Source organism: Novosphingobium profundi (assembly GCF_018491765.1).
GTDB classification, from domain to species: Bacteria; Pseudomonadota; Alphaproteobacteria; order Sphingomonadales; family Sphingomonadaceae; genus Novosphingobium; species Novosphingobium profundi.
Genome location: NZ_JABWCU010000011.1, coordinates 56,497 through 114,167, shown reverse-complemented (window position 1 = coordinate 114,167; position 57,671 = coordinate 56,497). Strand labels below are relative to the sequence as shown.

The 57,671-nt window shown below is 66.3% G+C and carries 51 protein-coding genes and 1 tRNA gene (2 of these 52 only partly in view); 24 read left to right on the top strand and 28 right to left on the bottom strand.

Annotated features, from left to right (window positions below):
- Positions 1-590: the 3' portion of a lysophospholipid acyltransferase family protein gene (locus tag HT136_RS13940; protein ID WP_214200404.1), read on the top strand. Its footprint begins 205 nt before the window's first position; 590 of the gene's 795 nt are visible here — the last part of the coding sequence; its start codon lies beyond the left edge, outside the window; it ends in the stop codon at positions 588-590.
- A 68-nt stretch (positions 591-658) separates the two neighbouring features.
- Here HT136_RS13940 and HT136_RS13935 read toward each other — a convergent pair whose 3' ends face one another.
- Complete coding sequence (locus HT136_RS13935; RefSeq protein WP_214200491.1) at positions 659-1,327, bottom strand: hypothetical protein; 669 nt, start codon at positions 1,325-1,327, stop codon at positions 659-661.
- 68 nt (positions 1,328-1,395) lie between these two features.
- On the opposite strand from HT136_RS13935, the gene ispH reads away from it, so the two are divergent.
- From ispH to HT136_RS13915, 4 genes are all read left to right on the top strand, one after another.
- Positions 1,396-2,358 carry a 4-hydroxy-3-methylbut-2-enyl diphosphate reductase gene (ispH, locus tag HT136_RS13930; RefSeq protein WP_214200403.1) on the top strand — a complete coding sequence of 321 codons (963 nt, stop codon included), beginning with the start codon at positions 1,396-1,398 and terminating at the stop codon, positions 2,356-2,358.
- An 11-nt stretch (positions 2,359-2,369) separates the two neighbouring features.
- A complete protein-coding gene (gene thrB, locus HT136_RS13925) occupies positions 2,370-3,356 on the top strand; it encodes a homoserine kinase (RefSeq protein ID WP_214200402.1) in 987 nt (328 codons plus the stop codon).
- Complete coding sequence (gene rnhA, locus HT136_RS13920) at positions 3,353-3,787, top strand: ribonuclease HI (protein ID WP_214200401.1); 435 nt, start codon at positions 3,353-3,355, stop codon at positions 3,785-3,787. Before thrB ends, rnhA begins: the two co-directional genes overlap by 4 nt.
- Before the next feature lie 306 nt (positions 3,788-4,093).
- Positions 4,094-5,215: an FUSC family protein gene (locus HT136_RS13915; protein WP_246543702.1), complete on the top strand. Its 1,122-nt coding sequence runs from the start codon at positions 4,094-4,096 to the stop codon at positions 5,213-5,215.
- 6 nt (positions 5,216-5,221) lie between these two features.
- Here HT136_RS13915 and HT136_RS13910 read toward each other — a convergent pair whose 3' ends face one another.
- Entirely contained in the window at positions 5,222-6,307 is a 1,086-nt protein-coding gene (locus tag HT136_RS13910) for an NAD(P)/FAD-dependent oxidoreductase (RefSeq protein WP_214200400.1), read from the bottom strand.
- Between the two features lie 6 nt (positions 6,308-6,313).
- On the bottom strand, positions 6,314-7,294 hold the full coding sequence (locus tag HT136_RS13905) for an alpha/beta fold hydrolase (protein ID WP_214200399.1): 981 nt from the start codon (positions 7,292-7,294) through the stop codon (positions 6,314-6,316).
- A gap of 83 nt (positions 7,295-7,377) precedes the next feature.
- On the opposite strand from HT136_RS13905, the gene HT136_RS13900 reads away from it, so the two are divergent.
- The 7 genes from HT136_RS13900 to HT136_RS13870 all read left to right on the top strand — a co-directional run bounded on the left by HT136_RS13900 (position 7,378) and on the right by HT136_RS13870 (position 14,835).
- A complete protein-coding gene (locus HT136_RS13900) occupies positions 7,378-8,079 on the top strand; it encodes an A24 family peptidase (RefSeq protein ID WP_214200398.1) in 702 nt (233 codons plus the stop codon).
- 79 nt (positions 8,080-8,158) lie between these two features.
- On the top strand, positions 8,159-9,184 hold the full coding sequence (gene cpaB / locus HT136_RS13895; RefSeq protein ID WP_214200397.1) for a Flp pilus assembly protein CpaB: 1,026 nt from the start codon (positions 8,159-8,161) through the stop codon (positions 9,182-9,184).
- A 65-nt stretch (positions 9,185-9,249) separates the two neighbouring features.
- Positions 9,250-10,803, top strand: a complete 1,554-nt coding sequence (locus tag HT136_RS13890; RefSeq protein WP_214200396.1) for a type II and III secretion system protein family protein — start codon at positions 9,250-9,252, stop codon at positions 10,801-10,803.
- Between the two features lie 14 nt (positions 10,804-10,817).
- Positions 10,818-11,495: a CpaD family pilus assembly protein gene (locus tag HT136_RS13885; RefSeq protein ID WP_214200395.1), complete on the top strand. Its 678-nt coding sequence runs from the start codon at positions 10,818-10,820 to the stop codon at positions 11,493-11,495.
- Positions 11,496-11,498: 3 nt separating this feature from the next.
- Positions 11,499-12,782: a P-loop NTPase family protein gene (locus tag HT136_RS13880; protein ID WP_214200394.1), complete on the top strand. Its 1,284-nt coding sequence runs from the start codon at positions 11,499-11,501 to the stop codon at positions 12,780-12,782.
- 54 nt (positions 12,783-12,836) lie between these two features.
- Complete coding sequence (locus HT136_RS13875; protein ID WP_214200393.1) at positions 12,837-13,808, top strand: type II secretion system F family protein; 972 nt, start codon at positions 12,837-12,839, stop codon at positions 13,806-13,808.
- 16 nt (positions 13,809-13,824) lie between these two features.
- A complete protein-coding gene (locus tag HT136_RS13870; protein ID WP_214200392.1) occupies positions 13,825-14,835 on the top strand; it encodes a type II secretion system F family protein in 1,011 nt (336 codons plus the stop codon).
- Positions 14,836-14,923: 88 nt separating this feature from the next.
- On the opposite strand, the gene putP is transcribed toward HT136_RS13870, so the two are convergent.
- The 3 genes from putP to HT136_RS13855 form a co-directional block, all read right to left on the bottom strand.
- Positions 14,924-16,411, bottom strand: a complete 1,488-nt coding sequence (gene putP, locus HT136_RS13865; RefSeq protein WP_214200391.1) for a sodium/proline symporter PutP — start codon at positions 16,409-16,411, stop codon at positions 14,924-14,926.
- Between the two features lie 230 nt (positions 16,412-16,641).
- Positions 16,642-17,625, bottom strand: coding sequence for a copper resistance protein B (locus HT136_RS13860; RefSeq protein ID WP_214200390.1), 984 nt, complete (start codon positions 17,623-17,625; stop codon positions 16,642-16,644).
- Positions 17,625-19,523 carry a copper resistance system multicopper oxidase gene (locus HT136_RS13855; protein WP_214200389.1) on the bottom strand — a complete coding sequence of 633 codons (1,899 nt, stop codon included), beginning with the start codon at positions 19,521-19,523 and terminating at the stop codon, positions 17,625-17,627. The genes HT136_RS13860 and HT136_RS13855 overlap by 1 nt, the downstream gene beginning before the upstream one ends.
- A 52-nt stretch (positions 19,524-19,575) precedes the next feature.
- Here HT136_RS13855 and HT136_RS13850 point away from each other — a divergent pair, with 52 nt between their 5' ends.
- The 3 genes from HT136_RS13850 to HT136_RS13840 all read left to right on the top strand — a co-directional run bounded on the left by HT136_RS13850 (position 19,576) and on the right by HT136_RS13840 (position 26,082).
- A complete protein-coding gene (locus HT136_RS13850) occupies positions 19,576-19,854 on the top strand; it encodes a metal-sensitive transcriptional regulator (protein ID WP_214200388.1) in 279 nt (92 codons plus the stop codon).
- A 203-nt stretch (positions 19,855-20,057) separates the two neighbouring features.
- A complete protein-coding gene (katG, locus tag HT136_RS13845; protein ID WP_214200387.1) occupies positions 20,058-22,307 on the top strand; it encodes a catalase/peroxidase HPI in 2,250 nt (749 codons plus the stop codon).
- Positions 22,308-22,683: 376 nt separating this feature from the next.
- Positions 22,684-26,082 (top strand): autotransporter domain-containing protein, encoded by a 3,399-nt coding sequence (locus HT136_RS13840; RefSeq protein WP_246543701.1) that lies wholly within the window; start codon positions 22,684-22,686, stop codon positions 26,080-26,082.
- Positions 26,083-26,212: 130 nt separating this feature from the next.
- Here HT136_RS13840 and HT136_RS13835 read toward each other — a convergent pair whose 3' ends face one another.
- Entirely contained in the window at positions 26,213-26,926 is a 714-nt protein-coding gene (locus HT136_RS13835) for a Crp/Fnr family transcriptional regulator (protein WP_246543700.1), read from the bottom strand.
- Between the two features lie 313 nt (positions 26,927-27,239).
- Between HT136_RS13835 and HT136_RS13830 the strand changes: the two genes are divergently transcribed.
- Positions 27,240-27,842: a biliverdin-producing heme oxygenase gene (locus HT136_RS13830; protein WP_214200385.1), complete on the top strand. Its 603-nt coding sequence runs from the start codon at positions 27,240-27,242 to the stop codon at positions 27,840-27,842.
- Positions 27,835-30,402: an HWE histidine kinase domain-containing protein gene (locus tag HT136_RS13825; RefSeq protein ID WP_214200384.1), complete on the top strand. Its 2,568-nt coding sequence runs from the start codon at positions 27,835-27,837 to the stop codon at positions 30,400-30,402. Before HT136_RS13830 ends, HT136_RS13825 begins: the two co-directional genes overlap by 8 nt.
- Before the next feature lie 54 nt (positions 30,403-30,456).
- Here the strand turns inward: HT136_RS13825 and HT136_RS13820 are convergent, their stop codons facing one another.
- The gene (locus tag HT136_RS13820) at positions 30,457-31,515 is read right to left on the bottom strand and encodes a DNA topoisomerase IB (RefSeq protein WP_214200383.1); all 1,059 of its coding nucleotides are present in this window, start codon (positions 31,513-31,515) and stop codon (positions 30,457-30,459) included.
- Between the two features lie 126 nt (positions 31,516-31,641).
- On the opposite strand from HT136_RS13820, the gene HT136_RS13815 reads away from it, so the two are divergent.
- Entirely contained in the window at positions 31,642-32,124 is a 483-nt protein-coding gene (locus HT136_RS13815) for a hemerythrin domain-containing protein (protein ID WP_214200382.1), read from the top strand.
- Positions 32,125-32,338: 214 nt separating this feature from the next.
- Here the strand turns inward: HT136_RS13815 and HT136_RS13810 are convergent, their stop codons facing one another.
- Entirely contained in the window at positions 32,339-32,761 is a 423-nt protein-coding gene (locus tag HT136_RS13810; RefSeq protein ID WP_214200381.1) for a response regulator, read from the bottom strand.
- 60 nt (positions 32,762-32,821) lie between these two features.
- Positions 32,822-33,457: a sigma-70 family RNA polymerase sigma factor gene (locus HT136_RS13805; RefSeq protein WP_214200380.1), complete on the bottom strand. Its 636-nt coding sequence runs from the start codon at positions 33,455-33,457 to the stop codon at positions 32,822-32,824.
- A gap of 562 nt (positions 33,458-34,019) precedes the next feature.
- Here HT136_RS13805 and HT136_RS13800 point away from each other — a divergent pair.
- Positions 34,020-34,817 carry a response regulator gene (locus HT136_RS13800; protein ID WP_214200379.1) on the top strand — a complete coding sequence of 266 codons (798 nt, stop codon included), beginning with the start codon at positions 34,020-34,022 and terminating at the stop codon, positions 34,815-34,817.
- Positions 34,818-34,904: 87 nt separating this feature from the next.
- Here the strand turns inward: HT136_RS13800 and HT136_RS13795 are convergent, their stop codons facing one another.
- Together HT136_RS13795 and HT136_RS13790 are read right to left on the bottom strand one after the other, a co-directional pair.
- Positions 34,905-35,315, bottom strand: a complete 411-nt coding sequence (locus HT136_RS13795; RefSeq protein WP_214200378.1) for a hypothetical protein — start codon at positions 35,313-35,315, stop codon at positions 34,905-34,907.
- 201 nt (positions 35,316-35,516) lie between these two features.
- Positions 35,517-37,076, bottom strand: a complete 1,560-nt coding sequence (locus HT136_RS13790; protein WP_343222187.1) for a CHASE domain-containing protein — start codon at positions 37,074-37,076, stop codon at positions 35,517-35,519.
- 441 nt (positions 37,077-37,517) lie between these two features.
- Between HT136_RS13790 and HT136_RS13785 the strand changes: the two genes are divergently transcribed.
- Entirely contained in the window at positions 37,518-37,703 is a 186-nt protein-coding gene (locus HT136_RS13785; protein WP_214200376.1) for a NepR family anti-sigma factor, read from the top strand.
- Positions 37,696-38,226, top strand: a complete 531-nt coding sequence (locus HT136_RS13780) for a sigma-70 family RNA polymerase sigma factor (RefSeq protein WP_214200375.1) — start codon at positions 37,696-37,698, stop codon at positions 38,224-38,226. Before HT136_RS13785 ends, HT136_RS13780 begins: the two co-directional genes overlap by 8 nt.
- A 72-nt stretch (positions 38,227-38,298) precedes the next feature.
- On the opposite strand, the gene HT136_RS13775 is transcribed toward HT136_RS13780, so the two are convergent.
- A complete protein-coding gene (locus HT136_RS13775) occupies positions 38,299-38,787 on the bottom strand; it encodes an RrF2 family transcriptional regulator (RefSeq protein WP_214200374.1) in 489 nt (162 codons plus the stop codon).
- Between the two features lie 315 nt (positions 38,788-39,102).
- On the opposite strand from HT136_RS13775, the gene HT136_RS13770 reads away from it, so the two are divergent.
- Together HT136_RS13770 and HT136_RS13765 are read left to right on the top strand one after the other, a co-directional pair.
- Positions 39,103-39,372 (top strand): GlsB/YeaQ/YmgE family stress response membrane protein, encoded by a 270-nt coding sequence (locus HT136_RS13770; RefSeq protein WP_214200373.1) that lies wholly within the window; start codon positions 39,103-39,105, stop codon positions 39,370-39,372.
- Positions 39,373-39,639: 267 nt separating this feature from the next.
- Positions 39,640-40,242 carry a superoxide dismutase gene (locus tag HT136_RS13765; protein ID WP_214200372.1) on the top strand — a complete coding sequence of 201 codons (603 nt, stop codon included), beginning with the start codon at positions 39,640-39,642 and terminating at the stop codon, positions 40,240-40,242.
- A gap of 169 nt (positions 40,243-40,411) precedes the next feature.
- On the opposite strand, the gene HT136_RS13760 is transcribed toward HT136_RS13765, so the two are convergent.
- The gene (locus HT136_RS13760; protein ID WP_214200371.1) at positions 40,412-42,046 is read right to left on the bottom strand and encodes a DUF1570 domain-containing protein; all 1,635 of its coding nucleotides are present in this window, start codon (positions 42,044-42,046) and stop codon (positions 40,412-40,414) included.
- Positions 42,047-42,223: 177 nt separating this feature from the next.
- Between HT136_RS13760 and fahA the strand changes: the two genes are divergently transcribed.
- Positions 42,224-43,537: a fumarylacetoacetase gene (gene fahA / locus HT136_RS13755; RefSeq protein WP_214200370.1), complete on the top strand. Its 1,314-nt coding sequence runs from the start codon at positions 42,224-42,226 to the stop codon at positions 43,535-43,537.
- Positions 43,538-43,563: 26 nt separating this feature from the next.
- Here fahA and HT136_RS13750 read toward each other — a convergent pair whose 3' ends face one another.
- From HT136_RS13750 to ftsZ, 14 genes are all read right to left on the bottom strand, one after another.
- Positions 43,564-43,764, bottom strand: coding sequence for a hypothetical protein (locus tag HT136_RS13750; RefSeq protein ID WP_214200369.1), 201 nt, complete (start codon positions 43,762-43,764; stop codon positions 43,564-43,566).
- A 65-nt stretch (positions 43,765-43,829) separates the two neighbouring features.
- Positions 43,830-44,858, bottom strand: coding sequence for a bile acid:sodium symporter family protein (locus HT136_RS13745; RefSeq protein WP_214200368.1), 1,029 nt, complete (start codon positions 44,856-44,858; stop codon positions 43,830-43,832).
- A 105-nt stretch (positions 44,859-44,963) separates the two neighbouring features.
- On the bottom strand, positions 44,964-45,887 hold the full coding sequence (locus tag HT136_RS13740; protein ID WP_214200367.1) for an NAD-dependent epimerase/dehydratase family protein: 924 nt from the start codon (positions 45,885-45,887) through the stop codon (positions 44,964-44,966).
- Between the two features lie 42 nt (positions 45,888-45,929).
- Positions 45,930-47,108 (bottom strand): glutamate 5-kinase, encoded by a 1,179-nt coding sequence (proB, locus tag HT136_RS13735; RefSeq protein WP_214200366.1) that lies wholly within the window; start codon positions 47,106-47,108, stop codon positions 45,930-45,932.
- 185 nt (positions 47,109-47,293) lie between these two features.
- On the bottom strand, positions 47,294-48,511 hold the full coding sequence (locus tag HT136_RS13730; protein WP_214200365.1) for a HupE/UreJ family protein: 1,218 nt from the start codon (positions 48,509-48,511) through the stop codon (positions 47,294-47,296).
- 28 nt (positions 48,512-48,539) lie between these two features.
- Positions 48,540-49,715, bottom strand: a complete 1,176-nt coding sequence (locus HT136_RS13725; protein ID WP_214200364.1) for a DUF3500 domain-containing protein — start codon at positions 49,713-49,715, stop codon at positions 48,540-48,542.
- 198 nt (positions 49,716-49,913) lie between these two features.
- Positions 49,914-50,969, bottom strand: coding sequence for a GTPase ObgE (gene obgE / locus HT136_RS13720; protein WP_214200363.1), 1,056 nt, complete (start codon positions 50,967-50,969; stop codon positions 49,914-49,916).
- 140 nt (positions 50,970-51,109) lie between these two features.
- A tRNA-Ala gene (locus HT136_RS13715) sits at positions 51,110-51,185 on the bottom strand.
- Between the two features lie 148 nt (positions 51,186-51,333).
- Positions 51,334-52,059 (bottom strand): hypothetical protein, encoded by a 726-nt coding sequence (locus HT136_RS13710; protein ID WP_343222186.1) that lies wholly within the window; start codon positions 52,057-52,059, stop codon positions 51,334-51,336.
- A 169-nt stretch (positions 52,060-52,228) separates the two neighbouring features.
- Positions 52,229-52,966, bottom strand: a complete 738-nt coding sequence (locus HT136_RS13705; protein ID WP_214200361.1) for a Bax inhibitor-1/YccA family protein — start codon at positions 52,964-52,966, stop codon at positions 52,229-52,231.
- Positions 52,967-53,151: 185 nt separating this feature from the next.
- The gene (locus HT136_RS13700; protein WP_214200360.1) at positions 53,152-53,964 is read right to left on the bottom strand and encodes a pyrroline-5-carboxylate reductase family protein; all 813 of its coding nucleotides are present in this window, start codon (positions 53,962-53,964) and stop codon (positions 53,152-53,154) included.
- Positions 53,965-54,073: 109 nt separating this feature from the next.
- On the bottom strand, positions 54,074-54,580 hold the full coding sequence (locus HT136_RS13695; protein ID WP_214200359.1) for a type III secretion system chaperone family protein: 507 nt from the start codon (positions 54,578-54,580) through the stop codon (positions 54,074-54,076).
- Positions 54,581-54,776: 196 nt separating this feature from the next.
- Entirely contained in the window at positions 54,777-56,630 is a 1,854-nt protein-coding gene (locus HT136_RS13690) for a tetratricopeptide repeat protein (RefSeq protein WP_246543699.1), read from the bottom strand.
- A 254-nt stretch (positions 56,631-56,884) separates the two neighbouring features.
- Positions 56,885-57,671, bottom strand: partial view of a cell division protein FtsZ gene (gene ftsZ / locus HT136_RS13685; protein WP_214200358.1) — the 3' portion only. The gene runs 740 nt beyond the window's last position; only the last 787 of its 1,527 coding nucleotides appear in the window; its start codon lies beyond the right edge, outside the window — the gene reads right to left on this strand; the stop codon is at positions 56,885-56,887.

Genomic DNA, 57,671 nt, shown 5'->3' with positions numbered 1-57,671 from the left:
GCCTGCGCAAGCAGGGCCGCCCGCCCACGCGTGGCGAGACCTGCATCCTTCTCTCCAACCACGTGAGTTGGCTGGATATTCCTGCTCTTGCCGGGGCCAGCCACTGCGCCTTCGTTGCCCACGACGGGCTCGCCGCGCTCGGCCCGATGCGCTGGCTGTGCGAATTGAACGACACCGTGTTCATCGCCCGCCACGACCGCACTTCGGTGGCTCGCCAGGTTGCAAAAGTGCGCGCGGCGATCACCGAGGCCGGCGCGCTCACGCTGTTCCCTGAAGGAACGACCGGCGACGGCCAGACGGTGATGCCGTTCAAGTCCTCGCTCCTGTCCGCGCTCGACGGAAACCTCGACGCCGTCCCGATTCGCCCCGTCTGGCTCGACTACGGACGCCATTCCGCCGAGATCGCCTGGCTGGGAGAAGAATCTGGACTTTCCAATGCATTGCGCATCCTCGGCCGCTGGCGCCGAATCCAGCTCACCGTGCATTTCCTCGACGCCTTGCCGCCCGAAAGCCTGGGCGATCGCAAGGTGATCGCCCGCGCGGCCCGCGAGACCATTCTGCGCGCGATGGATCGCTGCGCGAACGTGTGAGGTGCAACGAAAAAGGGCGCCGGCCCCAAGCCGACGCCCTTTTCAGGCCTACGCCTTGCAGCCGCTCCTTAACGTGTCGCGTTGTAGGCGACCTGGTCGTCGTTGAGCTGGAAACCGACCAGCACTTCGAACGTCGCGCGCGCGACCGCGGCCTTGACCGTAGGATCGGCCAGCGGATCGAGCGCGGCGTCCTGGTCGCCCGCGCGGCGCTTGCGGGTGATCCGCTCGCGCACTTCGGCCGGCAGCGTCGCCGCGGCGCGATCGACGTAAGCCGTGCCCGAGGCGGTTGCCTGGGCGCGATCCTGGCCATCGGCGAACTGCAGCGTGACCTGTCCGATTCGCTTGCTCACGACCGAGTTGCCGCCCTGCAGGACGCTCACAAAGTAGGGCAGCGTCACCGTGCGCGCGCCCTGCGTGTTGGAACGCTGGGCTTCGACGACGAAGTTCACCGCACTGGTCACCTTGTCGGTCCCCTGGGCCCGGTCATCGCACTGGGCACGCACGTTGGTCATCGAAGCGACGACGTCGATGTTGTCGGCCGTCTTGGCACCGCCAGGCCCGAACAGCGTGATGTCGCCGGTGTAATCGGGAATACCGACCGCCGGGCAGGTGCTGCGCACCGCGGTGATCCCGACACCGGAATTGACCACGATTTCCCCTTCCGACTTGCACCCGCCAAGAGCCGACACGGCGGCGGCGGAAAACAGGAAAGTTGCGGTCAGGCGGCGTGCATTCATCATGACATCCCTTGAGTGGCGTGCGCTTGCCCTAGCGATGCAAGCGGCAAAGCGCTAGAGGGCGCATTATGAACGCGCCCTTTCCATCCCCGGCGAAACCGCCGCTCCGTCTCATCATCGCCGCCCCGCGTGGGTTTTGCGCCGGCGTCGACCGCGCCATCGAGATCGTGGAGCGCGCGATCGAGAAGTACGGCCCGCCCGTCTACGTGCGCCACGAGATCGTTCACAACCGCTTCGTGGTCGATGGGTTGAAGGCCAAGGGGGCGATCTTCGTCGAGGAGCTCGACGAGGTGCCCGACGGTGTACCGGTGATCTTCTCGGCCCACGGCGTGCCCAAGTCGGTTCCTGCCGCGGCCACCGCACGCGGCCTCGAATGGCTCGACGCGACCTGCCCGCTGGTCTCCAAGGTGCACCGCCAGGCCGAACGCCAGATCGGCGAAGGGCGCCATATCCTGTTCATCGGCCACGCTGGCCATCCCGAAGTCATCGGCACTTTCGGCCAGGTGCCCGAAGGCGCGATGAGCCTCGTCGAGACGGTCGAGGACGTCGCCGCGCTCGACCTGCCCGCCGACGCCGACCTTGCCTACATGTCGCAGACCACGCTTTCGGTCGACGACACCGCCGCGATCATTGCCGCGATCCAGGCGCGTTACCCGCACGTCTCGGCTCCCAAGGCCGAGGACATCTGCTACGCGACCTCCAACCGTCAGGCGGCGGTCAAGAAGGTCGCACCCGAATGCCAGCTGATGTTCGTGATCGGCGCTCCCAACAGCTCGAACTCGCTGCGCCTCGCCGAAGTGGCGCAGCGCGCCGGCGTCTGTTCGCAGCTCATCCAGCGCGCCAGCGACATCGATCCCGCCTGGCTTGAGGGTGTCGACACGGTGGGACTGACGGCGGGCGCCTCGGCACCGGAATCGCTCGTCAACGAGGTCGTCGATCGCCTGAAGGACCTGCGCGAAGTCACTTCGGAGCAGATCGTGACCGCCACCGAGACGATCAGCTTCAAGCTGCCCAAGCAACTGATCGCGTAAGGGCACTAAAGATGGCGGTTTACACCCGGATCGGCGCGGAAGACATGGCCGCGATCGTCGACGCCTTTGACGTGGGCACCCTGATTTCGGCGAAAGGCATCGCCGAGGGCGTCTCGAACAGCAATTGGCTGGTCGAAGCGCAACGCGCAGGCGAGGAGCCGCGTCGCTTCATCCTGACGATGTACGAGGAACGTACCGAGGTGGAGGACCTGCCCTTCTTCCTCGATCTGCTCGACCATCTCTCGCTGGCCGGTTGCCCGGTACCGCGCACGATCCACGACCGGGCTGGCGCAAGTTACCGCACGCACCAGGGCAAGGCGCTGGCACTCATCGAGTTTCTGCCCGGCGTCTCGGTCAGCGAACCCACGCCCGAACAGGCCCGCTCGGTCGGCACGGCGCTTGCGCGCGTGCACCTCGCCGCTGCCAACTTCCCGGCAGAGCGCGCCAATTCGATGGGGCTGGAAACCTGGCAGCGCCTGCTTTCGGCCTGCGGCGAGGAAGGGCTGGCCCGCATCCACCCCGAATTGCCCGCGATCGTCGCACGCGAGCTTGGCGCGCTGCGCAGCGACTGGCCCGTCGGCTTGCCCCGCGGTGTCGTCCACGCCGATCTCTTCCCCGACAACGTGCTGATGCTGGGCAGCGAGGTGACCGGCCTGATCGACTTCTACTTCGCCTGCACCGACCTGCTCGCCTACGACGTGGCGGTGACTCACGCCGCCTGGTGCTTCAGCGACGATGGCACGCGCTTCGATCCGGCGATCTCGCAGGCATTGCTTGAAGGCTACGAGAGCGTGCGCCCCCTGTCGGGCGCGGAACGCGCCGCTCTGCCGCGGCTTGCACGCGCAGCCGCGATCCGCTTCCTGTCCACCCGCGCCTACGACTGGATGAACACTCCCGAGGACGCGCTGGTCACGCCCAAGGACCCGCTCGCCTTCGCCCGACGTCTCGAGTTCTACGCCGCCCCCGCCAACGCCAGCCTGTTCGGGGTGACCGCGTGAAGCAGATCGAGATCTTCACCGACGGCGCCTGCAAGGGCAACCCCGGCCCGGGCGGTTGGGGCGTGCTGCTGCGCATGGGGGAACACGAGAAGGAAATGGCGGGCTCCGAAGCCCAGACCACCAACAACCGCATGGAGATGACCGCGGTCATCAAGGCGCTCGAGGCGCTCAACCAACCTTGCGAGATCACGCTCTACACCGACAGCAAGTATGTCATCGACGGGATCACCAAGTGGGTCTTCGGTTGGCAGAAGAAGGGGTGGGTCAATGCCTCGCGCCAGCCCGTCGCAAACGCCGACCTGTGGCGCGAGATGCTCGCCGCCGCCAAGCCCCACAAGGTGACCTGGCAGTGGGTGCGCGGCCACAACGGGCACGCGGAAAACGAACGCGTGGACCAGCTTGCCAGCGACGCGGCCAAGGCGATCGCCTGAGCGGGCGGCGTGCAGTTGCGCGCGCTGATTCTTGATTGATAAAAACGCAACTTCGACCTGAGTCGCCCTGCCTATGGGCAAGCGACCCCGAGCGATTGCGCCCGCTGAAACGTGCGGCTCGCGCTCTTCGACATCACTCCAGCCGATTTCCATGGACTTCCATAGAAAAGGGCGCCCCTCCGCATGCCCCGCAATGCGGCAGACGCGAAGGATTATGCTGCATTTGCGAAAATGCAGGACTGAGTTGCACAATACGCACCCAGACCCGGCTTCTGGCATCCCGTTTTTCGCACCATAATTGGGGTCATGGTGAAGCTGATCTCCAATCACGTGCAAAGCGAATTGCGCGAACTTGCCCGTCCGGGGCCGCGCATGGCCGACGAAGTGGCCTGCGTGCTCTCGGTCATGCTTGCAATCGTCTTCGCCCAGCTCGCCGATGCGCGCATGGTCAACTGGGCTGCGGTCTCAGCGCTGATCCTGCTCAAGAGCGACACGCTCGAGACGCTGCTGCGCGGCGTGATGCGCATGGCCGGCACGCTGGTGGGCGGCGCGCTTGCCCTTGTGGTGGCGCCGCTTGCCGTCCACTCGCTTGCGCTGGCGGTCGCGAGCGCCGGGCTTGTCGGTGCGCTCGGCCTCTATGGCATGCTGACCGGGCGGCGCGCCTATGCCTGGTTCCTGTTCGGACTGACCTTCGAGATCGTCCTGCTCGACAAGATGGCCAACCCCTCGCTCGCCATTCTCGAGCTGGCGCGCACCCGCGTGGTCGAAGTCGGCGCGGGCACGCTCGCCTGCGTCATCGTGAGCCTGGGCGCGGCTCTCATCTCGGGCAAGGACTGGCTTGCCAACCGCAAGCCGCGCCCCGATCGCATGCGCTGGAACCCCACGGCCGCACGCCACGCGGCGCAGGCCGGTCTCGCGCTCGCCGCGCTGCCGCTCATTTACCACTTCGTCAAGATCCCCGAACTGACCCAGGCCGCAATCACCATCATGGCGGTGATGATCGTGCCGGTCGCAGGACTTGGCCGCAGCGGCCTCGTCCCCGTCAGCCGACGCCTGCTTCACCGCGCGATCGGCTGTGTCGCCGGTGGCCTCCTCGCGGTGGCGGTCCTGCTGCTGGCACACGGCAATCCCGCGATCGTCATTGCGGGCACCGCCTTCGGGCTGTTCCTCGGGCGCCACCTCGAGACCGGCGGTTCGGCCACGCAATACGTCGGCCTCCAGTTCTCGATCGCGGTCATCACCGCGCTCGTGCCCGACAGCTACAGCCAGATCGAACCCGGAATTGCGCTCGAGCGCCTGCTCGGCATCGGCGTGGGCATGGTCCTGCTCGAGCCCGTGCTGCTCGCCTGGCACTTCATCGCCAAGCAATTGCATGCCCGTGAGAGCACCGCGAGCCAAGCTGCCGAAGCGACGCGCGTCGCCGCCTGAGGCGGATCAGCTGAAGCGCAGCGGACTGTAGGGCTGCGGGTCGACCGCGCCGGCCGGCTCGCCCAGCAGAAGACGCGCAGCAAGGTCCGCGCCCGCAGGCGCCGTCTGGATGCCGAATCCGCCCTGTCCGGCGCACCAGAAAAACCCCTCCACGTCCGCATCGAAGCCGTAGACCGGAAGCCGATCGGGCGCGAACGAGCGCAAGCCGGCCCAGCGGTGCTCGACCCGCTCGATACGCCAGTCGACCACCTTCTGGAACCGATCGATCGCCAGCGCGATGTCCAGCTCCTCGGGCGCGGCGTCGCAAGGCTGGCTCGGCGTTTCGTCGTGCGGGCTGAGCCAGATGCGCCCGTTTTCCGGCTTGAAGTAGAACGTGCCCTCGACATCGAGAACGAGCGGAAGCGTGTCCGGCACGGCGTCGGCCATGACGAGCTGCGCGATCGTGCGCCGCAGCGGCGTGATGCCGAGCGGGCGCGCTCCGGCAAGGGTAGCGACCGTGTCGGCCCAGGCCCCGGCCGCGTTGACCAGCGTCGTGCAGGTGACGCACCGCCCGTCGGCAAGTTCGAGATGCCACAGCCCGCCCTCGCGCCGCGCCGTGCGCAGGCCCGCCCGGCACGCGACCTGCGCGCCCGACTGGCGCGCCGCCGAGAGGTAGTGCTGGTGCAGGCGCGCAACGTCGATGTCGCACGTCGTCGGCTCGAGCGCGCCGCAGGACCACGCCTCGCGCAAGCCCGGCACGCGTGCGGCGATCGCCTCGCGTCCGAGCAATTCCACCTCGACGTCCATCGCCCGGAAAGTCTCGGCAAAGGCGGTGACCGCACCGGCCTGCTCACGCCTGCCCAGCGTCAATCCGTGGCGCACCGCCAGGACGCCCAGCGCGTGGAGCTGCGGACCGGAGGCCGCGGTCAGCGGCTGCACGCCCGGCCCACCATAACTCTCCACCCAGAACGCGGCGGATCGGCCGGTCGCGTGGTAGCCGGGGGCATCCTCCGCCTCGAGCACGAGTACGCGCGCGCGATCGCCGACCGCGGCCGCAAGCGAGCCCCCGGCCATGCCGGCGCCCACCACGACGATATCGAAATTCTCGGACATAGGGGATCAGCCCCTAGCCGGGACGACCCGCTTCAGGAAAGCCCCGATTTCGGCAAGGGCATGTGCACGGATCGGATCGGATTCGCGCAGGATCTCATGTGCGCAGTTTTCCGCGTAGCCGATCAGCTCGCCATTGGGCAGGCGCGCGGCGGCCTGGCGGATCGCCGGCCACGACACCAGCCCGTCGTCGGGCGTTCCCAGCAGGAGCACGGGAATCGCAACCTTTTCAAGCACCGGGCGATGTTCGAGACGGCGGATCGAATCGAGCGCGGCGGCGACCCAGCCCCAGCTCGCCGGCCCCATCCTGAGGCCGGGGCGCTGCGCGTACCAGTCCTGCTCGTCGGCGTAGCGGTCCGCGTCGTGCGTGAGCAGGTTCTGCCGTGCCCGGCGCACCAGCTCGGGCCGCTCGCTTACCTTCCAGGCGCGCCGGCGGCGCAGGCCCAGCGCGCAGATGGCGCGCGCCGTGGCGCGCAGCACGGGGGTCGGGATCGAGGTCGGATGCAGTCCCAGCATCGGCGCCGAGAGGATCGCCGCATCGGGCACGACATGCCCCTCGGCAATCGCACGCAGCACGAGGTGCCCGCCCATCGAATGGCCAACCGCGACGTGAGGGCCCGGCGTGGACCGTACCCAGTCGCTCCACAAGGCGGTGTAGTCCGCGATCCAGGTCGCGAAATCGTCGATGTGGCCGGTCGTCGCATCGTCGCCCAGGCGACCGCTGATGCCCTGCCCGCGCCAATCGGCCGAAGTCACCGACCAGCCCGCGTCGGCCCAGTCGGATAGGGTCTCGAGCCATTTCTCGTAACAGTCCGCACGGCCCGGCATGAACAGGATCGAGCCCCGCTGGCCCCAGACATGCCCGCGTGCCGGAATATGGAGGCGCCGGATCGGGTGGCCGTCGCGCGCGATCCAATGGTCCTCGAGGGCGTCGGCCGGGATTGCCCGGCGCGGCGGGATGCGCGGTGCTGTCTCGAGCACGTCAATCATCTGGCTAATGGGAACCTCGAAGAACTGGATACTTTTTGGTAAGCGATGGCCGCTAGACCGGGCGTTCGTAAGGGGGACGGACCATGCCTGCCGGTTATTTTTCGTACGCATTGCTGACGGGCTTGGCAACTGCCCTGGTCATTGCCGCGTACACGGACATCAAGCGTAGAGAGATAGATAACACGCTTAACGCAGCCATTGCGCTGGCGGCACCGGTCTACTGGCTGAGCATGGGCCTGGGCTGGGAAGCGATCGGTTTTCAGCTCGGCCTCGCGCTCGTCACCTTCGCCATTGCCTGCGCCCTGTTCGTCGCGGGACAGATGGGCGGCGGCGATGTCAAACTTTTAACGGCGCTCGCGCTGTGGTTCACCCCGGCGAGCTTTCTCCAGCTCGTCGTGCTCATGGCGATACTCGGCGGAGCCGGTTCGGTGGCGATGGCGGCCCTCAACATGAAACGCGAGCCCGGCGAATCGCTGCGGGACGCGGCGGCCACGTTCGCCGCAATCGGTTGGGTCGGCCTCGCCGGAGCGGTTCTTTTCGCGCTTGCCACGGGCCGCCCACTGATTGACGGCGCCACCCTGCAATCGATTCGCGCAATACTTCCTCAAGGCTGGATCATGGGTCTCGTCGCGCTGGCCGTCCTCGCGGTCTTCATCCTCGGCTTTCTCCATATCGTACGCCGCCAGAAATCGCGGATTCCGGTACCTTACGGGGTTGCCATCGCCGTGGCGGGACTGTGGGTCCTGGGGCGCCACGCAGTGCAGGTTTCTCACATCGCGGGATAATCGCGGTTGACCCGATTTTAACCAATTTCTCCGAGAAGCGTTTGCAACGAGATCGGATTTTCAGGGGGCTTGAACAGCCATGGATAGAAAGAAGCTGCTGCTGCTGGTTATGGCGCTCGTCATCGCAGCGGGCACGGCATTTGCGGCACGCTCGATTTTTGCCGGAGCCTCGGCTCCCAAGGCCGAAGCCGTGGCGGTCGCCCCCAAGGGGCCCAAGGTCCTCGTGGCGCAGCGCGCGCTGCCCGTGGGCACGATCCTGACCGCCGACTCGATGTCGTTTCAGGACTGGCCCAAGGAACTGGTGAAGGACGTATACTTCATCGACGGCGAAGCCGACATGTCCAAGCTCCTGGGCACCGTGGTGCGCTTCCCGATCACTGCCGGCCAGCCGGTGACGCAAGGCTCGCTCGTCGCGCCGGGTGACCGCGGCTTCCTCGCCGCTGCGCTCGGGCCGGGCATGCGCGCCGTGACCATCTCGGTTTCGGCCAAGACCGGCGTGGGCGGCTTCATCTTCCCGGGCGACCGGGTCGACATGATGCTCACCCAGCAGGTCAAGGGCGAAGGCGAAGCGCTCAACACCACCGAGACGATCCTGCGCAATTTGCGCGTGCTCGCCACCGACCAGACCACCGACAACGAGGTGGACGACGGCAAGACCGTGGTGCGCGCCTTCCGCACCGTGACGCTCGAGGTCACCCCGCGCATCGCCGAAAAGATCTCGGTGGCCGAGGAAATCGGCGAGCTGAGCCTCTCGCTGCGCTCGATCGCCGACAACCAGGGCGATTTCGAAAGCATCCTCGCCAGCGGCGACATCAAGGTCCCCGAAGGCGCGACCAAGGAGCAGGAAGAGAAGCTCATGCGCCAGGCGATGACCCGGCCGATCGAAGGCAACACGACCTACGTGACCGGCGGCGACGTCTCGCGCTTCCAGCGCTCGACCCGCCCGCCCAGCAACGAGGGAGCCGCGGCTGCACCGATCATGACCGCCGCTCCTCAGGTGGCCGGCGCGCCCGCCGTCGCCCGCCCCGTCCGCCTCGGCCCCGTCGTGCGCGTCACCCGTGGCAAGGTCACCACCGAGGAAGCGGCTTCGGCCGCCGGGAAGTGACCATCATGACCTCGCTGCCGCTCCGCACCCAGACCCACCGCCAGGCAACCGCAAAGGGCCAAGCCATGACGCGCCGCCTCCTCACTTCCCTGCTGCACGCCACCTGCGTCGCCATGCCTTCGGCGGGCCTGACGCTCGGCCTGATGGCAAGCCCCGCCGGCGCCCAGACCACCGCCCGGCCCGCGCAGGACATCTCGCTCTCGATCGGCAATGGCCAGCTCATCACCGTTCCCGGCATGATGGCCGACGTCTTCGTCGCCAACGACGACATCGCCGACGTGCAGGTCAAGTCGACCAACCAGCTCTACGTGTTCGGCAAGGCCGGCGGCACGACGACCGTCTATGCCAGCGACAAGGGCGGACGCGTGATCTGGTCGGCCAACATCCGCGTCGGATCGAACTTCGACAGCGTCGATGCCATGCTGCGCCTCGCCATGCCCGAAGCCCAGATCACGGTCTCCCCGCTCGGCACCAGCACCTTCCTGCTGACCGGCACGATCAAGGCCCCCGAGGACGCGGCGGAAGCCGAGCGGCTCGTGCAGGCCTACGTCGGCGACAAGGCCAACGTGATCAGCCGGTTGCGCACGGCGACGCCGCTTCAGGTCAACCTGCAGGTGCGCATCGCCGAAGTCAGCCGCTCGCTGGTCAAGACGCTGGGGGTCAACCTGGCAACTTCGGACAGCACCAGCGGCTTCAAGTTCGGCATCGGCCAGGGTTCGGCGGTCAACTCGATGTTCACTCCGGGCGGACCGCTCGGCGTCGGCGTGACCGCGACCACCGGGCAAACCGACGTGGCGGCCTCGACCTCGGGCACGACGCTGGGCATGGCCGGCAAGCTTCTCGGCGTCGACATCCTGGGTGCGCTCGACGCTGGCGAGACGGTCGGCCTCGTCACCAGCCTCGCGCAGCCCAATCTCACCGCGCTCTCGGGCGAGACGGCCGAGTTCCTCGCCGGCGGCGAATACCCGATCCCGATCAGCCAGGGCAGCTCCTCGGGCAACAACGTCACCATCCAGTACAAGCAGTACGGCGTCAGCCTCAGCTACACACCCACGGTGCTTGCCAATGGCCGCATCTCGCTGCGCGTGCGGCCGGAAGTTTCCGAGCTTTCGAGCGAGGGTTCGGTGACGCTCAACGGCTTCGAAGTGCCCGCGCTGACTACGCGGCGCACCGAGACCACCGTCGAGCTGGGCTCAGGCCAGAGCTTCATGATCGCCGGCCTGCTCCAGAACAACACCTCGAACTCGATCCAGAAGATGCCCGGTGCGGGCGACCTGCCGATCCTGGGCTCGCTGTTCCGCTCGACCAGCTACAAACGCGGCGAGACCGAACTGGTCATCGTGATCACCCCCTACCTGGTCAAGCCGGTCGACGCCTCCCAGATCGTCCTGCCGACCGATGGCTTCAATTCGCCCAACGAATTGCAGCGCATCCTCGGCAACCAGCAAAGCGACGGTGTCGACGGGCAAAGGCGCCCGGGCCCCACGCGCTCGCCCGATACGGCCACGGTGCCGAGCGTGGGCGACGCATCGGGGGCCACGCTCCCGGCCACCGGCGCCCAGACGCCCCGCACCGCTTCGTCCGACAGCGACATCAAGCCCGGCTTCAACCTCAAGTGAGCGAGATGCACCCCATGCGCTTCACCTCTCCTTCGCACGGCGCCCGCGCCGTTGGCCTCGCCCGCGCCGCAGGCCTCGTCCTAGCCCTCGCCCTCGCGCCCGGCCTCGCCGGTTGCGGCGGGATCGCGACCAACCGCTCAATGTATTCCGAGCACCAGCCGGTGGTCGAGCAGGTCAACTACACCCTCGACCTCTCGGCGAGCGCCCAAGGGCTCGCCTATGGCGAAGACCAGCGCCTCGTCGGCTGGCTCGACGCGATGAACCTCAAGTACGGCGACAAGGTCTATGTCGATGACCCGGTCAACAACGGCGCCGCCCGCGCGGCCGTTGCCGAGGCCACCGGCAAGCGCGGCATCCTGCTCGCCGACGGCGCCCCGGTGACCAGCGGCTACGTCGAGCCCGGCACCATCCGCGTGATCGTGGCGCGCATGCGCGCTTCGGTGCCCGGCTGCCCGAACTGGAAGAGCGAATCGGACTTCAACCCGAACAACGGCCTCTCGAGCAACTATGGTTGCGCGGTGAATTCCAACCTCGCCGCCATGGTCGCCAATCCCGAGGACCTCGTCTCGGGCTCGCAAGGCTCGGGCGACACCCAGATCATGACCTCGTCGAAGGCCATCGAGGCCTACCGCAAGGCCGAAACCACCGGCAAGGGCAACACCGTCGCCGACACCAGCTCCAAGGATAACTGATCGATGAACGCTCCCTGGAAGACCGGTGCCGGAAACGGCCGCGACCAGTTCGCCGCCTACTTGTGCGACGAGGCCTCGCTCGACGTGATCCGGCCGATCGTGATGGAAATGGGCTGGCAGCCCGAGAAGTGCAACAAGGGTGGCCTCAGGAACGCGATCCAGTCGCTCTCGATCACCGCCTCGCCCAACATCCTGATGGTCGACCTCTCCGAGAGCGGCGACCCGCTGAGCGATATCAACGCGCTCGCCGAAGTCTGCGAGCCGGGCACGATCGTGATCTCGGTGGGCCAGGTCAACGACGTGCGCCTCTACCGCGACCTCATCGCCAGCGGCATCCACGACTACCTTCTCAAGCCGCTCTCGCCCGCCCAGGTGCGCGATTCTCTGGCCCAGGCGCAGATGGTCTATGCCTCGCCCAAGAGCAGCGATCCCAACGCGGCGAGCCAGCACGTCTCGACCGCCGTGATCGGCACGCGCGGGGGCGTCGGCGCCTCCACCATCGCCACTTCGCTGGCCTGGCTGTTCAGCGCCGATGCCAAGCTGCCGACCGCTCTGCTCGACCTCGACATCCACTTCGGCACGGGGGCGCTCTGCCTCGATCTCGAGCCGGGCCGCGGCCTCACCGACGCGATCGAGAACCCCAGCCGCATCGACGGCCTGTTCATCGAACGCGCCATGATCCGCGCCAACGACAACCTCGCGATCCTCTCCGCCGAGGCGCCCATCAGCAGCCCGCTGATGACCGACGGCGCGGCTTTCATGCAGCTCGAGGAAGAATTCCGCGAGGCCTTCGACACGACCGTGATCGACATGCCGCGCAACATGCTGATCAATTTCCCGCAGCTCGTCGCCGACGTGAACGTGGTCGTGCTCGTCACCGAGTACACGCTCGCCTCGGCGCGCGATTCGATCCGCATCCTGTCCTGGCTCAAGGCAAACGCGCCCCACTCGCGCGTGATCGTCGTTGCCAACAAGGTCCAGTCCGCGATCAGCGAGATCAGCAAGTCCGACTTCGAGGCTTCGATCGAGGCGCGCATCGCGCTTTCGATCCCCTACGACGCCAAGGCCGCCGCGCTCGCCGCGAAGCTGGGACAGACCTTCGTCGACGCCAACCGCGCCAGCAAGGCCGGGATTGCGCTGCGCGAGCTTTCCAACCTGGTGCTCGACACGCGCGACGAGGGTGGCGAAGGTTCCGACGGGAAGAAGGCCTCGCTGCTCGACAAGCTCGACCTCAAGTCGTTCATGTCGGGCATGGGCGCCAAGAAGGCCGGGGCCGACGCGCAGTAAGCGCCGCGGGGCTCTGGCGCGTGGGATCGAATTGACACAAGGTACGCAAAGGCGATGAATTCCTTTCAGCTCATCCTGTTCGCGGGCGGCCTCATGGCCACCTTGATGCTGCTCTATCTCGCCTTTTCCGGCCCTTCGCCCACGAAGGAGAGCGCGCGCCGCCTCAAGGCCCTGCGCTTCCGCCACTCGCAGAGCACGACCGACCGGGTCGAGGCGCAGATGCGCAAGGCCGTCGCCGCGCGCAAGCCCAAGGTGCGGCGTCTCGCCGGGTCGGGCTCACGCATCGAGGCGCTTGAACTGCGGCTGATGCGCTCGGGCACCTCGTGGACGCTCGCGCAGTACTTCTATGGCTCGCTCGGCATCGCCGCCTTCCTGACGATCGTCCTGTTCCTGAAGTCCGGCGCGCCACTGCTGGCCCTCACGCTCGGCGTCTTCGCCGGTGCCGGCATCCCCCACGCCGCGCTCAACTACCTCATCAACAAGCGCACCAACAACTTCACCGCGAAATTCCCCGATGCGATCGAGCTGCTCGTGCGCGGCCTTCGCTCGGGTCTGCCGGTGACCGAGACGCTGACGGTGGTGGCCAAGGAAGTTCCGGGGCCCGTGGGCGAGGAGTTCAAGCTCATCACCGAACGCATCAAGATCGGCAAGACCATGGAGGACGCGCTCCAGGAAACCGCCGACCGCATGTCGATCTCGGAATTCAACTTCTTCTGCATCACGCTCGCGATCCAGCGCGAGACGGGCGGCAACCTTGCCGAAACGCTCGCGAACCTTGCCGACGTGCTGCGCAAGCGCGCGCAGATGAAGCTCAAGATCCGGGCGATGAGCTCGGAATCCAAGGCCTCGGCCTATATCGTGGGCGCCCTGCCCTTCATCGTCTTCGGACTGATCTGGTGGATCAACCCGAAGTACATCGGCGAATTCTTCCAGGACGAACGCCTGATGGTCGCGGGCATGGGCGGCGCGGTGTGGATGGGCATCGGTGCCTTCATCATGGCCAAGATGGTCAGTTTCGAGATCTGAGCGAGGGACAGGCATAATGCTCGAGCAACCCGCAGGCCCCACCATCCTGGGCTTCGACGTCATCCTCGTCGGCACGTTCCTGGCGATGATCGCGACGATGGCCACCCTCTACGCCATCTACACCGCGCTCACCGTGCGCGATCCCATGGTCAAGCGCGTCAAGGCGCTCAACGCGCGCCGCGAGGCGCTCAAGGCGGGCATCACCACCGGCGCGCGCAAGCGCCAGAGCCTCGTCAAGCGCAACGAGGCCACCGACAAGATGGGCCAGATCCTGGGCGCGCTCAAAGTGCTCCAGGGCAGCCAGCTAAAGGAAATCCAGCAGAAGCTCGCGCAGGCCGGCATCCGCGACAAGCAGTGGGCCGTCGCGGTCGTGTTCGGGCGCCTCGTCCTGCCGATCCTGCTGGGCGGGACCGCCGCGATCGTCATCTACTGGGTCAACTACTTCCCCGAATGGGGCAGCTTCAAGCGCTTCATGGGCTTCGCGGTACTGCTGCTCGCGGGCTACAAGGGGCCCGACCTGTTCATCCAGAACATCGCCACCAAGCGCACCGCCGCGATCCGCAAGGGTCTGCCCGACGCGCTCGACCTGCTGGTGATCTGCGCCGAGGCGGGTCTCACCGTCGATGCCGCCTTCGACCGCGTCTCGCGCGAACTGGGCCGCGCCTACCCGGAACTGGGCGACGAGTTCTCGCTCACCTCGATCGAGCTCTCATTCCTCACCGAACGTCGCCAGGCCTTCGAGAACCTCGCCTGGCGCGTCAATCTCGATGCGGTCAAGGGCGTGGTGACGACGATGATCCAGACCGAGCGCTACGGCACCCCGCTGGCCTCGGCGCTGCGCGTGCTCTCGGCCGAGTTCCGCAACGAGCGCATGATGCGCGCCGAGGAAAAGGCCGCGCGCCTCCCCGCGATCATGACCGTGCCGCTGATCCTGTTCATCCTGCCCACGCTCTTCGTGGTCATCCTGGGACCGGCCGCCTGTTCGATCGCAGACGCCTTCTCGGGCGGAGGCCCGGGCAGCCACTGAGCGTTACGAAAACCGGCACGAAAAAAGGGGCGCTCCCACCCGCGAAGGTGGGAGCGCCCCTTTTTGCATGAGCTGCGAACCTAAGGCGTCAGGCCATCGCGGCCGCGGCCTCCTTGCTCGAGGTCAGCTTGCTCACCACCACGATCGCGAGCGTCGAGGCGAGGAAACCGGGGATGATTTCATAGACGCCCGGACCGCCCAGGAAGCTGGCGTTCCATTCCAGCACGATCCACACGATCACCACCAGCGCACCGACGATGAGGCCCGAGACCGCACCGGCTCCCGACATTCCGCGCCAGGTCAGCGCAAGGAAGATCATCGGCCCGAACGCGGCGCCAAAGCCCGCCCAGGCGTTGGAAACGAGCTGGAGCACTTCGGAATTGGGGTCGCTGGCAATCGCGATCGCGGCCAGCGACACCAGCAGCACCGCCACGCGGCCCACGTTCACGATCTCGCGCTCGGAAGCGTTCTTGCGCAGGAAGAGGCGGTAGAAGTCCTCGGCCAGCGAGCTCGAAGAGACCAAGAGCTGCGAGGAAATGGTGCTCATGATCGCGGCCAGCAGCGCGGCGAGCAGGAAACCGGTGATCAGCGGGTGGAAGAGCAAGTGCGCGAGGACGACGAAGATCGTCTCGGGATCTTCCAGCGGCAATCCGTTCCTCTGCATGTAGGCGCGGCCCGCAAGTCCCACGCCCAGCGCACCGATCAGCGAGACGAACATCCAGGCCATGCCGATGTTGCGCGCGACCGCCACGTCCTTGACGCTGCGCACCGCCATGAAGCGCACGATGATGTGCGGCTGTCCGAAGTAGCCAAGGCCCCAGGCCACCGCCGAAAGCCAGCCGACGAAAGTCAGCCCATGGGTCAGGCTGAAGAAGTTGGGATCGATCGCGGTCAGCGTTTCATTCATCTGCGAGAAGCCGCCGCCCTGGTCGCCCCACAGCACCACCACCGGCATCAGCACCAGCGCGATGACCATGATGCAACCTTGCACGAAGTCCGTCAGCGAGACCGCGAGGAAGCCGCCCACCATGGTATAGGCGAGCACGACGCCCGCCGTCAGCCAGATGCCGAACATGTAGTCGCTCATGCCCACGTTGCCGAACACGCCCGCAAAGCTCGTCACGAAGAGCTTGCCCCCGCCCACGAGCCCGGCCGCGGTGTAGATCGTAAAGAACACCACGATGATCACCGCCGAGACGAGCCGCAGCAGCACGGCCTTGTCGGGGAAGCGGTTCGCCAGGAATTCGGGGATCGTCAGCGCGTTGCCGTAAGAGACGGTCTGTTCACGCAGGCGCGGGGCGACGACCATCCAGTTGACGAGCGCACCGAAGAAGAGGCCGATGCCGATCCAGGCCTCGACGAGACCCGAAGCGTAAAGCGCTCCGGGCAGGCCCATGAGCAGCCAGCCCGACATGTCCGAGGCCCCCGCCGAAAGCGCGGCGACCGCCGGGTGAAGATCACGCCCCCCGAGGAGATAGCCCTCGGAAGTCTCGGTCGACTTCTTCCAGGCGTAAAGGCCGATGCCGAGCATCAGCACGAAATAGAGCGTTAGCGATATGAATGTTCCTGTCTGCATGGGCAGGGGACGTAACAAGACAAGGAACAAAACCCAAGGTTTGCGAGGCAGAAAGCCAGAAATTGACACGATCGGGCTGCACGACTCAACGATGCTTGCCCAATCGTTTGCCAGGGCGACATATCGTTAGGCCGCAAGCCTGGCACGTTTCGTCCACGCAGCTCATTTCGCGATCAGGCCGGCCCTTTCCGCGCCTCTCGCAAGGCGCGAAATTCGCTCGCGCCCCGCTCCTAAAGCCAGGCGCGCAGGCCGATCACGAAGCTGGTCTGGGCCGCCTTTTCGCCCGCAGCGCGCGCCAGGTCCGCGCTGGTGCCCAGGCGCCATTCACGCTCGATCCCGATGTAGGGCGCAAATTCGCGCGCGACCTGGTAGCGCAGGCGCAGCCCCGCCTCGATCCGGTCAAGCCCCGCGCCGATGCCCAGTTCGGGAACGTCCTGCGCGGCAAGGCTCAACTCGCCGCGCGGCTGAAGCACGAGACGCTGCGTCACGCGCTGGTCGAGTTCGGCCTCGATCCGCGCGGTAACGTCCCCCCGGTTCGACACGAAGGCGGCCGCGTCGACTTCGAAACGGTAGGGCATGAGCCCCTGCACGCCGATCACGCCGTACGTCCGGTCGGGTCCTGTCAGGTCCTGCCGGACACCCGCCTGCAGATCGAACCAGGGCCCGATCGCGCGGCTGTAGAGAGCCTGAACCTCGGCGCTTTCGGGCGCGTTACCAAAGCTTCCTTCGCCTTCGGACTTGAGCCAGAGCTTGTCGGTATCCCCGCCATAGTAGCCCTGAAGGTCCCACAAGTAGCCATCCTTGCCCGCATGTGCGCGGTATTCGATGCGGTCGGCTTGGAAATAGGTCACCGTCATGGCGCCGTTCATCCGCACGAGCTCGGCCCGGCTGGCGGCCATCGCATCGGCGCCCCACACCGCGTCGGCCGCGCGTGCCGGTCCCGTCCCAGCCGAGGTCGGGGGCGGGCCTTCCGGTGGCACCGCATGGCCCATCGCCGCGTGATCCATCGCCGAATGGTCCATAGCGCCGTGGTCCATGGTCGCGTGATCCATCCCCGACATGGCCCCAGGGCTCGACGGATCCTCCTGGGGCTCGTCCGCCTGGACGGACATGTCCATCGTGTGCCCTTCGTGCTGGGCACGCGCGCTGGTCGCCGTCAGCGCGAGAGCGGGAAGCGCGGCGCCAAGAAAAGCCGTTTTTGCGAGCCGACGCATCAGGCCTCTCCCTCGGGCGCGGCGACGGTCACGATCTGGAACATCCCCGCGTGCATGTGGTAGAGCAGATGACAGTGGAAGGCCCAGTCCCCCGGCTCGTTCGCGGTGAGATCGAAGGTCGCGCTGCCGCCGGGCTGGACGACGAGCGTGTGCTTGCGCGGGGCATGTCCCGCGGGCGCACCGTTGACGAGATCGAAGAAGTGGCCGTGCAAGTGGATCGGGTGCGCCATCATGGTGTCGTTGACCAGCTTGACCCGCACCCGCTCGTTGTAGGCAAAGCGGATCGGATGATCGCTGACCGCGTTGAACTTGCGCCCGTCGAACGACCACATGTAGCGTTCCATGTTGCCGGTGAGGTGGATTTCCAGGCTGCGCGAGGGTTGCCGCGGATCGGGATCGGGCGTGAGCGCGGCAAGGTCGCGGTAGGTGAGGACGCGGTGATAGACATTCGCGAGCCCGATCCCCGGATCGCCCATGCGATCCACCGGGTTCATCGCCACCATGTCGATGCCCGGGCCGACCTTGACGGTATCGGGAAGGCGCGCGGTGTCGCGCATCTTCATCGGCCCCATCGCCATCTCCGGCATGTCCATAGCGCCATGGTCCATCGCACCGTGATCCATTGCGCCATGATCCATTGCGCCATGATCCATTGCGCCATGATCCATTGCGCCATGATCCATTGCGCCGTGGTCCATCCCGCCCATATCCATGGAGTCATGGCCCATCGCGCCGTGGTCCATGTTCATGCCCATGTCCTTCATTGTGAGCAGCGGCGGATCGCGCAAGGGCGGCACTTGCGCGCGCGCACCGGGGCGACTCGCAAGCATGGCGAGCGCCATGCCCGAACGGTCCATCGCCTCCGCGACGATCGCGTAGGCCTCGCCCACCGGTTCGACGAGCACGTCGTAAGTCTCGGCCACGCCGATCTGGAACTCGTCGACCGCGACCGGCGCCACGTTCTGCCCATCGGCCGCCACGACGGTCATCTTCAGCCCCGGAATGCGAAAATTGAAGAACGTCATCGCACTGCCGTTGATGACGCGCAGGCGCACCCGTTCACCGGGGCGGAAGGCGAGTTCCAGCCCCTCGCGCGGGCCGAAACCGTTGGCGAGGTAAGTATAGGTCGACCCGGTCACGTCGAGGATGTCGGTCGCCATCATGCGCATGCGTGCCCAGTGGCGCCGCTCCTCGCCGCTCAGCGGGTAGTCATCGCTCCACGTCGTCTGCTGGTAGTTGAAGTAGCCCTCGCCCTTCTTGAGCTTCTGCATGATCGTGTGCGGGTGGAGCGGGGTAAACTCGCTCAACAGGAGGACGCATTCGCGGTCCGCCCGGACCGGGTCCTCCCCGGCCGGATCGATCACGATGGGGCCATAGTGCCCGGTCTGCTCCTGCAAGCCCGAATGGCTGTGCCACCAGTAGGTCCCCGCCTGGCGCACGGTGAATTCCGAGACGAACGTCTCGCCCGGCGCGATGCCGGGAAAGCTGATGCCCGGCACCCCGTCGTACTGGAAGGGGACGAGCAGTCCGTGCCAGTGGACCGAGGTATCCTCCTGCGTATGGTTGTGCACGGCGAGGCGCACCTGCGAACCTTCCTTGAGGCGCAGCAAAGGCCCGGGCACCGAGCCGTTGACGGCGAAGGCATGGCCGCTGCGCCCTTCGACATGGCGCATCCCCTCCCCCACCACGAGATCGACCTGCGGTCCTGCCACTTCGTCGAAACCGGCACGAATCATGCCCCCGTGCCCCCCTGCACCATGGCCGATATCGGCCCCGCGCGCCCAGGCCGGCACGGCCAGCGCCCCAGCGAGGAGGCCACCGGCGCGCAGCAAGGCGCGGCGATCGGCGATGAGGCCGGAGGAAGAAGGCTGGCGAAATCCGGGAGGGTTGTGTCGCATGATCCCCCTAGATTATATACCCCCCTGGGGTATTGCAAGAAGGATGAGATGGATGCACGACCACACCGAAACCGACCGCATCGTCAAGCGCCTCAACCGCATCGAAGGCCAGGTGCGCGGCGTCTCGCAAATGGTGGCCCAGGGCCGCTACTGCATCGATATCCTGCACCAGGTCCAGGCCATCAAGTCGGCGCTGGCCCGCACCGAAAGCGCGATCCTCAAGAACCACGCGGCCTGCTGCGTGAGCGAGGCCATCGCCAGCGGCGATGCCGCCGAACAGCGCGCCAAGTTCAACGAACTCGTCGATCTCATGGAAAGAACGCGCCGATAGCCCGAGGCGCAGCAAAAAGAGTTGATTTCGCGGCGGCCGTACCCCCGGATTAATCGCACTTTTTCAGCAACATTCGAGAAATCATCGCCTCTCCCGATCACACTTATCGGGCTAATGCGCTTTCGTGCACATAGGGTTGCAGCGTACTCAAGTGGCGCTCGCAGATCAGCTGAGCGTTCGTCGCAATCAGGTGGAGAGGCATCATGCCCGCTACAAAACAAGCTTTCCGCGCCTTCCTGCTGGGAACCGCGCTTTCCGTCACGGCCGCGCCGGCCTTCGCCAAGGTCGAGAACGAGACCGTCACCGAGCAGGACACATCGGTCCGCACCAAGATCGGCGGCATGACCAACGAGGACTGGTGGCCCGACCGCCTCGACCTGACGCAGCTGCGCCAGCACGAGGCGATGTCCAATCCCTATGGCGCCGACTACGACTACGCCAAGGAATTCGCGAGCCTCGACCTCACCGCCGTCAAGGAAGACATCCGCAAGGTCCTGCACACCTCGCAGCCCTGGTGGCCCGCCGACTACGGCAACTACGGCCCGTTCTTCATCCGCATGGCCTGGCACTCGGCCGGCACCTACCGCGTGGGCGATGGCCGCGGCGGTTCGGACGGCGGCGAGCAGCGCTTCGACCCGCTCAACTCCTGGCCCGACAACGTCAGCCTCGACAAGGCCCGCCGCCTGGTCTGGCCGATCAAGCAGAAGTACGGACGCAAGCTCTCGTGGGGCGACCTGATGGTGCTCTCGGGCACGGTGGCGCTCGAGGACATGGGCTTCAAGACGCTCGGCTTCGCTGGTGGCCGCGTGGATGCATGGCAACCCGACATCGTCTTCTGGGGCCCCGAGGCCAAGATGATGACCGACGCCCGCCGCGACGCAAAGGGCAACCTCAAGGGTTCGCTCGCCGCCACGCAGATGGGCCTCATCTACGTCAACCCGGAAGGCCCCAACGGCAACCATGATCCCGTCTCGGCTGCGGCCGACATCCGCCGCGCCTTCGGCAACATGGCGATGGACGACGAGGAAACGCTGGCGCTGATCGCCGGCGGACACACCTTCGGCAAGGCGCACGGCGCGCACAAGCCCGAGGAATGCATGGGCGCCGAGCCCACTGCGGCCGGGATCGAGAGCCAGGGCCTGGGCTGGAAGAACAAATGCGGCAAAGGCAACGCCGAGGATACCATCACTTCGGGCCTCGAAGGCGCCTGGTCGGCCGCTCCCACGCAGTTCACCACGCAATACGTCGACAACCTGATGAATTTCGACTGGGTGAAGACCAAGAGCCCGGCTGGCGCCACGCAGTGGATTCCGACCGATCCGGCGGCGGCGAACCTCGTCCCCGACGCGCACGTCGAGGGCAAGTTCCACGCGCCGATCATGTTCACCACCGACATCGCGCTGAAGGAAGACCCCAAGTTCCGCGCAATTCTCGTCTCGTGGCAGAAGGATCCCACGCTCTTCGCCAAGGCCTTCGCGCGCGCCTGGTTCAAGCTGACCCACCGTGATCTCGGCCCGCAGGCCCGCTACCTCGGCGCCGACATCCCGGGCGAAACCTTCACCTGGCAGGACCCGCTGCCCAAGGCGAGTTTCGCGCCGATCAGCGCGGCCGACGCACAGGCGCTCAAGGGCCAGATCCTGGCCTCGGGCCTGACCGTTCCGCAGCTGGTGCGTACGGCCTGGGCCTCGGCCTCGACCTTCCGCGACACCGACATGCGCGGCGGGGCCAACGGCGCGCGCCTGCGACTCGATCCGCAAACGAACTGGGCGGTCAACGATCCGGCCGAACTCAAGATGGTGCTCGCCAAGCTGACGCAGGTCCAGGCCGCCAGCGCCAAGGCGGGCAAGCCGATCTCGATGGCCGACCTCATCGTGCTGGGCGGCTCGGCGGCGATCGAAAAGGCCGCGCGCGACGCCGGCCACCCGGTCGCGGTGCCCTTCACCCCCGGCCGCGTCGATGCCACGGCCGCGCAGACCGACCCGGCCTCGTTCGCCTACCTCGAGCCCAAGGCCGACGCCTTCCGCAACTATTACCGCGAAGGCGCCAACTACGCTCCGGCCGAGGCGATGGTCGACAAGGCCGACATGCTGGGCCTGACCGTGCCCGAGATGACCGTGCTGGTTGGCGGCATGCGCGCGCTTGGCGCCAATGCCGGCGGCGCGAAGGCAGGCATCCTCACCAGCCGTCCGGGCCAGTTGACCAACGACTTCTTCGTCAACCTGCTGACGATGGACACGGTCTGGTCGAAGGGCGCCAATCCAGGCGTCTATGAGGGCAAGGACCGCACCACCGGCGCCGCGAAGTGGACCGCCACCCCGGTCGACCTCATCTACGGTTCGAACTCGGAACTGCGTGCAGTTGCCGAAGTCTACGCCTCGGCGGACGCGCAGGACCTCTTCGCCAAGGACTTCGTCGCGGCCTGGACCAAGGTGATGAACGCCGACCGCTACTAACTCCACAGCAAGTTACAAGTTCCACAGCAAGTTACAAGTAGTGTCAGAAATAGGGGCGGGTCTCGATTGCGAGATCCGCCCTTCCCATTCAACCCGCACCTCCCGCACTGCGCAGACTTGCGGGAACCGGCGATGACAAAAATGTAACACCTCGATAAAAATACTTATCCGATACTTTCAAGCCGCTTGAACAATTCCGCCTCGTCACGAAAGTTCGCGCCTTGCTCTGCGATCCCGCGTGGATCACATCGCAAATTTTGGCGGCGGCCCCTCCCATGCGACGGGAGGGTTCGAAAAATCAGCGGGTGCCCGACAGAACGCGGCCTTGCGAAGGGCTGCGCCCGATGGTGCTCGCGCAGAAAATGACGGGGCACTTATGAGGATTGCTGAAGACACCACGCGTACCATGGCGACACGCCGGCTCCTGCTCGGTTCGGTCGCTCCACTCGCCCTGCTCGCCACACCCGCGCTGGCCCAGGACGATACCAGCCCCTCCGGAGACTGGCTCTCCGCGCAGGCCGGTTCGGACATCAGCGTTTCCACGTCGTCCATGGCCGAAAGCCAGTCGCGCGTGAGTTCGATCGCTCCTGATCCGCAGATCGTGATCGCCGACCCGGGGGACAGCACGAGCAGCCTCGACCCCGTCGACGTCAATGGCGTTGGCCAGATGATCGTCGACCAGCAGAACGGCTTCATCGGCCTGTGCACGGCCACGCTGATCAATCCGCGCACGGTCATCTTCGCCGCGCACTGCGTCAACGACGAGCCCGGCAGCGCCTACGGCTCCGCCTCGGGAGGCAAGCCGATTGGCTTCGGCTTCTCGAACGACAACTACGCTGGCCTTCTCAACTGGTACTTCGGCGGCAACCAGACCGACACCTCGGCCGCGTTCTACAACGGCAACTGGGTGACCTATAACCCGGCTTCGCTCGAACCCGAGGCGGCCTCGTTCCTCTATGGCGATGTCGCGATGGCCTCGCTCGACACGCCCGCGGCCGACGTGCCGACCTGGGCGCTGATGTTCTCGCCCCTGCCCGACCCTGGCGCGATCGGCGATGACGGCACCGGCTACCACGTCACCATCACCGGTTACGGCCGCAATGGCTCGGCCTCATCGGGTTCGGCCTATGGTGTCGATTTCCGTCGCCGTTCGGCCGAGAACATGCTGGGCGCGCTCGCCAGCCTCGATCAGTTCGAGAACTTCCTGTTCGGTAGCAATTCGACGACCTACCCGCAGAACCTCTACTGGATCGACTTCGACGACCCCACCCGCACCAGCCCCTACGACTTCAACGCCTGGCGCGACGAGGGCCTGGAGAATGAGGGCATCACCGCCAGCGGCGATTCCGGCGGTCCGCTGATCCTCGATGACACCTACGACATTTCGGTCGTGATCGGCGTGCTCTCGGGAGGCTACACCCGCTTCTTCAACGGTCAGCCCGCCAATGGCTACGGCACTGCGAGCTTCTACCAGCCGCTCTACCTCTACTGGGATTGGATCGCAGCCAACAACCCTTATCACTACGCCTCGGCCAAGGCCGGCGATGGCGCCTGGGAAGATCCCGAACACTGGGTCACCACGCTCGATCCCAACTACATGGTGCTCGACGACGACGGCAACCTGGTGAACGGCGTGCCCACCACGGCCGGCGAGGGATCCACCGGCAACTCCGGCACGTTCGGCCAGGCCTGCTTCCAGCTGGGAGGCTCCGACGAATGCCTCGACATGGCAACCGGTGAATTCCTGGTCGATGGCCAGCCGACAGGTGGCACGGCCGGATCGGCGAGCGATGCCAGCGCGACGCTCTCCGTTTCCGACTTCGCGGCGCAGCTCGCGGCGCAGGCGGGTGGCTCGACTTATGCGCTGCCCGACCCCACGCTCGAAAACGGGTTGCCCGGCGCGTCCGACTTCGTACCCGACAATTCCGAAGTCGCCGGCGCCAAGCCGGCCTACTACGACGTCACGCTGACAGAGGACGGCACGACCACGCTGTCGAGCACGGTGACGGTCGATCGGCTCACGATCAGCGGCACCGGAGCCGCGCTCGACATCACCGAGGACGCCTCGCTCACCAGCCTCATGTCGATCAACCAGTACGCCGGCATGGTCCGGGTCGATGGTACGCTGGCCACCAACGGCGACTATTTCCTGATGACCGGCGGCCTGCAGGGTTCGGGCACGATCGCGGCGCCCTACTTCACCAGCGTGGCCGGGGTGATCGCGCCGGGCGGCGTGGGCACCCTCGGCACCTTGACGTTCCAGGGCAACCTCATTCTCGCCTCGGGCACCAGCACCCTCATCGACCTCGCCTCGGGCGGCCTGTCCGATCACATCGTGGTCCAGGCCACCGGCGCGGGCGATGGCCTGGCCAGCGTGGGCGGCCTTCTCGTCCTCAACCCCACCACCATGATCCGAGATGGCGACAGCTTCTCGATCCTCTCGGCCGAAGGCGGCATCTCGGGCACCTTCGACGGCTGGAACGCGATCAGCGCGATCCTGACCCCCGAGCTGACCTACACCGCGACCGGCGTCGACGTCGTCATCGAGGCCGGTCTCTACGCCGACGTCGTCGACACGGCCTCGCCCGTGCAATTCGCCTATGCCCGCCTGCTCGACCGCAACCGCTCGCTCTACAACCAGTACGCCGGTGTCTACGGTCCGCTCGACATGATGTGGGAAGACGACATCATGGCGACGCTCGAGGGCCTGGCCCCGCGCGAGCAACCCCTGCTCCAGTCGATGGCCACCGCCGCGCTCGACACCAACGCGCGCTTCATCCGCGATCGCATCGCCACCGTCACGGCGGGCGTCGAGGGCGGAACACTCGCCTACTACGGCAACCCCAGCGGCACGATGGCGGTGTTCGACACCAGCAACACTGGCGTGGATCCGAGTGTCGAGGGGATGGGAGCCACCCCGGAATCGGTCGTTTCCGGTGCCTTGCCCGACACCATGACCGGCTTTGTCGCTGGCGGCTACATCGACGGCAAGAGCGACGGCACTCCCACCGCCACGCCTTACGCAGGCGACAAGTTCCACGGCTACTACCTCGCTGGCGGCCTCGAGATCTCGGACGGCGATACCGGCTTCATCGGCATGGCGCTTTCCTACACCCGGATGGAGGGCGAGCCCGGCTATCCGTCGCGCTCGGTCGATGGCGACATGTTCCAGGTCAATCTCTACGGCGGCACACGCATGGAGAGCGGCTTCGGCTTCGACTTCCAGGCGAGCGGCGGCTTCTGGGACTTCGACACCAAGCGCGAAGTCTCGATCGGCGCGAGCGAGTGGACACTGCGCGCCAAGGACGCGCCGCTCGTGATCAACACCGAGGTCGGCGTGAGCCAGATGCTCGGCATGGGAAGCTCATTCAGCCTGACCCCGCGCCTCGCTTTCCGCGCCAACCGGATCGACTTCACCCGCACCGCCGAGCGCGGCGGCGGCCCGGCCTTGCAGTACGAAATGCAGGATTACCGCAGCATTCAGGGCCGCGCCGGGGCGCGCCTTGCCGGCAGCGGCGCGATCAAGCCCTACCTCGAGGCCACTTACGTGCACGACTTCGAGGACAAGCCCGGTTTCTTCACCGCCAACTTCGTCGGCGGTCTCGGCTCCGGGGTCGGCTTTGCGCTGCCCGGTGACGACCAGGACTGGGGCGAAGTGGGCGTGGGCATCACGACCGGCGGCAAAGTGGCCTTCTCGCTTCACGCCGAGACGACCGTCTGGCGCGACGATCTCAGCTACCAGTCCTACCGCGGCGCCGTGACGGTGACATTCTGACACTCTCTTTCGCACCGTCGCCGGATGTCTGCCGAGTACATCCGGGGGCGGTGCGAAAAAACACGACGCGCGAAGCCCGTGGGCCTCGCGCGTCCTGACTGGTTTTGGGATTGCTCGGGAAGACGAGCCGTCAGGCCTCGTAGAGGCCGCCGAGCACTCGCTTGAAATGGCCGTTGACATGGTCGTTGCACGAACAGGCCCGCTCGGAAAGCCCTTCCCGGTTGATCACCTCGATGGCTCCGCGGCGCGTGCGCAGCAGCCCGTCGCGCTTGAAGCGCTGGAGGACACGGCTGGCGTAACTGCGGCCCACCCCCATCATCGAGGCGAGCTGCTCCTGCGTCATCGTCACGCTCGGGCGCCCCATGCGATCCACCGCGGCGACGAGCCACTTGGCCGCGCGCTGTTCGATCGTGTGGACCGCGTTGCACGCGATCGACTGGAAGACTTGCGCCATCATGCAATCGGCATAGCGTGACAGGAGATGGGCGACCGCCGGATTGCCGCGCTTGATCTCCTCGAGATCGCGCAAGGCCATGCGACGGAAGAGGCCACCGTGCAGCACGTTGGCGCGTGCGAAGGCGGGCAGGTTGCCGTGGCTCACCACGCCGCCCAAAGCGCCTTCGCGTCCGACCAGGATCGTCTCGACCGCGATTCCTTCGTCCATCTCCACGAAAAACGAACAGAGCGCCGCCCCCATGGGAAAATAGCAGTAATCGATGGTGTTTCCCGGTTGGTAGATCACCGAACCGGCTTCCAGGGTAACATCCTCGAGCTTGTGCCCGAGCAGGCGTCGATCGGCCTCCTCGAGCCGTTCGAGGAGATCGTTGTGTCTGTCCAGGGCCATTGCGTCCATCAAGATTCCCGACGCCGCAGCGCCTTTTCCATCATTTGCCTACCTGCGTGAAACAAGGGGAGTGCCGACAAGTTCCCCGCAAATCCGAGCGCTTCGTCCTCTTGGGCACCTCGTTCGGCGCACACCGTCGAGTTGCGTGCACTATTGGACAGACAGGCCCCCGCCACACTGCTAAAGCGTGACTGAGGAACATTCGCCCCGAGGCGGCGTTGCAATCGTGGCAGGTTCGACGAACGCGCGGGACATATCCCGTGGGCGCGGCGTCGTTCTTGCAATTGATTGTGGTTCTATTAATCGAACGCGAATGGACAGCATGAAGACAGGCAGGGAAGACTCCGGGTTGTTGCACCGCTTGCGGGCCGTCACCCGGGCGTCCCACGAGAGGCTCGACGAGGCTTTCGGCGCGCTCGATCTGACCCGCCGGGACGATTGCGCCCGTTTTCTCGTCGCCCATGCCATTGCCTTGCAAGCCGTCCAGCCGGTCTTCGCCCGCTTCGTGGCCGAAGAACTGGACATGCCCGCCCCCGACTTCTCCTCCATGCTCGCCGCCGACCTCGCCGAGCGGGGCCACCCGACCGCACGTCTTCCCGCGCTCGACGCGGCCGAGGCGATTCGCGCGCCCGGTGGCGCGGCGGGCGTGTGCTACGTCATCGCCGGATCGCGGCTCGGCAACGCGGTGATCCGTGCCCAGGGCTATGCTGGCCGCGAGGCGGGAATTCCTTCGCGCTACATGGAAGACGATACCGGCCACGCGGTATGGAAGCAGTTCGGCACCTGGATCCGCTCGCGGACCTTCGGCGCCACCGAAGCGGCGGGTGTGGAAGCCGCTGCCCTTGCAACCTTTGAACACTTCGAGGCCGCCTTCGCCGTCGGTACGAAATGGGAGCTTCCGTACACCGATGGCTGAAGACATGCACCAGGTCGACCTGACGACCTGCGATCTCGAACCGATCCACATTATTGGCCGCATCCAGAGTTTCGGCTGGCTGCTCTCGTTCTCGAGCGACTGGATCATCAACCACGCCTCGGTCAACTGCGAGAATCTGTTCGGCCAGCCCGCACGCGACCTCATCGGCCTCAACGCCACGCAGTTCCTGTCGCCCAGCGCCATGCACGACATTCGCAGCCGCCTGCAGATCCTGGGTACGGCGCAGTCGGTCGAACGCATCTTCGAAGTCGACCTGCTCGCCGACGGACGGCTGTTCGATCTTGCGGTGCACACCTCGGGTCGCAGCTTCGTGGTCGAAATCGAGGAGCACGAGAGCGGCCGTCGGCGCGACTTCGTGTCCTACGTGCGCCCGATGATCGAGCGCATGCGCCAAAGCGAAACCACCGAGCGTCTCTGCGCGAGCGCCGCGCGCCACTTGCGCGGCCTCACCGGGTTCGACCGGGTCATGGTCTACCGCTTCTCCGACGACGGCGCGGGCGAGGTCATCGCCGAAAGCCTCAACGGCCTCGTCGACAGCTTCAAGGGGCTGCACTTTCCCGCCTCGGACATTCCCAAGCAGGCGCGCCGGCTCTATACTCGCAACCTGCTGCGGATCATCTCGGACGTCGATGATCCCACCATTCCGGTGATCCCGGCGACGGGCCCCACCGGCGATCCGCTCGACCTCTCGATGTCGGGCCTGCGCGCGGTCTCGCCGATCCACATCGAGTACTTGCGCAACATGGGGGTCAAGGCCTCGATGTCGGTCTCGATCATGCGCCGGGGCAAGCTGTGGGGGCTCATGGCCTGCCACCACTACAGCCCGCTGCGCCTGTCCTATTCGGTGCGCACCGCGAGCGAGCTGTTCGGCGAATTCTTCGCCTACCTGCTCGACCAGAAGGAGAGCGACGCCGCCTTCGAACGCCGTGACGATTCGATGCGGCTGCACGACGAGATCATGAGCCGGGTCGCGGGCGGCGGTTCGCTGCTCGACGCCTTTGGCGACTTCAGCGAATCGATCGGGCGGGTGATCGAGTTCGACGGTGCGATCGGCTGGGTCGACGGTGAATTCATGGCCCATGGCCTCACGCCCACCCGCGCCCAGTTCAGCCAGCTCGCCCGCTTCCTCAACACGGCAGGGGCCAGCACGGTGTGGGCGACCGATTCCATCGGCACCATCTTCGAACCCTCGCGCGAGTGGGAAGACAAGGCGGTGGGCGTGATGGCGCTTCCCGTCAGCCGCTCCCCGCGCGACTACATCGTCCTGTTCCGCAAGGAGCAGCTGCGCGAGGTCAAGTGGGCCGGCAATCCCGAGAAGTCGGTCGAGCTGGGCCCCAACGGCGCCCGCCTTACCCCGCGCAAGAGCTTCGAGATCTGGAAGGAAGAGCGGCGCGGCTACTCGCGCCCCTGGACCGACGAAGAGACGACCGCGGCGGAATCGCTGCGCATCACACTGCTCGAGGTGGTCCTGCGCATGTCCGATGCCGCCCACGCCCAGCGCGAGCAGGCGAGCCAGCAGCAGGACATGCTGATCGCCGAACTCAACCACCGCGTGCGCAACATCCTCAACCTCATCCGCGGGCTCGTCTCGCAGAGCAAGGATGGCGCAAATACCATCGACGAATTCGCCGAGATCGTCGGCAGCCGTATCCACGCGCTCGCTCGGGCGCACGACCAGGTCACCGAGAAGGACTGGCGCCCCTCCTCGCTCTACGACCTGATCCGCACCGAAACCGCGGCCTACGCCAGCGACAGCCTCGACCGCGTCGTGCTCGAGGGCCCCGATGCGCTGATCGCACCGAGCGCCTTCACCACGCTCGCGCTCGTCATCCACGAATTGATGACCAATTCGTGCAAGTACGGTGCGCTCTCCGACACCGGCGGGCAGGTCAACGTCACGCTCGGGCGCAGCGAAGACGGCGGGCTCGAGATCGACTGGCGCGAGGAAGGCGGCCCGCCGGTCGTCGCCCCCACCCGGCGCGGCTTCGGTTCGACCATCATCGAGCGCACGATCCCCCACGAACTGGGCGGCAGCGCCTCGGTGATCTTCCCCAGGGATGGTCTCCAGGCCTTCTTCCTGATCCCGCAGGAGCACATTGCCACTTTCGAGACCCCGGGTGCCGACCCGCGCCAGGGTGTGATCGAGGTGCCGGAGGGGACCGACATGAGCGAACGCCTGCCCGAAGGCGTCGCGTTGATCGTCGAGGACAACGTCATCATCGCGATGGAGGCGGAGGACTACCTGCGTGCCTGCGGCTTCACCGATTGCCGCGTCGCCGGCTCGGTACCGAGCGCACTCGACGTGGTGGACAGCTGCGAGATTGCCTTCGCCATGCTCGACATCAACCTCGGCAAGGAGACCAGCGCTCCGATCGCCGAAGCCCTGCGCGAGCGTGGCATCCCCTTCATCTTCGCCAGTGGCTATGGTGAGCGGACATTGCCCGAGGGCAACTTCACCGGCGTACCGGTGGTGACCAAGCCCTATGGCGAACGCGACGTACGCTCTGCGATCGCGCGCGCGACCGCCAACCGCTACTGAAACCATGCGCGAAAGGTCGGGGCCGATCCCCGACCTTTCGCGCGGCACGCAAGCTCAGCTATCGGGCAGCCCCTGGAGAAACGCCAGGAAGCCGCGTTCCTCGCGCGTCATCCAGCGCGTCTTGCGCGGCAGGTGGACGCCCCCTGCAGGCGTGATCTCGCCCTTGACCGCCGCTATCACGGAAGGGTGCACGTAGGACGTGCGCGCGACGGCGGGGGTGTTGCCGAGTTGCTCGGCCACCTCGCGCAAGACCTCGCCCAGCGTTACCTCACGATCGTGCCAGAAGCGGGCGAAGGCCATGGCGCTGGCGGTGAAGGTGCGAAACTGCTTGGCGGTGAACGCCGCGCCCATCGCTTCGCCAAGATAGTCGTTGACGTCGTGGCTGTGCACCGGATGCACGGCCCCTTCCGCGTCGCGGTACTGGAAGAGATGCTGCCCGGGCAGATCCTGCATGCGCCGCACGCAGCGCACCAGCACCGGGTCGGTGCAATCGATCGTGCGCGTGCGCCCCGACTTTCCCTTGAAGTGGAGCAGCAGATGTCCCTTCTCGATCCGGGCGTGACGCTGGCGCAGCGTCGTTGCGCCAAAACTGCGGTTCTCGCGCGCGTAGCGTTCGTTTCCCACCCGGATCGCCCCGGTATCGAGCAGCGCCACGACCGAGGCGATCACCCGGTGGCGGTGCAGGCCGCGCCCGGCAAGGTCCTCTGCCACTTGCGCGCGTAGAGCCGGGAGCGCCGCCCCGAAGGCAAGGCAATCCTCGAACTTGCGTGCATCGCGGTGGCTGCGCCACTCGGGATGGTAACGGTACTGCTTGCGTCCCCGCGCATCGAGCCCGGTGGCAAGGATATGCACGTCAGGATCGGGCGAGAACCAGCAGTGCGTGTAGGCCGGTGGCAGCGCGATCGCATCGAGCCGCGCAATCTCCAGCTTGCGGCGGATGCGCTTGCCGTCCGCCGCGATGTAGTGCCACGCGAAGGAGGCCTCTCCCGCTCCCTTGCCCGCCCCCTCGCCCGCTCCCTTGTCCGCAATCGAGCGGCGCGAGATGCCGGGCCGCGAACAGTCGGCGTAGCGTAATCCAGGGCACGGGCCTGGCGTTGGCGAAAGTGATGTCATGCCTTGCGAAAACGCGCTGCGGAGCTTTGAGTGCCTGCAAAAAATTCATGCCCGGTTTCGGGAAACCAAACCGGCTCCTGTCCGTTTGTTCATCAAACGACAGCACATTGGATAGGAGGACGTCTCTTGGCTGAGGCAACTATCTTCAAGCACCTGAAGGCGGACCACGACCGCCACCGCGACTTGCTTGCCAAGCTTGGCGAGACCCAGGGCGACAGCGAGGAGCGTCGCACGCTCTTCGAGGCCCTGCGCGTCGAACTCCAGGCCCATGCCGCGGCGGAAGAGGAATCGCTCTACGCCACCATGCTCGCCGACCCGGACTTGCGCGACGATGCGCGCCATTCGGTGTCCGAGCACAAGGAAATCGACGATTTCCTCGCGCAGCTGGCCGAGACCGAGATGAGCTCGAGCGCCTGGCTGACGACCTTCAAGGACATGCGCCACCGCTACCTGCACCATATCGACGAAGAGGAAGAGGACATGTTCCCGGCCGCGGCCAAGGAGCTCTCGAAGGAAACCGAGGCGAAGATCGCCAAGGTCTTCGAGAAGCGCAAGCCGCGCGAGCTGGAACTTGCCGAAGAGGAAGGTCCCGGCGACAGCCGCGACTGAGCCCTTCGCTTCGCTCTGAAAACAGTTGGGAGAGAGCGGCCCGCGACACCCCCCGCACAACAGGGTCGCCCATAGGAAAGGCCTCTTTCTTCGTGAAAGGGGCCTTTTTTCCGCCCGTCGAAACCACGGCGACGAGGTTTTCACGCATGAAAAAAGGCGCCCTCCCGGCCAAGAGATGGCGCCTTGCTTGTCTGCGGGAGATTGGAAAACCGACTTAGCGCGGTGTCGCGGTCACGAAGCTTTCGAGAGCCTGCGGCCGGGTGCCTTCAGGACACCCTTCGAGCACATAATGGATCGCAGCAAGGATCGCCTCGCGGTTGAAGGGCTTCTGGACCACCCCAACCGCCCGCGACGCCGGCGTACCGATTTGTCCGGGATTAGCCGTCACGTAGATCACGTGGACGCCGAACCGGTCGCACAAGTCACGTGCGACCTCGGGGCCGGTAAGTCCATCGCGCAAGTTGAGGTCGACGAGCGCCACGTCGGGGCGGACCGCGCTCTCGGCCAGCGACCCGAGGGCCGCGCGGTCACTCAACGTTCCCACGACCGCATGCCCGCCGTCCATGAGAATATCCTCCAGCTGCAAGGCGAGGAGGAATTCGTCTTCGACGATCAGGATTTTGGCAGCTTGGGCCATGGATCGATGTTTGCCCGTCTAGTTTCCGGGCGCTCCTTGCAGCGAGCGCCCGAAGCCCGATCAGGCCGCGATGCGGCGCAATTCGTCAATGTTGGATACCTTGCCGAGCTCGGCGAAGAAGGCGTCGATCGCTTCGCCGGTCAGCACGAATTCGTGACGCGAATCCGGCAGCTGGCCCGACTCGATGATCTTGGAGAGCATTGCGCGCGCACGGCAGATCCGGCTCTTCACCGTGCCCAGCGCGATACCGCAAATCTCGGCGATTTCCTCGTAGGAGAGGTTGCCCGCCGCAACGAGGATCAGCGCCTCGCGGTAGTTGGCGGGAATAGCGCCGAGGGCGCGCAGCACGTCGGCCAGTTCGACCGCACTTTCCTGCGAAGCGTCGGTGCGCAGGATGCGTTCGGCGGTCAGTTCGTCATACTCGCCGTGGAAGCGCGCGCGGCGCGCCTCGCTGTAGAAATGGTTGCGCAGGATCGTAAAGGTCCAGGCCTTGAAATTGGTACCGGCGGCGTAGCGCTCGCGCGCAGCCCAGGCCCGCAGCATGGCCTCCTGGGCGAGATCGTCGGCCCGGTCGCGGCAACCGCAAAGCCCGCGCGCAAAGGCACGCAGGTGCGGAGCGACATCGGCCAGCGCGCGCTTGAACTCCCCATCGGAAAGCGCAGTCGTCTCGCCGGTTTCGCTAGCTGTTGCGGTCATCTGGACAAACCCTCCGTTGAATTCCGTTGCCCCCCAAACGTGAAACCATTTGAAAAGGTTCCCGCAAATCCTCGAATTAACCTTACTGCGCGGCGAGGCGAGCACTCGACGCGACGAACTGCCACGAACGCATGCGCCCAACATGGCGACGATTGCAGCGCACCTGGCGAAGCGCGGGCCGCATCATTTTTTTCTGCGTTCCTGGGGAACATTACCGAAGCTGAAACTTTGAGGCCTCCGTTCACTGACGTGAACGAAGGCCTCTTGGGATCGGGTTGCCGCCGGATTGCGGGGGGATGAGGGGGTGGTCTCCGGTGGCAACACAAGCGTAACGCCGAAGGTGGGGAACGGTTCCCCGCAAGCGGCCCTTGAAGGAAAAATTTTGATGTTGCTCTCGAACCGGCTCCGCGCCAGACCGTAACCAAGTCCTGTCCAGCCTCCGCTGGCCGGAGATCCGCGGGCCCGCGCTTTTGATCACACCGCACCGGACCCTCGCATCTTCAACGGCCGCACGCCGCAAATCAGGCACTTTTGTAAAAGAATTCAAGGACGAGGAACCCGGATGTCCGTCTCAGACCAGATCGCCCTGCAGCTTCCCTATCTTCGCCGCTATGCGCGCGCCCTTACCGGTTCGCAGCAATCGGGCGACGCCTATGTGCGGGCGACGCTCGAGGCTGCCCTCGCCGACGCCGAACTGCGCGCGACGATCGCGGCCAGCCGCGCTGCGCTCTACGCCGCCTTTACCCGTATCTGGACGACCGGGCATATCGAAGGTGAACTCGGCTCCGCCATCGCCGAGAACCGCCACGAACAGGCCGCGCAGGCCCGCCTCTCAAGCGTCGCGCCCACCCACCGCCAAGCGCTGCTGCTCTCCACTGTGGAGGAATTCAGCCGCGAGGACACCGCGACCATCCTCGACGTCACGCCCGAAGCCGTCGACGCCCTGATCGCCCACGCGATCGCGGAAATCGAGGGCGAGAGCGCCACGCGCGTCCTCATCATCGAGGATGAACCACTCATCTCGATGCAGCTCGAAAGTCTCGTCTCCGACCTCGGCCACACGGTCGTCGGCACCGCGGCGACGCGCAGCCAGGCGCTCGACCTCTTCGAACGTGAACCGGCAGGCCTCGTCCTCGCCGACATCCAGCTCGCCGACGGCAGTTCGGGGATCGACGCGGTGGAGGACCTCCTGAAGTTCGGTGACGTGCCGGTGATCTTCATCACCGCCTATCCCGAACGCCTGCTGACCGGCGAGCGTCCGGAGCCGACCTATCTCGTCACCAAGCCGTTCAAGGAAGGCACCGTACGCGCCGCGATCAGCCAGGCGCTGTTCTTCGGATCGAGCAAGCCGCTGGGCTGAACGCTTCGGACTTGCGAGGTCGCAAGCTGGCAAAAAGGCCGCCCCATTGCGGGAGCGGCCTTTTTTTCGTTTCTGCCCGGAGTCCGCTCACACGAGGGCGAAGGCGGCGTACGCGTCCAGAAAGGACAGCGCCAGCGCCGAGACGATCGCCAGCGCGAACGTCTGTCCGGTCGCGGTAGTTTCGCCCACCTGCCCCTCGAGCCGCACGCTCGCACAGGCCATGAGCTGCCCGACGCACGAGGTCATCAGGCCCGATCGGGCGGGCAGCAGGGCAAGCGCCGCGTCGGCGTAAGCCCCCTTGCCCACGAAGGCGCAAATCCGCTCGTCCTGGCTATCACTAAGCCGCGCATGGGCGAAATCGCCGGGGCAATGGCTCAGCATGCGGCCCATCGCGAAGATGTAGGCGTCCTGCTGGTCCGGCTCGGCCTGTGTCGCGGCCATTCCCAATTCGTCGACTTGCGCCAGCCACTCGCTGATCGTCACCTTGCAACCCATCACTACTGCGTCCTTGTGCGTCGTGTCGCCCCGTTTCCAGGCCCACACATTGCGATGCAGCATTACCCCTTCGCGAATGCAATCCCCGGTAAAATCCCTAGCAATCGTTTGCATGGCCTGATTTCAACCGGCTTGTCCCCACTTTCCCGACGCGATCCATCCAGATGAGGTGCGGCGCGAGGTACTGGCGCCACGGCGCACGGCCTATTGGCTGCGAAGCACGAAATCGCGGTTCATGCGCACGGGCACCTTGAGCTCGCAGCGCACGCCTTCTGGCGGGAAGCGCAAGTCGACTTCGGACTTCAATTCATGCGCGACGATCTTCTCGATGAGGTCACGTCCGAAACCGCGTTTCACTGGCACGGCCACAGGCGGCCCTCCCTCCTCGCGCCACTCGATCGTCGCGAGATCGTGGGACACGAGCGCCCAGTTGACGTGGATGCGCCCTTCGGGCGAACTGAGCGCGCCATACTTGGCCGCGTTCGTGGCCAGCTCGTGAATTGCAAGGCCGAGCGACATGGCATCGTTGGGCGCCAGCTTGATGTCCGGTCCGGCCATCATGACATGGCTCTCGCTGCCTTCCATGTAGGGCGCCAGTTCGGAGCGCACGACATCGCCAAGTGCGGCATAGCCCCAGTCCGACTGCGAGAGAAGGTCGTGGGTCGCCGAAAGCGCCCGGATCCGTGCGGTCAGGCTGTCGGTAAAATCGTCGATGTCCTTCGAGCGCCGCCGTGTCAGGGCCGCGATCGAAAGCACGTTGGCGAGCGTGTTCTTGACCCGATGGTTGAGCTCCCGGGTCAGCGAATCGCGGATCGAGGCCTGGCTGCGCAACCATTCGAGCACGCGCCGGTCCTCGGCGGCCCGCTTGGTGATGAGCCGGCCAATCGCCATGACCATCAGCGAGGCGATCGCCCCGAAGAACAGCGTGATGCGCGAGAGTGGCGAGAGCAACCCGGCCTTCTTGTCGCGCACTTGCAGGATCCAGGCGTGCCCGGCGATTTCGACCGTGCGCTGCAGCATCGGCCCGTTCATCCCGCTGACGCGGTGCGCGGCAATCAGGTTCTCGGGCGCAACCGCACTGTCGTAGATTTCGAGTTCGAGACGCGAACTGGAGAACAGTTCGCTCGCCGAATTGAGGAAGGCCTCGGCCTGGAAAGGGCTGTAAATGAAGCCCTTGACGCGCTTGCCGCCCCAGCTGTCGACCAGCACCGGCATGTAGATCAGGAAACCCGCAGCGTCCGGGCGATCGTTGTCCTGAACAAGGTGCACTCTTCCCGAGGCGACCGGCTTGCCCAGCTTCATCGCGGTCTGCATGGCCTTTCGCCGCACTGGATCGGAGAACATGTCAAAGCCGATCGCGCGCTGGTTGAGAGCGCTCATCGGGCGCAAGTAGACGATCGGCGTGCTGTATTCGCGATCCGGTTCGGGACGCGGACGGACCAGGAAGTCGACGCGCCCGAGATCGGCCTGGGCGACTTCGAGCTTGCTGATGTCCCCGCTTTTCAAGAGCGGCGCCCAGCCGATCCCGAGCGATCCGTAGAGATCGCCTTCATGCTGCATGTCGCCGACGAACTCGCCGAACTGCTCGCTGGTCACCTCGTCCTGGGACGCGAAGAGCGCGCTGCCCGCACGCAACAGCGCGATCGTCTCGGTGGAGCGGCGCTGCAGCGCCGAGGACAGTTCGGTCATGCTGTTCTCGAGCGCGAGGCGCCGCGTTTCGCGGTCCGCGCGCTCGATCGCCATGACCGATACGGCGGTGGTCACGCTCGCAATGATGAATAGCAGGAAAGGCCAACCGCGCGGGTACTTGTGGAACCAAGCCTGCTTCTCGACCCTGTCCAGCAAAGGCTGGTCAACCACCGTTCATACCCCCACCGGCCGCGTCGGTTTGATTCCACGGCCTTGCAAGTCTGTGCCATGGCACAGGGCTAACCACAAATCGCCCATTAAATTTAAGTCGGTACTGGGCATGCATTCTCATTACGGGAACCATCACCATGATCGATGGTTCCTTGGGCAGATGGCAAAACTGCCGCCCGCCACGCGGCGCGCCCGAAGATCGGCGTCGCGGGCCCGGTAGTCCGCTGTTGAATACCCTGCCGGTTTCCAGAAGTGCGCATGACGCAAGGCCAGACGCAAGATGCGACGCCGCGCTTGACCCCGGCGTCTGGGAACCGCAAGGAGCAATCGAGCAAGGAGTCAGCTTTGGACCAGCCCAAGTCAAATGGCCAACCCGGCACGACGCCGGGTCTCCCGCCGGAGGTCCGCCGCGATGGCGAGCCCGGCTGGGCCGGCGGTCTCAGGAAGCTGTATAACTCCGTGGTGGACGAGCCGCTGCCGGACAGCTTCCAGGACCTCCTGAAGAAGCTGGACGACACCGGCGATGCCTGAGCGGATCACCCCCAGCTCGGGCGACGAAGGCTTCCGCCGCGAACTCATGGGCGTATTGCCGCATCTGCGCGCATTTGCCCGTGGCCTTTGCGGCCGCCACGATTTCGCCGACGACCTCGTTCAGGAAACCGCTGTCAAGGCGTGGACCGCCCGCGAACGCTATCAGCAGGGCACCAACATGCGTGCCTGGACCTTCGCGATCCTGCGCAATCATTACTTGTCCGAACTGCGCAAGTCGCGGCGACAGACCGACGTCGAGGACGCCGACATGGAGCGCATGCTGGTAATGGACGCCGACCAGGAGGCTCCCCTGCACTTGGGCGACATGGAAGCCGCGCTCCAGAAACTGGCGCCAGAGCGCCGCGAGGCGGTGCTGCTGGTGGGCGCCTCGGGCTTCAGCTACGAGGAAGCTGCCGATATCGCCGGCTGCCCGATCGGCACCATGAAGAGCCGCGTTGCCCGCGCACGTGGGGACCTGACGCGCATGCTGGCCGACGAGCCAGAGATCACGGCGGTTCGCTGATCCGGACTTTGGCCAAGGAGCGGGAAAGGGAGCGGAAGGGCGCTTGCCCTTCCCGCGCCCTGCCAAGCCGAGCTAGCCGGCGGGATTGGAGGCAACCATCGCGTCGTGCGTCGTGACGCCCTCGTCCAGTGCCACTTCGGCGGACGGGGCCAGCTCGATGGCGTCCGAAAGACGGATGCCGTCGAGCAGGTCGGCCATCGCATCGCGCGTCTGGAGCATCAGCGCGCGCAACCGGCAATCGGCCTCGGCCACGCAATTCTTGCAGGTCTCGTGGGCGTATCGGCTCGCGCAGGGCACCAGTGCGAGCGAGCCGCGCATATGCCGGATGAGATCGCCGTAAGTGATGTCGAGCGGGGCGATCGCCAGCCAGTAGCCGCCATCCTTGCCGCGCTGCGAATCAACCAGTCCGGCGCGCGTCAGTTCGGAGAGAATCACCGTCAGGAACTTGGCCGGGATGTTCTGCGCCGCCGCGATCTCTGCCAGCTGGATCGGCCCCTCGCCGTAGCGATCGGCAAGGTGCTGCATGGCACGAATGGCATAGCGGGTTTTCTGCGCCAGCATGACGATGCGACTCCGCGCGAAAAGGAAGCGGAGGCATCCTTGGCCTTGCGAGCGGGCCAGCGTCAAGATGGCCACGCAGCCATTCGCACGAAACGCCAGCGGATAACCTCGCCTGCCCGCCTCCCCGCCTGCCGACGCCCCTCGAACACGTTGCGCGCGCACACTTTTTCCGCGGGCGTCGGGCAACGCGGCACGCCCCCTCCCGGTTTCGCAGAACTGGAAAAATATTCCCGCTCCCCGCTTCGTGCAAATCCGGAACTTTTTCCCGCCCTGTGCCGTTTAGTGGACAATACATTGGCATTCGGAGACGGAAAAATGACACTTCTTCTTATCCTTCTCGTGGGCGGTATTCTTGGCTGGCTCGCTTCGATCCTCATGCGCACCGATGCGCAGCAGGGTATCTTCCTCAACGTCGTCGTCGGCATCGTCGGCGCTTTGATCGCTGGCTTCCTGATCACCCCGCTTATCGGCGGCGCGCCGATCACCAGCGGTTCGTTCGACCTGATGAGCCTCATCTCGTCGTTCCTGGGTGCGGTCGTCCTGCTCGCGATCGTCAACCTCTTCCGTCGCGGTTCGGTTCGCTAAGCCGCGAGAGGGTGGCGGCACGGGCGTCCAGCCCGTGTCGAGCCCCTGCCAAAAGGGATGGTGCCTCTCGGGCCCCATCCCTTTTTTGCGTGCCCGCGCCTCGCCTGTCCGGGCCCCGCGCGGCTCCGAAAATTTCAAAAATGTGCCTTCTGAACGCTTGATTTGTGGCGATGCAGCACAGACATAGGCCCAGTGCTTTCACGGGGCCCCGGGGGGCTTCGTCGTCACGCGTTCGAAGAAAACTCGAGAGAACAGGAAAGACCGACCATGACCATTTCCCTGATGCCGCTGCCCTACGCCCAGGACGCCCTTGAACCGCACATCTCGAGCAAGACTCTCGAAATCCACCACGGCGCACACCACAAGACTTACGTCGACAAGCTCAATGCCGCCATCGAAGGCACCGAGAACGCCGGCAAGTCAGTTGAGGAAATCACCAAGTCGGCTTCGGGCCCGCTGTTCAACAACGCGGCGCAGACCTACAACCACGGCTTCTACTGGATGTCGCTGAGCCCCGAGAAGACCGCGCCCAGCGAAAGCCTCGCCGCTGCCATCACCAACGACTTCGGTTCGATGGACGCGCTGCTCGAAGCGCTCGCCAACGAAGCGGTCAACCACTTCGCAAGCGGCTGGGCCTGGCTCGTCGTCGACGCGGGCAAGCTCAAGGTCATCTCGACCCACGATGCGGCCACCGCGATCACTTCGGACGTGAACCCGCTCCTCACCATCGACGTCTGGGAGCACGCCTACTACATCGACCAGATGAACAAGCGCCCGGCCTACGTGAAGGCGGTGCTCGAGAACCTCATCAACTGGAAGTTCGCCAGCGACAACTTCGACCGCGGCACGGCCTGGACCTACCCGGCCTGAGCCACTCGGCCAACCGGCGCCTGATAGCCCCGATTTGAGCGGGGCTGTCGGGTTCGCCGGCGCGATCGATCAACGAGAGGGCGTTTCGTCCGGCGAGCCCGGACGAAACGCCCTCTTTGCGTCGGCCAGCCGCGAATTGGGATCACCGATAGAGGCCAGCCACCTTCGTTCAGTCCGAAGCGGCCTTCTTGCCGCCGCTGGCGCCCTGCCCGCCGGTCGCTTCACCGTCTCCGCCGTCGCCCGCCTCGCTCGGCCCATCGCCTTCCTCGGAAGCCTGGGCTCGAGCAAGGACCTGCGCCATGTCTTCCCCCTTCCAGCCGGGATCGCTGCTGATCTTGTCGACCAGGGCCTGGGCGCTGCGCGACATCGAGCCGCCATGCGGGTTGTAGGCCACCGGCTGGAGGTGCACGCGCGCCGCCTGGGTTTCACCAAGCGCCAGCAGCGTGGTTCCCACCGTCATCTGCAGACCCAGGTCGAACGGCGCCAGCTCGGACGCGCGCACGAGGCCATCGACGGCAAGCTCGGGGGGCTTCACGCCCTGGTCGGCATAACTGCGGTAGTAATAGACGAGCGGCAGCGGATGGTCGTTCTCGATCCGGTTGAGCGCGACGAACGGCTTGCGCGCGGCGGCATAAGCGGCGGCCATGTCCTTGCCGGACGCCTCGTGCGCCTTGGCGAACAGTGCGTAGCCCTTCTGAAGATAGGCATTCACGTTGGCCGGATCGCGCGCGATCGCGCGGTCGGCCGCGGCTATCGCCGCATCGCGTTCGTGCACGTCGTTTTCAGCCTCGGCGAGCTCGGAGAGAACCCAGGCGTCCTCGGGGAACCGCATGGCAAGTGCACGCGCCTCGCTCACCACCTCCTTCGCCTGGTCCTGGTCCACCCCACGCTGCGACTGGATGCGCAGCGGCAGGCTCTCGGCCTCCCCTTCGCTCAGCGGAGTGATCATCACCGGCGAACCGACGCTGAGCTGCTCCGCCCCGAGCCGGAACGACAGGATCCGGCGCTGCTGGAGATAGCGGTCAAGTTCCTTGTCGAGCACCTTGAAGTCGCCGAAGGCCTGTTCCGCGGCGGCACGTTCGCCCACGCCCTTGGTCAGCAGGGTCAGGTAAGTGGCGAGCTGCCCCGCCCGCGCCTCGCTGAAGGTGAGGTAATGGTAAAGCAGCCAGCTCTTGCCATAGAAGGCATCGTAGCCCTTGCGACGGCGCTCCGCGTAAAGCTCAGGGTCCAGCAGCTGTTCCGCCGTCACTTCGGCGGCAAAGTAGAGCTCCCCGCCCCGGTGTTGCGCCGCGCGGCCCAGTTGCAGTCCGCCGTCGGCGAGAAAGGTGGTCGAGGCGAAGAACTCGGCGCTGCCCTCGCTTACCCAGCGCGGGATCGCATAGCCTTGTGCCGAAAGCAGGAAGTGGTGCGCGTATTCATGCATCAAGGTGAGCATGGATTCGTCGGGTTCCTTCGCGGTCGAGGTGATCGTGGGCACGATCGCCAGCGAATTGCCCGCGCGCGGCACGTAGAAGCCGTTCACGTACTTGCTGTCGCCCTGGTAGAGGCGCCGCACCTCGCGCTCGCTGCTGACGACGAAGATCGTGACGCGGTTGGAGGGGCTGGGTACATCCGCCTTTCTATGCAGGACCAGCGCCATGGCGGAATGGAAGCGTTCGAGCCGTTCCGCAAACGTGCGCAAGTCCCGCTCGCTGTCTTGCGCGTAAACGACGAAGTGGTCACTCGAGGCCTTGTACCACTGCGCCGATACCGCGCAGGGCCACAGTCCGGCGGCAAGAACCGCCCCAAAGATAAACGATCGCATGATATTCCCCCATCTAGCCGGAGAATAAGCCCGAATGAAAAGCTCAAGGCAAGAGGCCCTTGCGCACAATTAATGCGCGCGCCGTCTGGTGGTCGACGCTCTCCCCGCTCGCGCGCAATTCGCCTGTTTCCATTCGCGCACCAGACACTAGGTTGCCCGCCTGGAAGAGGAAAACGCATGCTGACCATCGATGAAACCCACGATCCGGCGCTCTTGTCGTGGGTAGAAAGCGCCAATGACCACGCCGATTTCCCGATCCAGAACCTGCCGCTCGGGGTCGTCTCGCACCTGGGCGGACCGGGCCGCGGCGCCATCGCGATAGGCGAGATGGTGCTCGATCTCGCCGCGCTGGCCGCCAGCGGCTTGCTGGAAGGCGACGCGCAAGCCGCCGCCGAAGCCGGTTGCGGCGAAAGCCTCAATGCGCTCCTCGCGCTCGGCCACCTGCCACGCCGGGCGCTGCGCCGCGCGGTGAGCGCGCTGCTCGCGGCCGGTTCCGCGCATCGCGATGCGATCGAGGGGTTGCTGATCCCGATGGCTCAGACCCGGCCACAATTGCCCGCGCGGATCGGTGACTATTCCGATTTCTACGTCGGCATCCATCATGCCCAGGGCGTGGGCGCGCTGTTCCGCCCCGACCAGCCACTGCTGCCCAACTACAAGCACATCCCGATCGGCTACCATGGGCGCGCCTCCACCGTGCGCACGAGCGACACGCCGCTGGTTCGCCCGCACGGGCAGATCCGCGATGCCGCCACCGGCGCGGTGCGCTACGAACCCACCGCCAGGCTCGACTTCGAACTGGAACTGGGCTTGTGGATCGCGCGGGGAAACCCGCTGGGAAGCCCGATCCCGCTCGCCCGGGCGCACGACCACATGGCCGGCCTCACGCTTCTCAACGACTGGTCTGCCCGCGACATCCAGGCCTGGGAGTACCAGCCGCTCGGCCCCTTCCAGTCGAAGAGCTTCCTCACCACCGTCTCGCCCTGGATCGTGACCTGCGAGGCGCTCGCCCCGTTCCGCCTTGCCCAGCCGGCGCGCCCCCAGGGCGACCCGCGCCTGCTCCCCTACCTCTTCGACGAGGCCGACCAGGCCCATGGCGCGCTTGGCCTCGAGCTGCGCGCCACGCTCGCCAGCGCAGCGATGCGCCGCGCCGGGACCGCCCCCTTAGAACTGTGCCGCACGCAGGCGCGCGCAATGTACTGGACGCTGGGGCAGATGGTCGCGCACCACACCGCCAATGGCTGCGCACTCGAAAGTGGCGACCTTCTGGGTACGGGGACGATTTCGGGGGCCGAGGCGGGAACGCGCGGCTCGCTGCTCGAGATTACGCGGGGCGGCGCCGATCCGCTCGCCCTTCCCGGTGGCGAAACGCGCACCTTCCTGGAAGACGGCGACGAAGTCGCACTCCACGGGCGCTTCGTCGCGCCCGGACGCCGCGCGATCGGCTTCGGGGCTTGCCGGGGCATCGTGATGCCCCCGGCGCTGGTGTAACGCGAAAATCGAAAAAGGGCGGGCGTTCAGCCCTTTGGAGTCACCCAGACTTCGACGGGGGTGATGAACTTGCCCGGCGCCGGCTTGCCGACCTGGACGCGGTCGGCAGTGACCTGTTCGCCATCGGCAAGGTGGAAGGTCACCCAGGGCTTGGGCATGCGCTCGAACTTCATCTTCTGGATGGCAAGACCGGTGGTCGAATTCATGATCGTGGCAATGATACTCATGGCGGCGCGATTAGGGCGCGCGCCCGGGCATCGTCCAGTCGCCGTCTCCGGGTTATCCCGAGTTCTTAGGCCGCCGCGTCCGAGCCCTGCGATCCGACCTGTGTCGCGCTGGCCGCTTCGGCGCGACCGGCGGCCTCGCCTTGCGCTGCAAACCGGCGTGCGAGCACCGCGCAGACCATGAGCTGGATCTGGTGGAAAAACATCACCGGCAGGATGATCACGCCCACCTGGGCCGGCGGGAACAGCACGCCCGCCAGCGGAACACCGCTCGCCAGGCTCTTCTTCGAGCCGCAGAACAGCATGACGATGCGATCCTCGCGCGAGAAGCCGAGCGCCCGGCCGAGAAAACCGATGGTGACCATCACCACGAAAAGCAGGACCAGCGCGATGACCACGATCAGCGCCAGTTCGCCGATCGAGACCTTGTGCCACAGCCCGTCGAGCACGGCGGCCCCGAAGGCAGTGTAGACCACCAGCAGGATCGAGCCGCGATCGACATAGCCCACCAGCTTCTTGTGGCGGGTGACGAAGCCACCGATCACCGGGCGCAGCAGGTGCCCGGCCAGGAATGGCAGGAGCAGCTGCGAAGCGATCGCGATGACCGGATCGGCCGAGAGTGCCTGGCTCTTGCCGGTGATCAGCAGCGCGGTCATCAGCGGCGTCAGGAAGATGCCCGCAAGGTTCGAGAACGAGGCCCCGCAGACCGCTGCCGCCACGTTGCCCCCCGCGATCGCGGTGAAGGCGATCGAGGACTGGACCGTCGAGGGCAGCAGGGTGAGGAACAGCAGGCCCGTCCCCAGGTTCGCGTCCATTCCCGGAAACGCGCGCAAGGCGAGGCCCAGCAGCGGGAATAGACCGAAAGTGACCGCCATCGTCGCGGCGTGGAGCTTCCAGGCCTTCGCGCCCGCCAGCACCGCCTCGCGCGAGAGCTTGGCGCCATGGAGGAAGAACAGCAGCGCGATCGCGACATCGGTCGCCCTGTCCGCGATGGCCGCCCAGATACCCTCGGCCGGGACCAGGCTGGCCAGCACGACCATGCTGACGAGCGCAAGCATGTAGGGATCTAGATTGAGACGCTTCACGAGGCTTTGCATGCCAAGCGCCTTAGCTTTTGCCGCGCGTCGGCGCCAGTCCCGGCGCATGAGCGCAGGCGCACGAAATCTTGGCACGCCCTGCCCTTGCGCCCCGCCGCGCCGGCGTCAGATCCACTTGTTCTCGCGGTACCAGGCCGCCGTGGTGCGCAGGCCCTCGCGGGTCTCGATGCGCGGCTGCCAGATCGCGGGAGGAACCCCCGCGCCGGGGGTGACGACCCAGTCGGGATGCGAAAAGTAGGCCGCACGGTCGCGCGTCATCTTGGCCTTGGTGCCACGCAAGAAATGGTCGACCGCGGCCGCCCTGTCGAGCGCCTTGCGCGAAAGACCCAGCACCTTGGGCCGACGCCCCATGGCCTGGCCGATCGCCAACGCGAACTCGGTATGTTCCCAGCCGTTCGGCTTGCCATCGTCGGGTTCGAACGTCTGGCGCAGCACGGCCTCGCCCGGAGGCACCAGCGCCACCAGCAGGCGCGCGAGATCCTCGACGTGGATCATCGAGGCACGCCCTTGCGCGGGAACCGGGACGATACCCCAGCGCGCCGCGCGAAACAGCTCCATCATCTCCTTGTCGCGCGGCCCGAAGATCGCCGGGGGCCGCACGATGGTCCAGTCGAGCGGGCTGGCCTTGAGCAGCTTCTCGGCGCGCGCCTTCGAGGCCCCGTAGTCCGACAGCCCGGGCTCGCGCGCCGAAAGCGAGGAGACCAGCACGAAGCGCGGGACGCCGTGCGCCACGGCCGCCTCGATCAGGTTGAGCGTGCCGGTGACGTTGCCGGCCTCGAAGCCGGCCACGTCCGGCGCGTTGGTCACGCCCGCGACATGGATCGTCGCCTCCGCGCCGCGCGTCAGCTCGGACAACGCGGCGCGGTCGGAAAGATCGCCCGCGATCCAGACCACGCCTGCGCGTTCAGGCTGCGCGCGCCGCGTCAGCGCGCGCACCTGGTAGCCTTGCGCGAGGAGTTCCTCGAGGACGCTGTGGCCGACAAAGCCGGTCGCGCCGGTCAGCGCGACAATGGGGCCTTCGCTGTGCATGCGGAAATGGGTGTCCTTCAGACCTTGTCCGTTACCTGCAGATCAGGCGACGGGCGGCACATACTTGATCGACATGAGGTCGCGATGAACGACCGAGGAGCGCGGCGCGTAGCCGAGCACGGCCTGCTGCTCGTTCGAATGCAGCCGGCGGATCGAATGGATCACCTTGGCATCGTATTCCGAAAGGCCATTGGCGATCACCACGCCGTCCGAATTGACGATCGAGACCGGATCGCCGCGCCGGAACAGGCCCTCGACCTCGATCACGCCCTTGGCGAGCAGGCTCGCGCCCTCGTTGATCAGCGCGTTCATCGCGCCGTCGTCGATGATGATCCTGCCCTTGGTGCGCAGCCGGCCGCCGAGCCAGACCTTGCGCGCGCCCGGCTTGCTGGCGCCGCGCCGGCGGCGGGGCAGGAACAGCGTGCCGATGCCCTGTTCACCGGGGCGCCCCATGATGCGCTCGACCGGGCGTTCGCAATGGCCATTGCCGATCACGACGCTCGCCCCCGCGATCGCGGCGATCTCCACAGCCTGGAGCTTGGAGACCATGCCGCCCGAGCCCATCCCCGAATTCGATTCGGTGCTGGCCATCGCCTTGATCTCGGGGGTGATGCCCTTGACCACTTCGAGACGCGTCGCGCCGGGCTCCTTGGGGTGGCGGTCGTAAAGGCCGTCGATGTCACTGAGCAGGAGCACCGAGCTCGCGCCCGAGGCTTGCGCGACGCGCGCAGCAAGACGGTCGTTGTCGCCGAAGCGCAACTCCTGCGTGGTGATCGAATCGTTCTCGTTGATAACCGGCACCACGCCCGCGTCGAGCAGCCGCTCGATCGTGGCGGTGACGTTGAGATACCGGCGGCGGTCTTCCAGATCCATCAGCGTGACCAGCATCTGCGCGGCGGTCAGGCCGTGGTTGTTGAGGAGCTGCGACCACATTCCCGAAAGCGCGATCTGGCCGACGGCGGCGGAGGCCTGTGCGTCGGCGAGCGAGCCGCGCCCGCCTTTCTCGAAACCGAGCGTGCGCGCACCCAGCGCGACCGCACCCGAGGAAACCACGATCACGTTCTGGCCACGCCGGCGGGCCTCGGAAATTTCCCCCACGAGGCCGTTCAGCCACACCGTGCGGACACCGTCGTCGTCGACGAGGAGGGACGAGCCCACCTTGATCACGATGCAGGGGTTGAGTTCAGGGTCGGCGAAATCGGCAAGTTTGGTAATAGGCATGTCTTTGGCTTCTAGTGGGTTTGCGCAAGAGTGCAAAGGTGCCCGGGGCGAACGGCCCTGCGACCCATGCGGCTGAGCGCATCGGGTCGACGAAAGAGCCCCCTTTGCTGTCGTGTGCAGATGTGAACGCAGCGCCCCCCCTCCTTGTTCCTGGGTTTTCCGCTCGCGCCTTGCCCCCGGCCCGGTCAGCCCAACATGCGCTCGGTCACCCACCACAGCGCCGCAAGCAGCGCCACGATGCCCAGACCGCGCCGGATCCAGGGCTCGGCGCATCGGCCGCGCAGCCAGAACAGCGCGGGCAGCACCAGCGCGACAAGGCCCAGTTGCACCAGTTCGATGCCAAGGTTGAAGCCCAGCGTCGCCAGCACCGTCTGGCCGGTCGACAAGGCCAGCTCGCGGATCGCGGTGGCGAAGGCCATGCCGTGGACGAGCCCGAAGAACACCGCGATCCAGGCCTCGCGCCGCGGATAGATCGGCGTGATCGCGTGGGCCGCCGAGACCGCGACCGAAAGCGCGATCAGCACCTCGATGCCCTGCCCGGCCTCGGGCAGCAGGCCCAGCGAAGTGACCAGCAACGAAATGGTGTGCCCCAGCGTGAAGGCGCTCACGCGCCACAGCGTATTGGTGAGCACCGTATGGTTGTTGCGCTGGGGCAGCCATTGCCCCGCCCGGGCGACGAGCGTGACCGACAGCAACAAGGTCACCAGAAACGCGAGATGGTCGGCGCCCTGCAAGATGTGGAAGGCACCCAGCTCGACCATCTGGCCAAGCGCGGCAAGCTCGCCGCCGCTGTCGCCCGTGATGGTAACGGTCCGGTCGTCCCCGGTCAGCCGCCCGAGCAGACGCGGATGGCCCGGCAGCAGCCCGCCGTGCCAGTCCTGGTCGAGCGCGACGACGGCGACGTCGGGGATCACGTCCCTGATCACCACGTCGTAGACCAGCACCGCCTTGCGCGGATCGGTGCCTGGCGGAGGGACCGCGTCGACGTCGATGGACCAGAACCGCGCCACCGAGGGGGGCGGCGTGATCCCCACCACCTTGACCGCCCAGGCGCGACCATCGCGCGCTCGGACGTGGATGCCGTCCTCGACGTACTTCGAAATCGCCGCGCGCGGCGGGACCGGATAGTCGCTGAACCCCGGCCCGGGATCGGCGATGCGCCCGGTCGAGATCAGCGCCATCGCGAGCCTGTCGAAGGGTACACTGAGATGCAGCCGCCAGCCCCCCTCGCGCATGCGCACCGAGACCGTCGAATCGGGCATCGGGTGCGCCCGGGCGCTGCCGCTGCCCAGGAACAGCAGCACCAGCCCGAGCAACAGGATCGCGACATGGATCAGGCGGCGCCGGCGCAGTCGCCGACGGTGGGCGCTTTCGGCCCTCGCCCCATTCGTGGTGCGCTCCAAGTCCCGATCCCGCTGGCCGAACACGTCTTCAGAAGCTGAAATTGCCGCCGTAGTCATAGGTCTTGTCGCGCCACACCGTGTGGTAGTGGTTGGCCGAGAAGACCACGCCGCTCTGCACCGAGAACTCGATCCAGATGCGCGGCCCGTCGATGCGCATGTAGGCCCCCTTGGTCGCAAGATCGGAGTAGTTCGACCAGGCGATGTAAGTCTGGCCGAGCGCCGTGCTGTCGACATAGGCGTCGTACTGGCCGGTGCCCTTGGCATCGCCTGCGTAAGTCGCGATCGCGGCCTTCACCAGAGCTTGCTGGTCGGAATCGAGCGCCGAAACGAGGATCCCCGACTGGGTCGTGGGATAGTTGCCGTCGTTTTGGGGGCCGACGACGAGATCGCTCACCGACGTCGAAAGCTTGGCCGAGGCCAGTTGCGAGGTGCTGAGCGAGCTCAGCACGGCAAGCATCGCGTCGTGCTCGGAGGCCATCGGGGTCAGCGTCGAGCCGCTCGAGGTGTAGCTGACCGGTTCGACGCCCACGAAATTGGGGGTGAGGCTGACCGGCGTGCCCGAGGAATCGATCGCGTAGAACCAGGTGTAGTGGTGACCGGTGAACTCGAGAATCCAGGCGCTGCTCGTCGAAGGCGTACCCAGGAACGAGATATGGTAGATATCCTCGCCGTACGAAGTCCCGCCACCGTTCTCGCGCAAGTACTGGTCGGCGCTGCGCAAGTTGGCCATCGTGGTCTGCCCCTGCGTGCTGAGCGCCGCGTTGATGAGCTGCTCGGCGATCGCGTACTGGTCCTCGTCGAGATCCGACAGCGAGATGCCCTTGCGGTTGCTCGAGGAGACCGGAAGGTTCGTCCAATAATCGGTCGCGTTGGTCTGCGTCAGCGAAAGCTGCACGGTCGACTGCCCGGAACTGTCGAGCGAATCGTAGAACGCCGTGGCGAGGCAGGTGACGTAGGCGCCCGCATCGCTGTCGTCGACGCAGTCGGTCGCTGCGGTCGTGCTGGTACTCGTGCTCGTGCTGCTCGTCGAGGTGGAAGTCGAAGTGGCCGTCGTGGTCGCGGTGGTCGATGTCGAACTGGTGGAACTCGACGAACCACCGTCCCCGCCGCACCCGGCCAGCAGCAAGGTCAACGCCAGGCCGGCCACCCCGAGCAGGCCCCGCTGCCCCCACGTCGAGCCGATTGCGTCATCCCTGGTCGCCATGAGCACCCGCTCCTGTGTGGCGGGAGCGCTGCGCCCCGCCCGGTTGTGAACGGTGCAAACGATAGGAAGGCGAAATCGGCGGCGGATTTCAGGAAGGGTGCAAAGACGTCCATCGCGGCGCCAAAGCGCGTCGCAATATCGCTACAAAATGGCAAAGAACGCTGGCAAAGGCCGGCGAGGCGCGCCCCGCCCGAACGGTCAGATCGGCGACCAGGGGGTGTCGTCGAGTTCCTCGCGTTCGCCTTCGGGGCGTTCGGTCACGGTCGCGGCCGGCAGGTGCTCGATCGCCGCATCGAGCAGCGCGGGCAGACCCGCCCCGGTCACGCCCGAGATCGGGAAGACTTCGTGCGCGCCGGCCTTGAGCAGCTCGCGCGCGTATTCGGCGGCCAGTTCGTCGTCGACGAGGTCGATCTTGTTGAGCGCGACGAGGCGCGGCTTGTCGGCGAGTTCGTCGGCGTAGGCGGCCAGCTCTTCCTCGACCACCCGCATCGCCTCGACCGGGTCCTGGTCGGAAATGTCGATGAGATGCAGCAGCACGCGGCAGCGCTCGATGTGCCCCAGGAAGCGATCGCCGATCCCGGCGCCGTCCGCCGCCCCCGCGATGAGGCCCGGAATGTCGGCCAGCACGAACTCGCGCCCCTTGTGGTAAACCACGCCGAGCTGCGGACGCAGCGTGGTGAAGGCATAGGCGCCGACCTTGGCCTTGGTGTTCGACAGCTTGTTGATGAAGGTCGACTTGCCCGCGTTGGGCATGCCCACGAGGCCGACGTCGGCAAGCAGCTTCAAGCGCAGCCAGACCCACATTTCCTCGGATGGGATGCCGGGCTGGTGCTGGCGCGGGGCGCGGTTGGTGCTGGTCTTGTAGCTCGCGTTGCCGCGCCCGCCCATGCCGCCTTCCATCAGCGTCACGCGCTGGCCCGCCTCGGTGAGATCGACGAGCACGGTCTCGCCGTCCTCGTCCGAGATCACCTGCGTGCCCACCGGGACCTTGATGACGAGGTCGTCGGCCGCCGCGCCATTGCGGTTCTTGCCCATTCCATGGCCACCGCGCTTGGCCTTGAAGTGCTGGGTGTAGCGAAAGTCGATCAGCGTGTTGAGCCCGGCAACGGCCTCGAACACCACGTCACCGCCCTTGCCGCCGTTGCCGCCATCGGGACCGCCGTACTGGATGTACTTCTCCCGGCGGAACGAGACCGCGCCCGGGCCACCGGCTCCGGAACGGATGTAGATCTTGGCCTGATCGAGAAAATGCATGAGTTTTGGGTCCGGCGGTTTCAAAGTAGGGCGTAGCGAGCGCCCTGCGGTTGCGCCTATTGCCCATAAACAAAAAACCCGGCCGTGGCGACCGGGCAGCGATCCGGTCAAGGCCGGAGCGTCTTACTGCGATGTGGTACTGGTGGAGCCGAGGGGGATCGAACCCCTGACCTCGTCATTGCGAACGACGCGCTCTCCCAGCTGAGCTACGGCCCCGTTCCAGTATCATCCCGCCGCGTTTTCACCGTGGCGGGAGCGCTCCCTTAGCGAAGCTCGCGCGTTTAGAAAAGCCCCAATTTACACTTGCGTGGCAAAGCCGCCCTGGCCTGTACCTGACGCGCCCGTGCCGGATCGGGGCCTTCGCTCAGGGCGCGTAGGTTTCCTGGGCGCGCGCGGTCTGCTGCTCGAAGCTCGGGCGCACGGTGACGAGACCACCGCCGAACTGCGATTCCCAGGCCGCGAGGTCGGCACGGTATTTCTCGAAGGCGTTGAAGAAGTCCTTGAACGGCTTCTCCATCTTGGCGAGGCCGATGTAGGACCAGGTCTCGAACTGGTCGGGAGTGACCGTCTCGAGGTCGCTCGCCACGCCCATTGCCGCCTCACAGAAGCCGGTGCCGGCCGGGGGCAGCGAGAAGTAATTGTAGACCTGCGTCTGGTAGCTCTCGCGCGCGACGATCGCATCACGGCGGGTGTGGCCGGTGCGGAAGCTGCGGTCGATCTCGGCGTTCGCCTTGTCGAGCGACTTGTCGTAAACGGTCAGGAAGCGCTTGTAGCCGGCGAGGATCGGCGCGTACTGCGCCTCGGTGCAGTTGAGCGCGGCGACGTTGAAGGCCGAGCGCAAGTTCCACACCGCCTGCGGTGTCGAGATGCCGTAGTTGACCGTGTGGCGTTCACCATCCGCGGCAACCGGCGGGATGGTCATGTCGAGTTGCGCGCCGTTGGGCGGGGTCGGCTTGGGCGGAACGACGATCACCGGTGGCGGAGGGGCCACGACCGCCACTTGCTTGGGCGCACACGCTGCAAGAGCGGCAAGCCCAGCCACACCCAGACCGCACAGCACGCGCCGAAGCGCCGTAGACCTGCTTTCCACCTTCGTAACCACCCTCAGTAACTCATATCCTGTATCCTACCTTGATACAGCCTGTGCCCGCCAAAGAAAATGCCCGGCGCGACGAAACGCACCGGGCACCGCATGCTTTCCACGTCTTACCGCTTTTGGGCGGAAAAACGCCCCTTCCGGATCCCCGGACCTGGCGCGATCAGTCGCGCTGGCCGAGGAAGTTGAGCAGGAAGAGGAACATGTTGATAAAGTCGAGATAGAGCGTGAGAGCGCCCATCACGACCGCCTTGCCAAGGAACTCGCTGCCCTGCAGGTACTGGTACTGCACCTTGAGCTTCTGGGTGTCGTAGGCGGTGAGGCCCGCGAAAATCAGCACGCCCAGGATCGAGATCGCCATCTGCAGCACGCTCGACTGCACGAACAGGTTGATCAGCATTGCGACAAGAATGCCCACAAGGCCCATCACCAGGAACGTGCCGAAGCCCGAGAGGTCCTTCTTCGTGGTATAGCCGAAGAGGCTGAGACCCGCGAAGGAAGCGGCGGTCGCGAAGAACGTCGTCGCGATCGAAGCGCCAGTGTAGACGAGGAAGATCGACGAGAGCGAGAGGCCGAACACCACCGCGAAGCCCCAGTAGAGCATCTTGACGGTCGAGGTCTGCATCTTGTTGATGCCGAAGTTCAACGCCATGACGAAGCCCAGCGGGGCCAGCATGAGCACCCAGCGCAGCGGGCTGGACAGCACCTGCACGGCGAAGCCGGACGAGGCGAACAGCATCGCGACGATGCCGGTCAGCAGGACGCCCGAGGCCATGTAGTTGTAGATCGACAGCATGTACTTGCGCAGGCCCGCGTCGTACGTGACGCGGCCAGCGGTGCGTCCATCAATCGGAGACGCACCGAAGCCCTGACGGGGCTGGGGGTCGTTCCAATTTGCCATGTTAAACTCCCATTCTGGGAAACGCGCATGATGCGGTTTCCCGATACACGTGCAATATCGACCTGCGGCCTCGGATTTTCAAGAAAAACCGCAGCCGCTTTCGTGTAACATAGTGTGTCCGACGGGGGCCGCGCGGGTTATCGCGCGGATTCTTTCGCACCCGCCCGCCGCAGTTGGGGCTCCGGTCAGCGCTTTGCGCGCGCTTCCTCGGCCATCTCGGCGCTGCGGTTGCGCGCGGCGGTAAGCGTGGCCAGCATCAGCGCGTTGATCGCCCCGTCCGCGTCGAGAACGTTCATCCCCGCGCGCGTGGTGCCACCCGGACTCGCCACCTTGTCGGCCAGCTCGCCCGCCGACAGCGGCGAGGCGCTGGCGAGCGCGGCCGCACCTTCGACCATCGCGGTGGCGAGGCGCTGCGCGGTACCGGGCTCGATGCCGAGTTCGGCCGCGCCCGTCGCGAGCGCGTCGATGAAGCGATAGACATAGGCCGGACCGCTTCCCGCAAGCGCGGTGACGGCGTGGAACTGGTTCTCGTCCTCGAGCCACTCGGGTGTGCCGAGCGGCTCCATCAACGTGGTCACCGCTGCCTTGCCCGCCTCGTCGAGCCCTCGTGCGCCGAGCGCAATCGGCGACTTGCCGAGCGCGCAGGCGAGATTGGGCATGATGCGCAGGATCGCCCCTGCACGCGGGAACTGTTCGGCCAGGCTGGCCAGCTCGTTGCCGGCAAGGATCGAGAACACCGTCGTGTCCGGACCGGCAAGCGATTCGATCGAGGTCACCACGCTTGGCAGCACCTGCGGCTTCACCCCGATCATCACCGCATCGAAGTGGCGGCCCGTCGGCACTTCGGTGACCTGCTCCACACCTTCGGGAACGGTCTTGGGGCTGCGGTTGTAGACGGTGAAGGTCGAGGCCGGGACGCCACCGGCGAGCCACCCGTCCAGCATGGCTCCGGCCATGTTGCCGCAAGCGTAGATGAGGATGGATTCAAAGCGTGCCATGTCAGTCGTCCCGTTGTCTGCGTGTCGGTCTGGATCGGGGCCGACTTAGGGACGTGGACCGCAAGGGGCAAGGGCATCCCCTGCCCTCCCCCTTGCGGTCGAAGGCGCTTCAGGCCTCGCCGTGCGCGTCGACCATGGCCGCAGCGATGGCTTCGGTGGGGGTCTTGTCACCCCACAGGATGAACTGGAACACGGGGTAGAAGCGATCACATTCCTCGATCGCGGCCTCGACCACCATCTGCGCCTGGCCTGGCCCCAGAAGGCCGTCCTGCCCGAGCATGAGCCCGTGCCGGTAGAGCACCACCGAACCGTTCGACCACAAGTCGAAATGGCCGACCCAGAGCTGTTCGTTGATCAATGCCAGGGCTTCGTAGACATGCGCGCGCTTGGCTTCGGAGACGCGCACCTCGGGCAGGCACATGAGCTGGAGGACGTGGTCCTCGCGCCGCCAGACCGCCTGGATCTGATAGGTCGCCCAGGCGCCTTTCACCTCGGCCGAGATCTCGTCCTCGCTCGCGTGGTCGAAGGGCCACTCGCGCGCCTCGAACAGCGAGGCCAGCATCTCCACCGGGGCGGCATCGTCGTCATTCCCGATATCGTCGCGCACAATTCTCATATTGGCAAAGCAGCCCTCTTCCGCGTGTTCGCCGATAGGGATGCTTTGCCTTGCCGCCTCAGCACAATGGAGGGGCCGCGTTCACTTGCGCAAAACCTGACAAGTCTGTTTACAGGATGTGGATAAACCCGCTTTGCCACGGGTTTGTTCCATCTGTTTTCCCAAACACTAGAATGCAGACACCACTTGGCGCGAATTACTTGGCCGCCTCGAGTTCGTCGATGACCTGTCCGGCCGGACTGGTCCACACGAGCGCCGTCCCGTTACCCGCCTTGCCGAAATCCGTCACGAAATCATTCGCCGACTGGCGCGTATCGAAGGGCCCGACGAGGATGCGGTTGGTCTGGCCCATGGCCGTCACGTGCGCCTCGCGCCCCTTGAACAGAGCTGGCGAATGGCGCTGGTAGCGGTTCCAGTCGAAGGCGATCGCCTTTGTGTCTTGGCCCACCCCGATCTGCACCCAGATCCGGCTGGGATGCGCAGGCTTCTTGGGCTTCTCAGGCGCAGGAGGCGGCGGCGGGGGCGGCGGCGGAGCCGCACGCGCCGGAATGATCTTGCGCAAGTCGACCGCACCCGCGATCGGCGTGTCGGCAACCACCGGCTTGCCGAGATCCGCAAAGGCCTCGCTCAGCGAAGGGCGCGGCGCAGGAGCTTGCACGGGCGGGGCGACCGGTGGCGCAGCGGCAAGCGACGCCTCCCCCGCGGACGCCTTGGGCGCTGCAGCCGTGGCCGGAAGGCTCGGTGCCGGACCGGCCTGGGCGACGAAACCCGGCGCAATCGGCGCGCGCGCGGCCGGGCTCGCGGCAACCGGGCCGACCGGCGCCGAACGCACCGCGGCTGGCTGTACGCTTGCCCCGAAACCCGACCAAGCGGCCGAAGCCGGCTGGGGCGTGGAGCCCCGCGCGATCGGCAGCAGTTCACCATTGGCATCGGTGGTCGCGCCGCTGATTTCGATGCCGGGCTTGGGCTCGGGCGGCGCGACGCGCTCGCTTTCCGCCTCCGGCACCACCTTGGCTGGCTTGCGGCTGTTGGTCGCGGCGCGCTGCGACGAAGCATCGGGCACCGTCCGCTCACCCAGGCGCAACGAGCGCGAGCCCGAGCGACGGTCCGGCGTCCGGGTGGCCGTCTTTGCCGTGCTGGCGCTGCCCAGCGGCGCGCCAGTGGGGACCAGCGCGGTGTCCGGTTTGGCCACCGGGCGCGCGGGCGCGTAGGCTGCAATGCTGGCGCTGTCCCGTCCGATCTCGGACGAGCGCGGGAAACGGCCAAGATTGGCCGCGGCTGCCTGCTGCGCGGGCGTCAGGCGCGGCATGTAACGCAGATAGGGCGCGATTTCCTCGGCCAGCGCCCCGGGCAGGATCCGCTCGGCAAGCTTGATCGCCTCCTTCGTGTCTCCGCTGATCGCGAGCGTGAAGGCGCGCGTGCGCCACGCCGGCTTGTCCTGCTCGCGCAGCAGCGGCATCAAGGTCTGCTCGGACGCTGCAAGATCGCCGCCGATGGCCTGGCTGATTGCCATGCGCTGGCGCACCTGCGCGTTGTCACCCAGCGCAAGCGCGCGGGTATAGAGCGCCTGCGCCGCCGCATTGTCGCCCGCCATGTCGAGCGCGAGACCATGATCGCTCAGCAGGTCGCCACCGCTGACACCCTTCTGCTCGGCCACCTCGAACGCCTTGATGGCATTGACCGGATCGCCCGAAAGCATGGCCGTGCGCGCCATCCCGGCGTCGATCCGCCCCTCGGCGGGCGCCAGGTTGCGCGCCCGCTCGAAGAACCGGCGAGAAGCCTCGAGATCCCCCAGTTCGCGCGCCGCGTTGCCCGCATCGAGCAGCGCGGCGAGATCGTTCTGGTTGCGCGCGAGCCGCGAAAGCGCGTCACCCAGCTTGGCGGCGTTCGGATTGGGCAAGGCCTGCACGACTTCGCTCGCATCAGCCGAACGCATCGGCACCGCGGCCAGCAGCACGCAACCCAGGGCAAGCCAGGCTCCGCGAGCTAGGCGGCGCGTGCCGGGGCGAACTGGAAACGACGTAGCGGAGAAGGCCGGGGGCCGGATCATCGCAAACCTTGCATTCAAATTGTTCACAGCGGGTGCCTGGGTCTTGCCTTCATGCACCCGAAAGCGGGTCGCCACCTATGATACTTCGTATCCTTGACGGCAAGGCACGAAATGATCCCTGAACGCATCCGCCCCACGTTTCACCCTATCGCGCCCCTTGCGCGCGACGCACCGCGTGGATCCCGGATACGAGACAGGCCGCAGTCACGTGTCGGAACGTGGCTGCGGCCTGCGTGCAAACGCGGAGCTTGCGCTTACTGGTTGTTCTGGCGGTTGAGGAAGCGCGGAATGCTGAGCGAGGCGTTGTCATCCTCACCCTCGCCGCGCTCACCACCCGGCGCGGCCGGCTTGGGACGCGAAAGACTGGTCATGCGCTCGAACAGCGTGCTGCCGCCGCCGACCGGACGCTGCGGTGCCGGCGCCGGCGCGGGCTCGCTGGCGCGGGCCGCTTCGCCGCCGAACAGCTCGTCCTGGCGGGTCGGCGGGGTCTGGGGCACACGGTTTCCGAAGCTCATCGGCGCGCTGCCCAGGCCTTGACCGTTACCGTAGGTATCCGCAGCGACGTCCTCGGCCTCGTCGAGCTCCTCGCTCGCACCCAGCTCAAGCTCGGCCGAAGGCGTGAACGCCTCGGGCTCGGGAGCGCGGGCGGGTTCCGGTGCGGGAGCCGGGGTCGAAAGTGTGAAGGCCGACGAGGTCGACACCGGGGCCGGCGGCGCGCTGGGCACCGAGATCGAAGGCGCCTGGACGGCCGGGCGCACCGGACCGCGACCGCCACCGATCGCCGTCGGGCGCGGCGCGATTTCGGCCTGCTCGGCGGTCTGCTCGATGCCCGTGGCGACAACCGAAACGCGGATCTTGCCGTCGAGTTCGGGATTGAAGGCCGAGCCCCAGATGATGTTGGCGTCGCTGTCGACCAGTTCGCGGATGTGGTTCGCGGCTTCGTCGACTTCGAGCAGCTTCATGTCCTCGCCGCCGATGATCGAGATGATGACGCCCTTGGCGCCCTGCATCGAGACGCCGTCGAGCAGCGGGTTGGCGATG

Bases quoted from the DNA above. Each gene is read 5' to 3' on its own strand.
- HT136_RS13750 (WP_214200369.1), bottom strand. From the start codon at position 43,764: ATGAGTATCATTGCCACGATCATGAATTCGACCACCGGTCTTGCCATC.
- HT136_RS13935 (WP_214200491.1), bottom strand. From the start codon at position 1,327: ATGAATGCACGCCGCCTGACCGCAACTTTCCTGTTTTCCGCCGCCGCC.
- HT136_RS13875 (WP_214200393.1), top strand. From the start codon at position 12,837: ATGAATTCCTTTCAGCTCATCCTGTTCGCGGGCGGCCTCATGGCCACC.
- thrB (WP_214200402.1), top strand. From the start codon at position 2,370: ATGGCGGTTTACACCCGGATCGGCGCGGAAGACATGGCCGCGATCGTC.
- HT136_RS13880 (WP_214200394.1), top strand. From the start codon at position 11,499: ATGAACGCTCCCTGGAAGACCGGTGCCGGAAACGGCCGCGACCAGTTC.
- HT136_RS13780 (WP_214200375.1), top strand. From the start codon at position 37,696: ATGCCTGAGCGGATCACCCCCAGCTCGGGCGACGAAGGCTTCCGCCGC.
- cpaB (WP_214200397.1), top strand. From the start codon at position 8,159: ATGGATAGAAAGAAGCTGCTGCTGCTGGTTATGGCGCTCGTCATCGCA.
- HT136_RS13870 (WP_214200392.1), top strand. From the start codon at position 13,825: ATGCTCGAGCAACCCGCAGGCCCCACCATCCTGGGCTTCGACGTCATC.
- HT136_RS13905 (WP_214200399.1), bottom strand. From the start codon at position 7,294: ATGATTGACGTGCTCGAGACAGCACCGCGCATCCCGCCGCGCCGGGCA.
- katG (WP_214200387.1), top strand. From the start codon at position 20,058: ATGCCCGCTACAAAACAAGCTTTCCGCGCCTTCCTGCTGGGAACCGCG.
- HT136_RS13800 (WP_214200379.1), top strand. From the start codon at position 34,020: ATGTCCGTCTCAGACCAGATCGCCCTGCAGCTTCCCTATCTTCGCCGC.
- HT136_RS13915 (WP_246543702.1), top strand. From the start codon at position 4,094: ATGGTGAAGCTGATCTCCAATCACGTGCAAAGCGAATTGCGCGAACTT.
- HT136_RS13855 (WP_214200389.1), bottom strand. From the start codon at position 19,523: ATGCGACACAACCCTCCCGGATTTCGCCAGCCTTCTTCCTCCGGCCTC.
- HT136_RS13840 (WP_246543701.1), top strand. From the start codon at position 22,684: ATGAGGATTGCTGAAGACACCACGCGTACCATGGCGACACGCCGGCTC.
- obgE (WP_214200363.1), bottom strand. From the start codon at position 50,969: ATGCATTTTCTCGATCAGGCCAAGATCTACATCCGTTCCGGAGCCGGT.
- HT136_RS13690 (WP_246543699.1), bottom strand. From the start codon at position 56,630: ATGATCCGGCCCCCGGCCTTCTCCGCTACGTCGTTTCCAGTTCGCCCC.
- HT136_RS13740 (WP_214200367.1), bottom strand. From the start codon at position 45,887: ATGCACAGCGAAGGCCCCATTGTCGCGCTGACCGGCGCGACCGGCTTT.
- HT136_RS13775 (WP_214200374.1), bottom strand. From the start codon at position 38,787: ATGCTGGCGCAGAAAACCCGCTATGCCATTCGTGCCATGCAGCACCTT.
- HT136_RS13695 (WP_214200359.1), bottom strand. From the start codon at position 54,580: ATGAGAATTGTGCGCGACGATATCGGGAATGACGACGATGCCGCCCCG.
- HT136_RS13835 (WP_246543700.1), bottom strand. From the start codon at position 26,926: ATGGCCCTGGACAGACACAACGATCTCCTCGAACGGCTCGAGGAGGCC.
- HT136_RS13765 (WP_214200372.1), top strand. From the start codon at position 39,640: ATGACCATTTCCCTGATGCCGCTGCCCTACGCCCAGGACGCCCTTGAA.
- HT136_RS13805 (WP_214200380.1), bottom strand. From the start codon at position 33,457: ATGACCGCAACAGCTAGCGAAACCGGCGAGACGACTGCGCTTTCCGAT.
- HT136_RS13810 (WP_214200381.1), bottom strand. From the start codon at position 32,761: ATGGCCCAAGCTGCCAAAATCCTGATCGTCGAAGACGAATTCCTCCTC.
- HT136_RS13885 (WP_214200395.1), top strand. From the start codon at position 10,818: ATGCGCTTCACCTCTCCTTCGCACGGCGCCCGCGCCGTTGGCCTCGCC.
- fahA (WP_214200370.1), top strand. From the start codon at position 42,224: ATGCTGACCATCGATGAAACCCACGATCCGGCGCTCTTGTCGTGGGTA.
- HT136_RS13860 (WP_214200390.1), bottom strand. From the start codon at position 17,625: ATGCGTCGGCTCGCAAAAACGGCTTTTCTTGGCGCCGCGCTTCCCGCT.
- HT136_RS13910 (WP_214200400.1), bottom strand. From the start codon at position 6,307: ATGTCCGAGAATTTCGATATCGTCGTGGTGGGCGCCGGCATGGCCGGG.
- putP (WP_214200391.1), bottom strand. From the start codon at position 16,411: ATGCAGACAGGAACATTCATATCGCTAACGCTCTATTTCGTGCTGATG.
- HT136_RS13820 (WP_214200383.1), bottom strand. From the start codon at position 31,515: ATGACATCACTTTCGCCAACGCCAGGCCCGTGCCCTGGATTACGCTAC.
- HT136_RS13890 (WP_214200396.1), top strand. From the start codon at position 9,250: ATGACGCGCCGCCTCCTCACTTCCCTGCTGCACGCCACCTGCGTCGCC.
- HT136_RS13705 (WP_214200361.1), bottom strand. From the start codon at position 52,966: ATGGCAAATTGGAACGACCCCCAGCCCCGTCAGGGCTTCGGTGCGTCT.
- HT136_RS13830 (WP_214200385.1), top strand. From the start codon at position 27,240: ATGGACAGCATGAAGACAGGCAGGGAAGACTCCGGGTTGTTGCACCGC.
- HT136_RS13850 (WP_214200388.1), top strand. From the start codon at position 19,576: ATGCACGACCACACCGAAACCGACCGCATCGTCAAGCGCCTCAACCGC.
- HT136_RS13770 (WP_214200373.1), top strand. From the start codon at position 39,103: ATGACACTTCTTCTTATCCTTCTCGTGGGCGGTATTCTTGGCTGGCTC.
- ispH (WP_214200403.1), top strand. From the start codon at position 1,396: ATGAACGCGCCCTTTCCATCCCCGGCGAAACCGCCGCTCCGTCTCATC.
- HT136_RS13760 (WP_214200371.1), bottom strand. From the start codon at position 42,046: ATGCGATCGTTTATCTTTGGGGCGGTTCTTGCCGCCGGACTGTGGCCC.
- proB (WP_214200366.1), bottom strand. From the start codon at position 47,108: ATGCCTATTACCAAACTTGCCGATTTCGCCGACCCTGAACTCAACCCC.
- HT136_RS13725 (WP_214200364.1), bottom strand. From the start codon at position 49,715: ATGGCGACCAGGGATGACGCAATCGGCTCGACGTGGGGGCAGCGGGGC.
- HT136_RS13745 (WP_214200368.1), bottom strand. From the start codon at position 44,858: ATGCAAAGCCTCGTGAAGCGTCTCAATCTAGATCCCTACATGCTTGCG.
- HT136_RS13700 (WP_214200360.1), bottom strand. From the start codon at position 53,964: ATGGCACGCTTTGAATCCATCCTCATCTACGCTTGCGGCAACATGGCC.
- HT136_RS13900 (WP_214200398.1), top strand. From the start codon at position 7,378: ATGCCTGCCGGTTATTTTTCGTACGCATTGCTGACGGGCTTGGCAACT.
- HT136_RS13825 (WP_214200384.1), top strand. From the start codon at position 27,835: ATGGCTGAAGACATGCACCAGGTCGACCTGACGACCTGCGATCTCGAA.